The sequence below is a fragment of the Corynebacterium sp. KPL2825 genome (assembly GCF_037908445.1).
Taxonomy (GTDB): domain Bacteria; phylum Actinomycetota; class Actinomycetes; order Mycobacteriales; family Mycobacteriaceae; genus Corynebacterium; species Corynebacterium kefirresidentii.
In genome coordinates, this window is sequence record NZ_JBBMGI010000004.1 from 1 (window position 1) to 56,086 (window position 56,086).

A 56,086-nucleotide genomic window follows, 5' to 3' on the forward strand; every position below is an offset into this window, starting at 1 on the left:
CCTCCCCACCCTCTCACCCCTCGCGACCTGCCGCAGGAAGACACGGCGCCTCCTTCGCCGCCGGCCGCGGAACCTTCGCCGTCAACCGCGGCGCCCGCGCCTGCGCCTAAGCCTGCGCCGGCCCCTCGCCCAGAACCGGGCCTGGCTCCCGCTCCGGCGCCGAGGCCCGCGCCGGCGCCCGCACCGCGACCGGCAGCGCCACGCCCTCCCGCGCGGGATAAGAGCGGACTGCCGAACCTCAACATTCCGCCGCATGAGGTCCGCGGGCGCATCGAGGACGCGGTGCCTGATATGCCGGCAGTGCCCGCCGTGCCTGCGCCCGCCCCACCGCCTGCGCCGCCGCTGCCTCCCGCGCCGCGGATTCCGGGTCTCTAACTCACCGCTTTCAGCCCCACGATGCCGCCGATGATCATGGAGAGGAAAAACACCTTCCACACCGTGGCGACCTCGTGCCCGGCCGCGAAGGAATAGATAACCGCCCCGACGCGCCAACACCCGCCCACACCGCATAGGCCGTGCCTACCGGGATGCTGCGCATCGCCCACGCCAGCCCGCCCATGGAAATCGCGCAGGCCACGAGGAAAACAAGCGAGGGCCACAAACGCGTAAAACCTGCGGATTTATCCAATGCCGCCGCCCACACGGCCTCGAATGCGCCGGAGAAAATCAAGATGAACCACGCCATAACTGCTTCCTGGCCGTCTTGTCGCGTTGCCGGGTACGGCTCCCCCGTCCGGGGCTCGCGCAAGACGCGGCGAACCTGCACCCAATGATGGCACACTGGGAAACCATGAGGATTGCATTTCTTGGAACTGGCCGCATGGGAACCGAACTAGCCCGCCGCCTGCTCAATGAGCAAGACGGCATCGAATTGACCGTCTGGAACCGCACCGCCGAGCGTGCCCAGCCGCTGGTGGAGGAAGGCGCCGAGCTTGCCGCCTCGCCCACCGAGGCCCTAGTGAACGCCGAGGTCATCATCACCTCGCTCTTCGGGCCTGACGATGTCCGCGAGGTCGTCGTCGAGCCGCAGCTCATCCCCGCCGGCGTGACCTGGATCGATACCACCACCGTCTCGCCCAACGATGCCCGCGAATTCGCCGCCGCCGTGGAAACCTACGTCCACGCCCCGGTCGTCGGCACGCTCGGCCCGGCCCGCGAGGGCAAGCTCGGCGTCTATGTGGGCACGCCTGACGACGCCCGCCGCGAACAAGCCATGTCCCTCGCCGAGTCCTGGGCGGGAGAAGACAAGCTCATCGGGGTGGAGGCGGCGGCCACGGCGGCCATCGGAAAGCTGCTGGCGAACCTCGCGCTCGCCGTCACCGCCGAGGGCCTGCTCGAAGCCCTGCAACTCGGCGAGTCCGAGGGCTTGGACTCCGAGGTGGTGCTGCAGATGCTCGACATCACCGGCTTGTCTTTCATCGCGAATATGAAAGCTCCGTTTATCACCGGCGAGCGCAATACCGACCCGGGCGATTTCACCGTCGACGCCCTGGCTAAGGACGCGAAGCTCATGGAGATGACCTCCACCAAGCCGCTGCCCGCCCTGACTGCCGCCATCGGCCGCTTCGAGGAAATGCAGGCGATGGGCCACGGCAATCAGGACTTCTCCTCCATCTTCGTCTTCCGCAATAAGGGCTAGTTATCCACAGGCCCGCAGCGAGTGCGGGCCGAAATTCGCCCTTCCGGCCCTAGTTATCCACAGATTCGCGCGCTCGCCCTCGCACGGATTGCGCGCGGTGGCTTAGGCTGCGGGGCATGACAGCTCTTCAGACCTATCTCGCGGCCTTGGCGCCCGGCATCGATATCGTTGCCGGGTGCGCTGGCATGTCTGAAGACCAGCTGTGCGCCGCCGGCGCGCCCAATAAAACGGCCCGCACCTTGCTCACGCTTGCCGACGCCCTCTTTGCCCCCACCTCCTTTACCCGCCTCCAACGCCAGGCGGTTAACGCCGCGCGCGACCGCGCCCACCCACTGCCCACGCTGGAGGTAATCGAGCGCTACGCTTCCCGCGCCAAGACCAAGCGCGATGCCTGGCGCCTGCGCGTGGAGTTGTGTCGCACCGCCGCCGATACCGATGAAATGGAAAAGCTAGCGCGTAAAAAGCTGCGCGAACTCAATCCCCCGACCCCGCCACGCCCCGGCGTGCGCATCCGCCGTCGCAAGGACGCGCCGTGGACCCTCGCTATTACCGGGCCTTCCTCGCTCATCGCGGACTTGGAATCCAGCCTGGACGAGGACGCGCCTCTCGATTCCGTTGCGGAGCTCTTCTCCCCTTCCGGCGCCGCCCCAGCCACCCGTCCAACCATTACGACGAATGCAATTATCACGCTCGACGAACTCGACCGCATCATCGATGGCGACGGCGAGGAAATCACCATCCAGCTCACCAACGGTGCCCGCCTCACCGGCGCGGAACTTGTCTCGCGCACGCTGGCAGAGCGCGGGCTTATCACCCTCGTCCATCCCTACGAAGGTGCGGTCAACCTCTACCGGACGGAACGCATGGCCAGCGAAAAGCAGCGGCTCATGGCTGCCGCCGAAAACCCTGTGTGCCCGTGGCCCGCGTGCAACTACCCGGCGGATAAATGCCAGGTGCATCACCTGCAAGCGTGGCGACACGGCGGCGAGACCAACATGTCAAACCTCGCCACCTGCTGCCCGTACCACAATGGTGCCAATGACGATGACCCGAATGCCCCGCCTGTCCGCGGGCGACTCGTTCGCCGCCGAGGTCGCGTGGTATGGCAACCGCCATGGGCCGATACCGCCGCATCGCCGTCCAGCCCGAACGAGCCAGTGCAACCGACCCCGCCGGATCCACCGCACTAGCACTCATGCCGCTAGGCAGCAGGATGCCCTGCTGCCACTTTGGCATGCCCGCACCACGCCACAGCGTATGACCCGGAATGCACGAATCGTGCGGCACCGCTAGCCGACGATGCGCGCGGCGGCGGCGCGGGCATCCGCAATGACGTTGGGCACTCCAACGCCGCCGGCCCAGGCGCCGGTGACATCGACTCCCGGCGTCGCCGCGAGGGTACCGCGTGCGCCGGCCACAGTTTCGAGGTGCCCGGCGTCGTAGCGCGGCAGGCCGCCGAACCAACGCTGGGTGAAGATCTCCGCGACACCCGCGGCGCGGCCGTCGAAGCCGGTGAGTCGCTGGAGGTCATCGAGGGCATAGTCGACAAGGTCGTCTTCTTCGGCGCGGACGATGGCGTCGTCGCCAAAGCGGCCGAAGGAGGCACGTACGAGGGCACCGCCACGCTCAGCCAAGTGCGGCCACTTGCGGGAGGAAAGTGTAAAGGCCTTGGCGTGCACATCGTCTTGGTCGGTGGCCACGAGAATGCCGGAATTCTGCGGCAAAGCGTTTCCCGAAGGGTCTGTATCGGACTCGAATTTCAACCCCACGACGGCCGACGCTGCCAACTTCACTCCCTTCAGCCGTCCCGCCGCTTGCGGGGCGACCTTGCTAAGAAGGCGCGCCGCGGTCGGAGCCGGGGTAGCTACCAGCACGCGATCAAACGGCGCCGCATCGGCCGGTGCTCCGGCCAGGCGGAATTGCTCGCCCTCGCGAGTGATGCCGGAGATAAAAGTATCGAGGTAGATCTTGGCGCGGGATTGCTCGGCCAGTGCCTCATAAAGCTGCGCGTAGCCGCCGCGAAAAGTCTGGAAGACGGGGCCGCCGCTGCGGGGCGCGGCCGCGCGGGCCTCCTCCAGCGTGCGGACCGCGGCCGAGAGAGTCACTGGGCCGCGCTCGGACAGCGCGTCGAGGGTCTCCGCCAGCGCCGGGATGGTCGCGCGCAAACCCAGATCATCGGCCGAACAGGAGTACACGCCGCCGAGGAGGGCGGAGATAACGTGGTCGACGAGGTCGTCGCCAAACTGCTGGCGCACCAGCTTGCCTGCGGAAACGTCGCTGCCCGCCGTCCACTCGAAGGGCTCCTCATTGTCGATGCGGCGCGCGGTCTCGGCCGAGACCAAATGCGCGACCGGCTCCGAGTGCGAAGGAATGCCCATCATTCCGCCGCGCGGCAACGGCTTGAGCTCGCCGGAGTACACCAGCGAGTGCAGACCGGAGGGCTCGACCAAGCTATCGCCGAGACCGAGGGATTCGATAAATTCCACGGCATCGCGCCGGCGGGCGAGGAAGGCCTCGGCGCCCATGTCGGTCGGGCCGTCGTTAAACGGCACAGAGTACAGCTTGCCACCGATCCGGCCGGCGGCCTCGAAAACCTCGACGTCGTGGTCGCGCAGCTCGTAAGCGGCCGTCAAGCCCGCCAGGCCGGCACCGATAATCGCAATACGCATTTAGCCCTCCTCGTGGATGATGGAAACGGCGCGGGTGATTGCTTCCGCGTCAGTAGTTGGCAGGACCCCGTGGCCGAGGTTCCAGATGTGGCCGTCAATATCGCCGCGCTCGCGCGCCCGATCGACCTCGCCGCGGATGGTGCGTACGGCCTGGCGCACGGCGTCGTCGCCGGCAAAAAGCATGGCCGGGTCAAGGTTGCCCTGCAGCACGCGGGCGCTCACGCGCTCGGCCGCGGCATCCATGGGCACGCGATAGTCGACGCCCATGACCTCCGACCCCGCCTCCGACATTGCTGGCAAGAGCTCGCCGGTGCCGACGCCGAAGTGGATGCGCGGAATATCTACGCCGGCCAGGATTTCTCGCGAATACGGCAAAACGAATTCGCGGTAGTCGCGCTCGTTGAGGTAGCCCGCCCAGGAATCGAAAAGCTGCATGGCGTCGATGCCGGCGTCGACCTGCACCTGCAGGAAGCGGGTGATGGTAGGCACCAGGCGGCGCATGAGCAGATGCCAGGTCTCCGGCTCGGCGTGCATGAGGGCCTTGGTGCGCTCGTGGTTCTTAGACGGCCCGCCCTCAATGAGGTAGCTAGCCAGCGTGAACGGCGCACCAACGAAGCCGATAAGCGCTTGGGTTTCGGTGAGCTCGGTCAGGATGCGGGCGATGCCTTCGGTGACCTCGGGGACATCGGCCTCTAGCAGCGGCAGCTTGCCGACGTCCTCCCTACTCCGCACCGCCTGCTCCATCACCGGCCCGCGACCCGGCACGATGTCGACCTTGACGCCGGCGGCTTTGAGCGGGACGACGATATCGGAAAATAAAATGGCAGCATCAACGTCATGGCGGCGCACCGGCTGCAGGGTAATTTCTGCTAGCAGTTCTGGCATGAAGCAGGAATCGAGCATGCTAATCCCCTCGCGGGCGGCGCGGTATTCCGGCAGCGAACGGCCAGCCTGGCGCATGAACCAGACTGGGGGTCGGGAGGGGGTGCGGCCGAGGGCGGCGTCGATAAGCGGGGCACGATTAAGTCGAGACATGCCCCAATTATGAATCAAAAGTTGGAGTGGGGGCTAATTAGCCACGCAAGCTGCGGTCCTTAATAAAGCGGTTGGACTGCGGCTGGAAAAGCAGCGCGAGGGCGATGATCAAGGAAATGGGGATAATCAGCAGGCTAAGCCCGCCAATGCCAAGCGCCAGGGCGGCGATATTATTAAAGAGCGCGATGGCGATGACAATGGTGATGATGCGGCGCGCCCACTTGGACCCGCTGGCCAGCTGCGCGGCAAAGAGCGCCAGCACGACGGCGCCGACGGTATTGGTCACCGCAACAAATAGGCGATTTGAATGGAGATACTCCGCGACCTGCGGGTTCTGGGGCTCTACCTGCGGCCCGCCCGAGCCGAAGATGCCCACCAGGCCGCTGACCAGCATGAGCACGGCGCTGACGACGAGCACCCAATAGGCCCAGCGCAGCGGCCGCGGCCAGGCGTCGAGGTTCTGGCTGGCGGAGGTATTTCTGGCCGCGCGGTTATAGTCCCGGGGTCCGGGCCGCTCGGTATTGCTCATCGCTTGTCCTCCCGGTCAGTGCGCTTGCTACGCTGGTCATCCTTGGCACGCTTGCGTTCTTGCTCGGCGCGCTTCTTCTCGCGCTGCGCTTGTTCGAGTTCCTTTTCCAGCTCGCGCATCTGCTCGAGCTCGCCGGTGTAATCCAAGGTATCGACCCGCACGGAGAAAATCAGGCCGAGCACCGCCGCGACGCCGACCAGGATCTGCACCATGCCATCGGCAGCAAAGAGCCAATCGGGCACATCAGCGCCGGCCGGGGTAACCATGAAGGTCAGCAGGATGCGGAAGCCAAAATACAGCGAGAAAGCGAACCACACGCGCCGCGAGGTACCGGCCCGCTTGCCGCGACGCGCCAAGGACCGCAGCAGGAAGGCCAGCAGCACGATAATCGCCAAGGAAATGGCTGCCGAAAGGGCGACGGAGGCGTAGGCGGCGGTGCGGAGGAAGGCGTCGGAAAGCTGGGCTTCATCGACGCCGGCCGGTGCGGACTTGGCCATCTCCTTGGCCTGCGACATGAGTACGTCGTGGTTGAGCAGCGTCAGCACCACGTTGAGCACCTGGTGCACGGCCTCGCCGCACAGCGCGCCCATCCACAGCCACAGCATGTACGCCACGGATTCCGGGCGTTGCGTGCGCGGCGAGCGCGGAGCAGGGGCGGACGACGGGGGCGTAACAGTCACAGGGATCCTTTACTTGAGCAGGCGGGCGGCTTCGGTAGCGAAGTAGGTGAGAATCTGGTCGGCACCGGCGCGCTTGAACGCGGTCAGGGACTCGAGCATGATGGCCTCGCCGTCAATCCACCCATTGGCGGCCGCGGCCTTGACCATCGCGTACTCGCCGGAGACCTGGTAGACCGCAACCGGCACGGGAGAAGTCTCCGCCACGGCCGAAAGCACATCCAAGTAAGGCAGGCCGGGCTTGACCATGACGAAGTCCGCGCCTTCTTCGATGTCGAGCTCGACCTCGAGCAGGGATTCGCGGAAATTGCGCGGATCCTGCTGGTAGGTGCGGCGGTCGCCCTCGAGGGAGGAACCGACGGCGTCGCGGAACGGTCCGAAGAAGGCGGAGGCGTACTTGGCGGAATAGGCCATGATGGCCACATCCTCGTGGCCGGCCTCGTCGAGGTCGGCGCGGATGGCGGCCACCTGGCCGTCCATCATGCCGGACGGGGAGACGATGTGGGCGCCGGCGCGGGCCTGGGAGCGGGCCATGTCTTGGTAGAGCTTGACGGATTCGTCGTTAAGCACGCGGCCCTTGTCATCCAGCACGCCGCAGTGGCCGTGGGAGGTGAATTCGTCGAGGCAGGTATCGGCCATCACGATGAGGTCATCGCCGAATTCCTCGCGCAGGCAGGAAATGCCGCGGTTCAAAATGCCCTGCGGGTCCCACGCGACGGAGCCGGTATCATCCTTGTCTTCCTCGAGCGGAACGCCGAAAAGATCGACGCAGGTCACGCCGGCTTCTAGCGCCTCTTCGGTCGCGCGGCGCAGGGAATCAAAAGTGTGCTGGTAAACGCCCGGCATGGAGGGAATCTCGCGCGGGGCGTCGAGACCGTCCACGATGAACATGGGCAAAATCAGGTCCGAGGGGCGGACCTGGGTTTCGGCCACAAGGTTGCGCATCGCGGGGGTGGTGCGCAGGCGGCGTGGGCGGCGGGCTGGGAAGGTGCTCATTGGGTACTCCTTAGAGCGAGACTAAAACTTATGCCTTGTCGACCTTAGTAGCCTTCTTGCGCGAGCGGCGCTTCTTCCTCGGCGCGGGAAGGTTTCCGGCGGCGCGGAGGGCGGCGACGTGGTCTGCGAGGGCGTCGACAAGCGCGGGTACGTCCGCGACCTCGGGCACGACATCGACGCGCAGGCCCATCTCTTCCGCGGCCGCTCTTGCCGACGGCCCGATACACGCAATGATCGTCCGCTGGTGCGGTTTGCCCGCAATGCCCACCAGGTTGCGCACGGTGGACCCAGAGGTGAAGGCGACCGCGTCGAAGCCGCCGGTCTTGATCATGTCGCGGATCTCGGCCGAAGGCGGGGCGGCGCGGACGGTGCGGTAGGCCACGACGTCATCGACTTCCCAGTCGAGGGCCTTGAGCCCATCCACGAGGGTATCGGCCGCGATATCGGCGCGCGGGAGCAGGACGCGGCCGACGGCGTCGATATCTTCCACGAAGTTGGGGAAGACATCGAGCAAGCCCTCGGCGTTCTGCTTTTTCTTGTGCGGTAAAAGCTCCGGGACCATGCCCTTGGCGCGGATGGCGGCCGCCGTCTTGGTGCCCACGGCCGCGAGGTGGACGCCGGCGAAATCACGGGCGTCGAGGCCGAGCTGGGCGATCTTATCCCACACCGCGCTCACGGCGTTGACGGAGGTAAAGACGATCCACTTATAGCGACCCTCAACGATTCCCTTAATGGCGCGGTCCATCTGTGCCGGATTGCGCGGCGGCTCGATGGAGATGGTGGGCACGTTTTGGGGAATGGCTCCGTAGCCGGCCAGGCGCGCGGACATCGGGCCAGCCTGTTCCTTAGTGCGCGGCACGAGCACGCGCCAGCCGTAGAGGGGACGGTTTTCCCACCAGGAGTATTTGGTGCGGTCGTCGATGCTGCGGCCGAGGGTGACCACGAGCGGGCCGACAAGGTCAGCGTCGAGCTTGCCCATGGTGCCCAGAGTGGTCTCGTAGGTGCGCTGCAGGCGGGTGGTGCCGTGCACGGTGACAAAAGCCTCGGTCTCGGCCGGCATGCCGCGTTGTTGTAGCTCTTCGGAGATGACCGGCAGGTCCTCCTTCGTGGCCTGCAGAACGATGGGCTGCGTGGCGTTGGCCAATGCGTCCCAATCGGCACCGTTGGTGACATCGGCCTCGGTATAAGTCGAGCCGAGTGCAATGCCAGCAAAGGACGGCACGGTCGACGGCAGGGACATGCCCGGCACGACCTGGAATTCCAGGCCTGCGGAGGCCACGGCATTGATTTCGGCCTTGATGGACTCGCGGTGCAGCGGGTTGCCGGTCACTAGGCGGATGACATCTTCGCCGTCGGCCTCAACCAAGCACTCACGCAGCTGGCCGACGATATCCTCTCCCGGTTCATACAACACCGCGGCCGTTGGCGGCGCGGGGCGGGGCGGCTTGCGGCGCGCGCCCTTAGCCTTGGCATCGGCGCACATTTGGGCGTATTCGGCCTCGGCGGCATCGAGAAGCTCTTGCGGTACGGGCAGGGCGGCTGCGACGGCATCGCGCACCCCCTGCATGACCTCTGGATCGGTCACGGCGATGGCACTATTTGCCAGAACCTCGCGGGCGCGGACGGTCAGCAGGTCGGGATTACCTGGACCAGCGCCCACAAAGACGATCTTGCCCAATTGGGTGTCTGGCGCGGCATTGCTCATAAAGTTCTTTTCTAAATTCGGGCGCGCGGCACCGCGCACGGACATGATCGCATGCGGTGTGGTTCCCCGCGCCGGCGGTGGGTGACACGGTCATAACGGCCAAAATCCCAGGCCTTAAGTCCTGGGATGCCCTTAAAGGGGGCCGGATCATTGCGGGACAATGATTTGTGGTATCTACACCTTAAATTATTAGCGCCTAAAGGCGAAATTACTTGCCCAGCAGCTCGGCCGCACCACCGGCGAAAAGCTCGTCCGAAACGCGCGCGCCGAGCTCGGCGGCTTCGGCCGCAGGCCCAGAGGCGGTGGCAGTAAGCTGACGCGAACCATCGAGCGCAAAGACGCCACCGCGCACGGTGAGCTGGTCGCCGTCCCAGCGCGAGGTGGCAGCCACCGGCGCGGTACAGCCGGCCTCAAGGCGGGCCAGCACGGCGCGCTCACCGGCCGCGGCGGCCGAGGCGCGGTCATCGACGATGGCATCGAGGGCCGCGGCAGCCTCGGTTCCGGCCACAGCCTCGATGGCGAGGGCGCCCTGGGCCGGCGCCGGCATGAAGACGGAGGGCTCGAAGATTTCGGTGGCGCGGTCCGCGTAGCCGCCGCGCAGCAGGCCGGCATAGGCCAGCAAGACGGCGTCGAGCTCGCCGTCGGTGACCTTGGACATGCGGGTATCGATATTGCCGCGCAGCGGGCGAATCTCCAGGTCGGGGCGGATGGCGGCCAGCTGGGAGATGCGGCGCGGGGCGGAGGTACCCACGCGCGCGCCCTGCGGCAGCTGCGCCAGGCTCAGGCCATCGCGGGCGACGAGCGCCTCGCGGGAATCCTGGCGCTGCGGCACCACGAGGCGGAAGCGATCATCGGGCGCGGTGGGCAGGTCCTTAAAAGAGTGGACGGCGATATCGCACTCGCCGGCATAGAGGGCCTCGCGCAGCGCTTGGGTAAATACGCCGACGCCGATACGCTCGACCGGTGCCATATTGACGTCGCCGGCGGTGGTGACGATGTGGAGCTGGGAGTCAAAGCCGGCGTCGATAAGCCAATCGCGGACGTGGCCCGCCTGGGTGGTGGCAAGCTTGGAGCCGCGGGTACCAATCTGAAACATTTAGGCCTCCTTAGTCATGGTGGGCAATTCATTAACGGCCACGGACACTCCGGAGCCTTCCAGTTGCAGGCCAAAAAGTTCCTGCAGGGCATTCTCGCTGCTGACACTGCTTTCCGACGCCGCCAGTTTCTTCGCCCGCACCGTTGGTTCATGCAGCAGCTTATCGGCCACGCGCTTGAGGGCGCGCTGGACGTCCTCAAGTTGCTTGCCCGAGATTTCGGGGTGCTTATGTTGCAGGCGTGCGGCCTCGCATTCCACGAGGTCGGCCGCGCGGCGGTGCAGGGCGCTCACGGCCGGGACGACATCGCGTACGCGCTGCGCAGAGGTATAGGCTGCCAGCTCTTCGTCGACGATGCGCCGGGCCTGCGCGTGCGGGCTAGTGCCGGCCGCGACGTCGGTATCGGCGGCCGAGAGCGACTTGCTCAGGCGCTCGATATTGACCAGATCCACGCCCTCGGCCGCAGCGGCGGCATCGTCGATATCGCGCGGCAGGGAGAGATCGATGAGCATGAGCTCGCGGCCGGCGGGAATGTCGGTGGCCTCGATGGTGAAATTATCGGCGCCGGTGGCGGAGATGGCCAGGTCGACGTCGGAAAGCGCGGCGGCACGTTGGGAAAAGTCCACGACGCGGGCGGCAACGCCCGCCTCCTCGGCGTGGCTGGCCAGGCGCTCGGCGCGCTCACGAGTGCGGTTGGCCAGCACCAGCTCCTTGACCCCCAGCCGGCCGGCGTGGGTGGCGGCGAGCGATGCCATAGCGCCCGCGCCGAGGACCAACGCGGTCTTGCCGGCCAAGTCCTCAGCGTCTAGGCGCTGCAGGGCTTGGTCGAAGGCGAAGGACACCATGGAGGAGCCTGCCTCATCGATGTCGGTCTCGGAGTGCACGCGCTTGCCCGCCCGTAGTGCCGACTGCGCCAGCGCGTGGATGCGCGGTCCGGCCGTGCCCTGTTCGGAGGCGGCCTGGTAGGCGCTGCGCACCTGGCCGATGATCTGCTGCTCTCCTACCACCATGGAATCCAGCCCAGAGGTCACCGACATCAGGTGCTCGGCCGCGGCGTCGGCATAGCGCACGTAGAGGTAGCTGCGCAGCTCCTCCTCGCTCACGCCCGATACTTGGGTGATCACGCGCACGACTTCCTGCACGCCGGCGTGGAAGGAGTTGGTGACGGTGTAGATCTCCATGCGGTTGCAGGTGGAGATGATCATCGCCTCTGAAAGTGAGTCGGCCGCCACCAGTTTCCCGCAGGCGGAATCCTGGACCGCACTATCCATGCTCAGCTTCTCCAGCAGCGCCACTGGCGCCGACTGGTGGGACATGCCCACGACGAGCACGCTCATGCACAACACTCCTCAACCATTTGATTGATTTTAATCCTCCAAAAGAATACCCGCCGGTGGCATGGATCCCGAATTATCTGCTTAGTTCGGCCGCGAGCTCGGCGTTGTCTACTTCCCAGCAGGCGAACTCTTCGCCGTCGATGACCACGACGGGTACGCGATCACCGAACTCCATGGCCAGCTCCGCATCCTCATCCACGTTACGCACGGCAAGCTCCGCACCTGCCTGCGTGACAACGGGGGTAATCTGCTCCCTCACGCGCGCACAAGAACCGCAGGTGGTGCGCACCATGAGCTCGACGAGATACTGAGACATATTCTCCTCACAGGGACGGCGGCGGTCGAAACCATTACTATGGACACGTTAGTCCACCCCGCGTTTGCGAAAGCTGTTTGTCTGACTCGTGTCCGCTACCACTCCCCCAGGGTTCCCCGAAACTCCCCGCGAATTCTTGGCCAACTGGACCGCCTCGCGCGGCAATCTGCGTAATTTTTTAGAAAACCAGGCGCTCGCCCCGCTGGACGAGGAATCCCAGCGCACCGCCGGCGAAGCCGCGGCCGCGGCGGCATTGGAAGAATTCGGGCTGGATCTAGAGGATTTTGCCTCCGGTGTGGATTCGGTAACCGGCTCTTATGACGCGGCGGGCGCGCAGCGTATTACCGCCCAGGACCCAGACGTACCGGTAGATGTGGGCGCGGCGGCGTTTTTCGACGTCGACAATACCCTCATCCAAGGCTCCTCCCTCGTGGAATTCGCCTTCGGGTTGGCCCGCAAGCGCTACTTCCGACTATCGGAAATCGTGCCGATTGCATGGAAACAGCTTAAGTTCCGCGTTTCCGGCAGCGAAAATGCCAGGGACGTCGCCGCCGGCCGTGCGCAGGCGCTGGAGTTTGTCAAAGGCCGCAGCGTCGACGAGCTGGTCGAGCTATGTGAGGAGATCGTGGACGCCTCGCTCGCACGCCGCGCGTACCCCGGCACCACCCAATTAGCAGAAATGCACTTAGCCGCCGGCCAGCAGGTGTGGTTGGTCACGGCCACCCCGGTGCAGCTAGCGCAGGTGCTCGCGCGGCGATTCGGGTTTACGGGAGCGCTCGGCACCGTCGCGGAGGTCAAGGATGGCAAGTTCACCGGCCGGCTGGTCGGCGATATCCTGCACGGCCCCGGCAAAAAGCACGCCGTAGCCGCGCTCGCGACCATCGAGGGCTTGGACCTTTCGCGCTGCACCGCGTATTCGGATTCCGCCAACGACGTGCCCATGCTGTCCATGGTCGGTACCGCCGTGGCCATTAACCCAGACCGTAAGCTGCGCACCATCGCCAGCGAGCACGGCTGGCTGGTGCGCGACTATCGATCCGTGCGTCGCGCTATCCGCACCTATGGCCTGCCGGCCCTGGCCACCGCTGCCTTTTCCTATGGCGGCTGGCGCTACTACCGGCGGTAGCGAGGGCGGTAGCGGGCGCTGGGGGGACATCGGCAAGCATGCAAAAACCCTCCGCACAATGGCGGAGGGCCAGAAGCGGGCTGGGTTTACTTGCCCAGCTTACGGCGCTGCACGCGGGTGCGGCGCAGCATCTTGCGGTGCTTCTTCTTGGACATGCGCTTGCGGCGCTTCTTAATGACGGAACCCATAGAGTCCTCACTTTCAAATAGTACGTACTGTCAAACTTGTCAGCGCTAAAACGGCGAAGGTGCACTCTTGCCGCCGTGGCCACACGGACCGCGGGCCACATCAGCGAGCCGACACGAATGCACACCATCTTACCCAGCCCCCAGCCCGTGACCAAAAAGGGCCCAGGAGAAAGAACAGCGCCCACCACCGCTGACCACGATGGCCAGCAGAGGTGGGCGCTGTCTAGTGCGGCGCGAGCCTAGGCTCCGTAGACGGATGCCTCCAAGTACTCGTTGACGGCGGACTCGTGGACGCGGAAAGAGCGTCCAACGCGAACAGCCGGCATTTCGCCTGCGTGAACCAAACGGTAGACGGTCATCTTGGAGACGCGCATAATCTCGGCGACCTCCGCGATCGTCAGAAAGGTTCCCTTATCTTCATTTGCCATATATATCTAACCCTTCAGCTCGGTGCGCGCTGTAGGCTTCCCCTCCCACAGGACTTCACGCACGTGCTTGTCCTAGCCTATCGTGAAACATGTGACTAATGCGACCCAAGTGCCAAATTTCTTCACAGCATTCATTAGGGTTTACCCCGAAAGCGCTGCTTAACACCCGCCCCAACGCTCCCGGGCGGGTACACCCCCACCACGGGAAGGTCGCGCACGGAAGCTTTAGCCAAGCTCCTTAGCCTTGTCGGAGCAGGCCTCTGCCGCGCGGTAGAACGCTCCGCGCAGGCCGGACTCCTCCAGCTCGCGAACAGCGGCCGCGGTGGTGCCGCCCGGCGAGGTCACTCCGGCACGCAGCTGGGTGGCCGAGCGGCGAGAGCTGGCCAACATCTCGCCGGAGCCGGCTGCGGCCTGGGCGGCAAGCTTCTCGGCGACGTCGCGGGGAAGCCCGAGCTGCACGCCGGCATCGACAAGCGCTTCTGCCACGAGGAAGAAATAGGCCGGCGAGGAGCCTGCCAGCGCGGTGGCGGCGTCGATATTCTTCTCTGGGATAACCGCAACCTCGCCAACGGCTTCGAGCAGCTCGCGCACGCCGTCCATCTGGGCATCGCTCACATGCTCGCCGGCCGCGCAGGTGCACATGCCGCGGCGCACCAACATGGGGGTATTGGGCATAACGCGCACCACCGGCACGCCTTCGCCCGCCGCATCCTGCAGCTGCTCTAGGGTCAGGCCCGCGGCCATGGACACGACCACGGCATTCTTGGCCGGCTCAAGGCCTTCGAGCAGGTCCAGGATGGCGTAGGGCTTCACACACGCGAAGATATAGTCCGCGCCGTCTACCGCCGCTGCATTATCGCTGGTGGTATTCACGCCATAGGTCTGTTCGAGTTCTTGGCTGCGCGATTCGGTGCGATTGGTAACCGTGATATCCGAGCCCGCAAAGCCCGAAGCTACGAGTCCCGAGGTCAAAGCCTCACCGATTTGTCCGCCGCCTAAAATTGCAATCTTTGTCATAGTCTCCACCATGCCAAAAATGTGGAACCCCGGCTACCACGTGGGGTAACCGGGGCATCGACAAGCGCGGGGTTAAAGCATAACCAATAGCAGCGGGCCGAAGGTGAGGACGAGACCGGTAAAGCCGGCCAGGAACATGGAGAAACCATCGCGTGCGGTGCGCAGCGCGTGGGTCACACCGACCATAATCGCGGTGACGCACAGCGCTAGGACGGCCACGACCAGGCGTGGGAAGTTATCCCACAGAATCTCAAAGCCCTTGAAGATGACAATCGCCAGCAGGATGCCCGCGACAATCATCAGCAGGATGGATACCGGGTTGAGCTTCTCGTGCTCTTCTTCCACCCAATCCTCGTTGTCCTCGACCTTGGGTAGGTTGCCGGTTTCCTCTGCGCTCTTGGCGACGCCCGCCTTCTTCGACGCCGGCACCGCCGCCGCGGCCGCTCCAGCACCTGCCGCTCCAGCGCCCGCTGCCGCAGCTCCCGCTCCGGCTACCTTCGCGCGCTTGTCATCCTTAGGCTTTTCAGCGCGGGCCTTTTCTGCGGCTGGCTTCTTTGCCGCTGGCGTGTCCGCAGCAGGCTTTGCAGCAGCAGGTTTAGCCTCGCCCGCCTTATCCACCCGCTGGATTACCGCGGTGTCATCGGCTGAAGGCTGGTTCTTCTTCGCCGCGTCCTGAGCCGCGCCGGTGGCAGCAGGCTTTTGTGCGGCCGGAGCAGCGGCAGCCGGAGTAGCGGACGAAGCAGCTGCGGTCTTTGTGGTGGGCCTTGCGGCAGGCTTGGTAGTCTGCGCCGCCTTAGCTGCGGGCTGTGCCGCGCGCTTTGCCGCCGGCTTTGCGGCTGGGTCCGCGGCGGGCTTCTTCGTGGAATCGGCACCGGCCTTCCCGGCAACCGCCTTCTCGGCACCGGCCTGTTCGGCTGACTTGGGGGAACGGATGACGGGGGCGTCTTCGTCGATAGAGACGGAGGTGTGCTTGGCCTCGGCAGGAGAAGCCTTGACCTTTTTGAGGTTGCCGGTCAGCTCGGCAACGGAAATGCCGCCTTCATCCAGGCTGCGGCGGTGGCGACGAGAACGGTTGTCTTTCTTGCTTTCCTTCTCGCCGCGGGCTTTGTTATTGCGAGCCAGCAGCTCCGCCACGGTCAACTTATTCTGGTCAGCCATGATCTCTTCCTATTCCAATCCCTTGTCGGTCCGGCGCAAAATGACGCCCTCACGCAGCGCCCATGGGCAGATTTCCAGCTTCTCGATTTCCAAGGCTCGCATGGATGCCTCGGCCACCAGAGCGCCGGCAACGATTTGGTGCGATCGGTTAGAACTTACACCTTCTAGGTCCGCTCTGTCTGCCGCAGTCATGCGGGAGATGAAGGAAATCAACTGACGCAGACCCGGTGCAGTCAGCGTGCGCTTGACGTATGGGCCGGCAGACGAGGGCGCAGAACCGGTAAGTCGTGCAAGCGTACGGAAGGTTTTAGAGGTGCCCACGGCGAGGCCGGCGGGACCCATCGCCTTCATCTGTGCGGCAACGTCCTCAAGCTCCGCATCAATAAAATCGCGCAGCGCACTTACCTTCTTCTTCTCTGGTGGGTCGGTATCGAACCAATTATGGGTCAACCGGCCGGCACCTAGGTCGAGGGAGAAAGCAAGGTCGGGGTGCTCATCAGTACCGGTGGAAAGCTCCAGCGAGCCGCCGCCGATATCCAGGTTGGTGATACGGCCAGCGGACCAGCCATACCAGCGACGCGCGGAGAGGAAGGTCAGCTGGGCTTCTTCCACGCCGGAGAGGATTTGCAGGCGCACGCCAGTATGCTTTTCCACCTCATCGAGCACTTCCTCAGAATTGGGCGCGGAGCGCACCGCCGAGGTAGCAAAGGCAATGAATTCAGCGCAGCCAAGTTTTTCGCCCAGCTCGCTAGCTTCAGCTACGGCACTGACCAGCTTCTTTACACCCTTTTCATGGATGTTTCCCTTCTTGTCCAGCTGTTCTACCAGCCGGAGCGGGGTCTTCCAATCACTCATCGGAGTCGGCCGTCCGCCCGTCGCGGCATCGACCGCAACAAGGTGGACAGTATTGCTTCCGACGTCTAATACACCTAATCGCACACTAATAGCGTAGTAGGTCTACCGTGGTTAGGTGTGAATCGCCCAAAATCTGACACGGTATATCTAGGTTTTCCCGCGAGCTCGCCCGCGGCGGCGTCGATAAGAGCAGGCCGCGAAGAGGCCCCCGATTTCCCGCGGGAGTGGTTTGAATTTACCAACCCGAACGACCCGCACCACGTCTTTTCCATCGACCTGACATGGGTGGAATCGCACTACAGCTGCCAGTTTGGTACTTCGGCATGCCGGGGCATCGACAAGCGCCAGCCCGAAGTGGGCTGCTGCGTGCATGGCGCTTATATGGCTGATGAGGAAGACCGCGACCAGCTTTATGACGCCGTCGCGCGCATGCCCGCCGAATATTGGCAGCTGCGCCCAGCGGGGGTAGATGAATTCCTCGCGCAAGACGATACGGATGAATTAGAGCCGTGGCTGGAATGGGACGAGCTCGACGGCGAGGACGGGGAACCGGAGCCGGCCCTTAAGACGCCGATTGTGGATGGCGCGTGCATTTTTGCCAACCGCACCGGTTGGGCAACGGGCACGGGCTGCGCGCTGCACCAGTGGGCGGTGGATGCTGGCGAAGAGCTCACAGTGGTCAAGCCGGAGGTGTGCTGGCAGCTACCGCTGCGCCGGTACGAGGATTATGAAGAACGCCCGGATGGGCAGGAGATTTTACGCACCCAGATAGGCGAGTATGACCGTCGCGGCTGGGGCAATGGCGGCGAAGATTTTGATTGGTATTGCTCAGCCGATTCCGCCTGTCACGCCAACCCGCTGCCGATGTGGCAGTCGCACGAGGACGAGCTGGTAGCACTAATGGGCCGCGAGTCTTATGAAATTTTGGCCACGCACTGCAAGGCCCGAGCGGCGGCGGCCGAACACGGCGTCCAGCTCACGCAGCACCCGGCCAGTGTGAAGGCCGGGAGCCTGCAGGCGGAAAGCCCGCAGGCGGAAGATTAGAGCTCGAATTTATAGCCCAGACCGCGCACCGTGACCAAGTGCTTCGGGCGGGAGGGCTGTTCCTCAATCTTGGAGCGGAGGCGCTTGACGTGGACGTCGAGCGTCTTGGTATCGCCGACATAATCAGCGCCCCAAATGCGGTCAATGAGCTGACCGCGGGTGAGCACGCGGCCGGCGTTGCGCAATAGGTACTCCAAGAGGTCGAATTCCTTGAGAGGCATGGATACCGGCTCATCGGCAACGGTAACGGTGTGGCGCTCCACGTCCATCTTGACGCGGCCGCCTTCGAGGATCTGCTCGGCAACCTCTTCCTCGGCCTCGGCCTCGGCACCGGCTCCAGAATCATGGCCGCGACGCAGTACCGCACGGATGCGGGCGATAAGCTCGCGGGAAGAATAAGGCTTGGTGACGTAGTCATCGGCGCCCAGCTCGAGGCCGACGACCTTATCAATCTCGGAGTCGCGCGCGGTGACCATGATGACGGGCACGGACGAAGTAGTGCGCAGCTGTTTGCATACCTCGGTGCCGGACATGCCGGGCAGCATGAGGTCCAAAAGGACGATATCGATGTCGTTTGCGGCAAACTTTTCCAGCGCGGTAGGGCCATCATGCGCGATGATGGGTTCAAAACCTTCCTTGCGGAGGAGGAATGCCAGCGGATCTGCCAGCGACTCTTCATCTTCAACGATGAGGATGGTGGTCATTGTGCTTTATCCTTTCGACGTGCTGCAACGCGTGCCACTGCACGCGGGAGCCCAGGCGCCGCCGCGTCGACGGCATCCCTTTTCTCATTATCCTTCATGCCAGCTTCCTGCGCTGGCTTTTCTTCCCTGTAGATGGGCAATTCAATGGTGAATGTAGAACCCGTACCCGGCCGGGACCATAGTTTGATATTGCCACCATGGTTGGCCACCACGTGTTTAACAATTGCTAATCCTAGGCCAGTGCCTCCGGTCTGCCGCGACCGGGCTTGGTCTACACGGAAGAAGCGTTCAAAAACACGTTTCTGGTCATCCGGTGCGATGCCAATGCCACGGTCCGTGACGCGGATGAGTACGACCCCACCATCCACCACCTTTTGGGAGACAGACACCGGCATTTTCTCCGGCGAGTAGTTAATCGCATTGGAGACCAGGTTGGATAGTGCTGTTACCAGCAGGGATCGATCGCCTTTAACCTGCACGCCGACAGAGGCGCCGCGGTTGAGCTCGATGGAACGGGCCTCGGCAGCAAGGTGGTTGCGCGAGAGGGCTTCATCGATGAGATCATCTACGGCCAGCGGTTCCATCTCCGGCAGGGCCTCGGCGCCCTGCAGCTTGGACAGGGAGATAAGTTCGCTGACCATATCGGCCATGCGGTTGGCTTCCTTATAGACCTTATTGCCAAAGTACTCCACGGTCTCTTGGTCACCGGGATCTTGTAGCAGGGCCTCTGCCAGCAAGGCAATGCCGCCGACGGGTGTCTTGAGCTCGTGGGAGACGTTCGCCACGAAGTCACGGCGGGCGGACTCCATGCGGACATTTTCGCTTTCATCGGTGCCGTAGACGATGACAAAGCGGCCGTCATTAAGAGTCAGTGGCTTAATCACCGCCCTGACCTGCGTGACGCGGTGTCCCGTGCGCCGCTTGGGAATAGCTATGTCAACGGTGCGGGTCTCCTTGTCTTCGAAGACCTCCTGCGCGGTCTCCCATACCTCTGGGTTAACGGCGCGGTCATGCACCAAGGACATCTCATGCGCGGCCGGATTAGACATGACGATTTCCTGGCTGCGGTCCAGCACCGTCAGCGCCGTCGGCGAGCCTTGCACGGCCAAGTGCAGCACCTGGCTAACCGTCGTAACCTGATTGGCCCCGACATCGGTAGCCTGGCGGTAGCGCGCAATGCGCCCGCGCGCCCAGGACATCGCCGGCAGCGCCAACCCGCAGGCCACCACGCCGGCGGCAAAGGAAAGAATCAATTCCACGTGTCTAGCCTATCCATCACAAAGTCCCCAGGGAATACTCCCCGGGGACTTTAGCGCAGTTACTTACTTACCGCCCTGCGCAGCAACGGCGGCGGCACCGGCAGCAGCAGCTTCCGGATCCAGGTAGGTACCGCCTGGGTTTGCTACCGAGCCGTCCTCGGTAATCTCATAAACCAGCGGGATGCCGGTGGGGATATTCAATCCGGCAATATCATCATCAGAAATATTGTCCAGGTGCTTGACCAGTGCGCGCAGGGAGTTACCGTGAGCGGCGATGAGCACGGTCTCGCCCTTCTTTGCGCGCGGGAGGATTTCCTCTTCAAAGTACGGCACAAAGCGGGCGACAACATCCTTGAGGCACTCGGTCTGCGGGACCTTATCTAGGTCTGCGTAGCGCGGGTCATTGGCCTGCGAGTATTCGGAGTCATCGGCCAGCTCTGGCGGGCGCGTGTCATAGGAGCGGCGCCATGCCATGAACTTTTCCTCGCCGTACTCTTCCTTGGTCTCAGCCTTATTCAGGCCTTGCAGGGCGCCGTAGTGGCGCTCGTTGAGACGCCAATCGCGCACTACTGGGATCCAGTGACGATCGGCGGCATTGAGCGCGATATTTGCGGTGCGGATAGCGCGGCGCAGAAGAGAAGTATAAAGGACGTCCGGCAGAATGCCTTCCTGCGCGAGCAGCTCGCCGCCGCGCTTGGCTTCCGCCTCACCCTTTTCGGTCAGGTCTACATCGACCCAGCCAGTGAACTGGTTGGACTCATTCCACTTGGATTGGCCATGGCGAAGGAGAATTAGCTTTCCGTTAGTCATGTTTCCAGCATGCCACGAAATGGCTCCCAGCGTAGGAGGTTTAGTCTCCACTTGCCCGCCGTTGATGGCAGTCTGGAACCTCGATATGGCTGGCCTCGTCATAGATTTCTGCGAGCGCTGCGGCGGAGCTGGCCCAGCTAAAACGCGCGGCGTGGGCGACGGCGGCTTCGCCCATGGCGATGCGCATGGGGTCGTCGTCAAGCAGGCGGGCCAAGGCATCAGCCCAATCCTCCGGATCGTGCGAGTGCACCAGCAGGCCAGTTTCCCCGTCAGCCACGGCAATGGGTAGCCCGCCGACGGCGGCAGCAACCACCGACGTGCCAGAGGCTTGGGCCTCCAGAGACACTAGGCCGAAGGACTCGTTATAGCTGGGCACCGCCACAATATCAGCCGCGCGGTAGACCCCCACCAGTTCCTCCGGCGGGCGGGCACCCAAAAAGCGCACCCGCTTATCGACGCCCAACTCACGCGCCAACTCCCTATATGCCTCCGGCGCTGTATTGGCCCCCGACGGGCCACCGCAGATAACCACCCGCAGGTTGCGGGCCGGCTCGCGGCGGAAGAGCTCGGCCGTGGCGCGGATGAGTACCTCCGGGCCTTTGAATTTTTGTAAGCGGCCGACAAAGGCCACCACCTTGGTGTGCAGCGGAATGCCCAACTCGCGGCGGGAGCGCTCGGTATTGCGGTCCGTGCCAGGGGTAAAAAGCTCTACGTCGGCGCCGGGCGAGACCACGCGAATATTGGCTCTCTCGGCATCATAATGTTCGGCCAAGTCGCGGGCTTCTTGCTCGGTATTGACCACCAGCAAGTCCGCGTTATCCACCAATTGCTGTTCGCAGATGCGGCGGGCTTCGGACTCCAAGGTGTCATCCGCCGTCCGCGAGGCGTTTTTCACCGCGGCCAAGGTATGCGCTGTGTGAATAAGCGGGATACCCCAGAGATCCCGCAACAGCCAGCCCACCTGGCCAGAAAGCCAGTAGTGGGAGTGAATAAGGTCATATTTTTTACCCTGCCATTTGGCAAATTGCACCATGCCGCCGGCGAAAGCGGCCAGCTGGGTAGGGAGATCCTCTTTATCTAGCCCCTCGTACGGGCCCGCGACGATATTGATAACGCGCAGGCTAGGCTCCACCGCAATGATTTCGCCTTGGCTGGGCCGGGTGGCGCGGGTATAGACGTCTACCTCGATTCCCCGGCGGGCCAATTGGCGGGCAATATTGAGGACGTAGACGTTCATTCCACCCGCATCCCCTGAGCCAGGCTGCTCGATAGGGGATGTATGCATAGAAATCATGGCGATGCGCATGGCGCTCCATTCTAGCGGCGCTATACTGGCCCCTGCCAGAAACCTACGCTACCGAAAGGTCACGTTTTGTCCGCATATGAAACAAAGGCTTGGCTCCAGTATTACCCGGAATGGACACCGCATACGCTGGACTACGGCGATACCACGCTGCTGGATATTTATGACAACAACCTAAAAATCAACGCGGATCGGCCGGCTACCTATTTCTTTGGCCGTACGCAGTCCTATGCTGAGCTAGACCGCCAGGTTCGCGCAGCGGCCGCGGGCCTGAAGGCCTTCGGCGTGCGGCCAGGTGACCGCGTAGCGATCGTCGCGCCCAACTCGCCGCAGTACATCGCGGCGTTTTATGCCATTCTGAAGCTCGGTGCGCAGGTGGTACTGCATAACCCGCTCTACACCGCCCACGAGCTGGAAGGACTCTTCCAAGATCACGGCGCGCGCATCGCCATCGCTTGGGACAAGGCCGCGCCCACGCTGGAGAAGCTGCGGGCAACCACCAATCTGGAAACGGTCGTGTCCATCAACATGATCAACGCCATGCCCACCCTGCAGCGCGCCGCTTTGCGCCTGCCTATTCCGCCGCTCAAGTCCAAGCGCGAGCAGCTATCTTCCCCGGCGCCAAATACCGTGCCGTGGGAAACTTTGGTGGGCAACGCAATCGGTGGCGACGGCAGCGATATCACCACGCCGGAAGACGTGGACAAGGACACCATCGCGCTCATCATGTATACCTCTGGTACCACCGGCGCCCCGAAGGGCGCCATGCTCTCGCACGGGAACCTGTTTTCCAACCTCCTGCAGGGCAAGGCGTGGGTGCCGGGCTTGGGCGATAAGCCCGAGCGCATGCTCGCCGCCCTCCCCTTCTTCCATGCTTATGGCCTGACCATGAACGTGACCCTGGCGCAGTTTATCGGCGGCGAGCTGGTTATCCTGCCTAAGCCAGATATGTCGCTCATTATGCAGCTGATGAAAAAGCACACCCCGACCTGGGTGCCGGGTGTGCCGACGCTCTACGAGCGAATCGTCAAAGCCGCCGACGAGCAGCAGATTCCTATCAAGGGCGTGCGCGCAGCCTTCTCCGGGGCTTCTACCTTGCCTTCGGACACGGTCAAGAAGTGGGAGAACTATACCGGTGGCCTCTTGGTGGAAGGCTATGGCCTGACCGAATGCTCGCCCATCATCGTGGGCAACCCTATGAGCACCGACCGCCGCCCCGGCTACGTGGGCATCCCCTTCCCGGATACCGAGGTGCGCATCGCCAACCCAGATAACCTCGATGAAACCCAGCCCGATGGCACCGAAGGCGAAGTTTTGGCGCGTGGGCCACAGATTTTCAAGGGGTACCTCAATAACGAGGAGGCCACCGAGGCCGCATTCCACGGCGAGTGGTTCCGCACCGGTGACATGGGCGTTATGGAAGAAGATGGCTTCATCCGCCTGGTTAGCCGCATCAAGGAGATCATCATCACCGGCGGCTTCAACGTATATCCGGGCGAGGTGGAAGAAATCTTGCGCGAGCACCCGAGCATTGATGACGTCGCCGTGGTAGGCCGGCCACGCGAAGATGGCTCCGAGGACGTCGTCGCCTGCCTCGACTTGGCCGATGGCACCGCTCTCGACCCGGAGGGACTCAAGGAATACTGCCGCGAACGCCTTACCCGCTACAAGGTCCCGCGCACCTTCTACCACTTTGAAGAGCTGGCTAAGGATCAGATGGGCAAGATCCGCCGCCGCGAGGTCCAGGCAGACCTTATCCGCCGCCTCGAGGCCGAAAAGGACTAGCGTGTTCCGCCTCATCGATAGCCCCCTCGGACCCCTGCGCCTGCAGGCGAGCCCGCGGGGGCTTTCCCGTGTGGAATTCACCGCAACCGGCGCCCTGCCGGAAGCGGTGGGCAGTGCGGATGAAAGGGACGTCGAAAAGCACAGCACAGACGTGCTCGATGCGGCGCAGGCGCAGCTTGCGGAGTACTTCGCTGGCCGGCGCCGCGCCTTCGAGTTGCCTTTGGACCCGCCCACCACAACCGAATTTCGCGCGGCCGTACACGCGCAGTTGACGGAGATTGGTTATGGGGAAACGGTCACGTATCGCGACGTCGCCAAGATGCTCGGCCGGCCCGGCGCGACGCGGGCCGTGGGCAGCGCGTGCGGCGCCAATCCCCTGCTTATTGTGCGGCCGTGCCACCGGGTGCTGCGTAGCGATGGCGGGCTGGGCGGATACGCGGGCGGGCTAGCTGCCAAACGATTTTTGCTGACGCTGGAAGAAATCTAGAAGGATTCTTTCGGTTTGGGATAAACTATCCCCTCAGAAATAGTTTTTGTAGCCAAACGAAAGGTTTTCGCGTGTCCACTTCCCCCTCCCAAGCCTGGCTCCAGCACTACAGCGACTGGACCCCACACACGCTGGACTACGGCGATAAGACCATCGTCGACTACTACCGCAATAACCTGCGGGTCAACGCCAATAAATCCGCCACCTATTTCTTCGGGCGCACGCAAACCTACGCAGAGCTCGATAGCCAGGTGCGCGCCGCCGCGGCCGGTCTCAAGGCCTTTGGCATTCGCCCGGGCGATAAGGTAGCCATCGTCCTTCCCAACTGCCCCCAGCACATCGCCGCCTTTTATGCGGTCCAACTACTCGACGCCACCGTGGTCGAGCACAACCCGCTTTATACCGCCCCGGAGTTTGAGGGGCTGCTCAAGGACCATGGCGCGCGCGTGGCTATTGCCTGGGATAAGACCGCCTCCACGCTGGAAAAACTGCGCTCGACTACCCCGCTGGAGACCATCATCTCCGTCAATATGGTAGATGCCATGCCTCCGCTCAAGCGCCTCGCGCTGCGCCTGCCCATCCCACCGCTGGCTGCCAAACGAGAGCAGCTGACCACCCCTGCCCCCAATACCGTGGAATGGTCCACGCTCATCGGCGCGGCCATCGGCGGCGACGGCACGGACCTCGATTTCTCCGAGATCTCCCCGGACGATATCGCGCTCATCCTCTACACCTCTGGTACCACCGGCAAGCCCAAGGGCGCACTATTATCCCATGGCAACCTCATCGCCAATGCCATCCAAGGCAAAGCCTGGGTACCGCAGATGGGCAAGCAGCAAGAGCGCTTCCTCGCAGCGCTGCCCATCTTCCACGCCTATGGCATGACCACGCTGTGCATTTTCAGTATCTACCTGGGCGCCGAGCTCATCCTGCTTCCCTCGCCGCAGATGCCGCTCATCCTGGACATCCTAAAGAAGCGCACTCCCACCTGGCTGCCCGGCGTGCCCACGCTCTACCAGAAGATCATGGACGCGGCCGAAGAAAAAGACGTTGACTTAAGCGGAATTCGCAACGCCTTTTCCGGCGCGGCCACGCTGCCTGTAGAGATTGTGGAGCGCTGGGAAACCATGACCGGTGGACGGCTCGTGGAGGGCTTTGGCATGACGGAAACCTCCCCGGTCCTCACCGCCAACCCCATGAATGGCAAGCACCGCCCCGGCTATGTGGGCGTGCCCTTCCCAGATACGGAGGTGCGCATCGCCAACCCCGATAACTTGGATGAAACCCAACCCGATGGCCAGCCGGGCGAGATGCTCGCGCGCGGTCCGCAAATTTTCCAGGGCTATTTTGGCAATGCCGACGCCACCGAAAAGACTTTCCACAATGGCTGGTTCCGCACCGGCGATATGGCACTGATGGAACCGGATGGCTATATCAAGCTGGTCAGCCGCATCAAAGAAATCATTATCACCGGCGGCTTCAACGTGTATCCCGCCGAAGTGGAAGAGGCCATCGCGCAGCACCCCGATGTGGTGGACGTCGCCGCCGTGGGTCGCCCCCGCCAGGATGGCTCCGAGGACGTCGTCGGTTGCGTCACCCTGCGCGATGGTGCCGTGCTCGATCCCGAGGGATTGAAGGAATTCTGCCGCGAGCGCCTTACCCGCTACAAGGTCCCGCGCACGTTCTATCACTTTGAGGATTTGGCGCGCGACCATCTAGGCAAGATTCGCCGCCACCAGGTGCGTAAGGACCTGCTCGAGCTGTTGGAGGCAAAGGCCTAAACTTATCGGCTATGGCAGAAATTCACTATGGCGCTACCTTGACGGATTTCCTCACGGCGGCCGTCGCACAGTTTCCACAGCGCCCGGCCACCTACTTCGCCGGCCACACGCTAACCTATAGCGAGCTCGATGCCCAGGTGGCGGCCGCGGCCGGCGCCTTGCGCGAGATGGGCGTGCGCCCCGGCGACCGGGTGGCGCTCCTGCTCCCTAATTGCCCGCAACACGTGGTGGCATTCTTCGCCATCCTGCGCCTGGGCGCGGTGGTGGTGGAGCATAACCCGCGCTATACCGCGCACGAGCTCACCCCGCTGCTCGCCCATCATGGCGCCCACGTGGCCATTGCCTGGGAGGACATTGCCCCCACCGTATCCGCGCAGGTGGAGACCACTATCTCCGTCTCTCTCACTGAGCCGCTTCCCCTTTCCGGTACCCCGGTGGAGCCGTACCCAGCCACGCTTGCCGACGCCGCCCTTATCCTCTACACCTCCGGCACCACTGCCCGCCCCAAGGGCGTGGTCTTAACCCATGGCAACCTCGCTGCCAACTGCCTGCAGCTAGAAACCCAGGCCCCGCTGCGCCCCGGCCATGAGCGCTTCTTGGCCGCTTTGCCCATGTTCCATTCCTATGGCCTGACGATGAGCGTGCTGCTCGCGGTGCGCTGCGCGGCCGAGATTATCCTGCTTGCCGCCCCACACACCGACGCAGTGACGGAAGCGCTTGCCACCCGCCGCCCCACCTGGATGCCGGGCGTGCCGACCATCTACGAACGCGCCATGAACTACGCTGCCACTGCCGCTGATTCCGAGTCTCCCTCGGATCTCGGCGGGGTGCGCTATTCCATCTCGGGCGCGGCCTCGTTGCCTTCGCGCATCATCGACCCCTGGGAGGCACGCACCGGTGGCATGTTGGTGGAAGGTTATGGGCTGACGGAAACCTCTCCCGTGCTGACCATCAATCCCCTTGATGACACCCGGCGCGCCGGCACCATCGGCCTGCCGCTGCCGGATACGCAGCTGCGCATCGGCGATCCTGCCGATCTCAGCCGCACCCAACCGGATGGCGTGGCCGGCGAGATCCTCGCCCGCGGCCCGCAGGTTTTTGGCGGCTACCTTGCCGACGCCCCCGCTACCTCAGCCGCCTTCCATGAAGGTTGGTTCCGCACAGGAGACATGGGCGTGCGCGAACCCGATGGCCATATCCGGTTGGTGGGCCGCATTAAAGAAATCATCATTACCGGCGGATTCAATGTTTATCCCGGCGAGGTTGAGGAGGCCTTAACCTCCCACCCCGATATCGCCCAAGCCGCCGTCGTAGGCACTCCCCGCTCCGATGGTTCTGAGGACGTCGCTGCCTGCGTGGTCCTAGCCCCCGGCGCCCGGGTCGACGAAGCTGCCTTGCGCGAGCACTGCCGCGGGCTGCTGGCGCGCTATAAGGTGCCGCAAAGATTCTTTGCCATGGATAAGCTCGCCGAAGATCAGCTAGGTAAGCTGCGCCGCCGCGATGTCCAGCGCGATCTCCTCGCCCGCCTTCACCGCGACTAGTCTGCGTCGTTTTCTGCTTTGCACACCGCTTGTTTGTAGATGCGCTCGGACCGCTCTTCTAGGTCAAGTTGGGCGCGGGCTTGGGATTTGGCGGCGGCATCGGAACGCGGCGGAGCCTGAATATGCCGCGCGGCGTGCAGACCCAGTTGCAGCTCTTTGGCTCGCAATACCTCCGCATCGATTTTGATGCCCAAAATGAGCATCGTATTAGATAACCATACGGCCATGAATACGGCCATGATGAGGCTGAAGGCGCCGTAGACGCTGGCCCCAGCAAAGCGCTGGGTATACAGCGCAAAGGCTCCCCACACCACGACATTGGTGCTAAGCACCACCACGGAACCGAGAGTTATCCAGCGGAAGCGCGCTGGCCGCACATTCGGGGAAAAGTGGTACAGGATGGCAATCAACGTCAGCACGACCACCACGGTGAGCGGGAAGCGCAGCCAATTCCACACCGGCATAAAGATGCCGCCCAAAAAGTCCGCGGTGCCTTGCATCTCTAGCTTGCCGGCTAACGGTTCGACCACACCGCTGACAATGGTATCGCGCAGCAGGTTAGCAAAAAGCACGATCACCGCGCCGATGACCAGGACGATAGTAAGCCCCCACATGAGTGCCCAGGTGCGGATTATTCCGCGGCCCTCTACCCGCCCGTAAACGGTATTGGCGGTGCGCGAGAAGGCACGCACATAGGCCGAGGCGGCAAAAAGAGAAACCAGCACGGATACCACCAGCGCGAAGGTGCCTTGGGCTGTGGAGCCAATGATGGAGCCCACGAGGTGCTCGGCCTGCTCCGTCATCGAACTCGGCACGTAATCCGCAATGAACTGCGAGGTTAATTCATGTACCTCGGCGCGCCGAGAGGAAAAGATGAGCGTGGCTATCGAATAGGCCGCGAGCACCGTAGGAGCAAAGGCCATGAGCGTGAAATACGTCATCGTGGCGGCGCGATCCATCAAGGCATCGTGGAAGAAGTCCGCCCACACGCGGCGGAGCACCAGCCCCCAGCTTTCCTTGCGCAAGCGGTTACCGCGGGCCAGCGGGTCCACATTTTCGGTGTGGCCTTCGATCTTGACCACGGTGGGCGCGGTACTCGGCACGATTTTATCCGCGCCCTCATAGACGGATTCTCTTACCGGAGTGGCTGAAGCGCTCGGCCGTGCAGTGGCGGACGGGTCGCCAGCAGACAGATCGTCGGCCGCCATGTTCGCGGCGCCAGGAACCTCGGCGGAATCGTCCAGTGTGCTCATATTATCCCAGCGTATGCGGTAAAGAATCTATTTCAGGAAGTGACACTCAGCTGTGATTACACTGGAGAAGCATGACTGAACAGAATGATAAGAAGCTCAACGTAAAGTCCTTCGAACTCGACCACCGCCTCGTCAGCGCGCCGTATATTCGCGTGGCCGACCGCACGGACTTGGGTGGCGGCGTCGAAATCATTAAGTACGACTTGCGCTTCTGCCAGCCTAATCAGGATCACCTTGATACCAAGGCGCTGCATTCGGTGGAGCACATGATGGCCAACTTCATGCGCAATTACACCGATAAGCTCATCGGTTTTGCCCCAATGGGCTGCCGTACCGGCTTCTACGCCATCACTAATGGCATGGAACAAGACGAGCTGCTGCGCGCGGTAGAAGGCGCGCTCAACGATATTCTTAACGCCACCGAGGTACCCGCAGCCAACGAAGAGCAGTGCGGCTGGGGTGCGCACCACAGCCTGGAGGGTGCGCAGGAGGCGGCCCGCGCTTTCCTAGGTGCTAAGGATGAGTGGCTTCAGGTCATGGCGGCCTAATCCAGAAACCTTCGCGGGCGCGACAAACGCGACAGTCGCCACGCCCGCAAAGCGGCCACGATAGACCCGAAAACCGTGTGGTTTAGGGCGCTATCGTGGCTGCTTTATAGGTTTTAGGCCCCAGTGTGCAGGGGCAACCCCACGCTACTCGTCGAGGGCGAGGCCAATCCAGACGGGTTCGGGCACGAGCTCCACGCCGAAAGCATCGCGGACGCCATCGCGGATGGTGCGGGCAAGGTCCACGATATCGGCAGCCGTAGCCTCGCCGCGGTTGGTAAGCGCCAGCGTGTGCTTTGTCGAAAGCGTAGCCCAGCCAGAGCCTGGGTAGCCCTTGGCAAACCCGGCGCGATCAATGAGCCAGGCCGCGGAAAGCTTTTCCCGGTCGGCCTCGGAGGAGGGGTGGCGGGGCATGGAGTCCGCGGTGGCGTCGCCAAGCGAGGCACGAACCTTGGCCTGCACGGCGTCGGCAAGAGCGGAGTCCACCACCGGGTTGGTAAAGAAAGAGCCGGCGGACCAGGTGTCATGATCGGAAGGGTCGAGCACCATGCCCTTGCCGCGGCGCAGTTTTAAGACCTCCTCGCGGACCTCGGCCACGGGGCGGCGCTCGCCGGGGTTCTGAGTAAGTTGGCCAAAGCGCAACGGGCGGGATAAGCCATCGTTGTTGAGCTGGAGTTCTACCTCGAGCACGACGGCGCGGCCGGTGAATTTCAAGTTGGAATAGCGATACGCCAGCTCCAGATCGGAGGCGGGGACCCACTCATTGGTATCGGTGCGGCGATTATAGAGGCGCACGCGGGTAAGTACCTCGGAGATTTCCGCGCCATAAGCACCCACGTTTTGCACCGGAACCGCGCCCACCGTGCCGGGGATGCCGGACAGGCACTCGATGCCACCCAGGCCAAGCTGAACGGAGCGGGCCACCACGTCATCCCAGTTGGCGCCCGCCTGCGCGCGCACCAGACCGGATTCGGTGTCCATGGACACCTCAGCAAAGTCGAGGATGACGGCGACGACGTCCACGGAGCCATCGGCCACCAAGAGGTTGGAGCCGCCGCCGACGACTATGAACTTCACCGCAGCGCGATCCAGGGCGCGGACAACGGACACGGCGGCATCCGGCTGCGAGCAGCGCAGTGCGGCCTGCGGTTTTCCACCCACACGCAGCGTAGTCAGATCCGCGAAGGTGGTGGTGGAGTCCAGTTCCACGCCGTCGATCGCTGTGAGCTGTTGCGTCAAAGATTTATCAAGCACGCCTACCAAGGTAGTCTGTTAAGCATGTCAACCCGTAGTGAAAACACCGTAACCATCAATCAGCCCATCGAAAAGGTGCACAAGGCGCTGCTCACCAAGGAATACTGGGAGTACATCGTGGCCAACCTCTCCCCTGAGGCGGGTCAGGTGCATGACTTCAGCGATAACGTTGCCACCCTTTTCGAGGTTCTGCCGACCACCCTGCTGCCAGAGGCAGTGCGCGCCATGGTCTCCCAGGACCTCAAGGTCAAGCGCGTGGTCACCGTAGGCGAGCTCAACGGTGAAGCCGCTGACGTTAACTACACCGCAGATGTCAAGGGCACCCCGGTGGACTTCAAGGGCGATATCTCCCTGGCTGGCGAGGGCGAGATGACCAAGCTGTCCTACGTCAACGAGGTTTCCGTCAATATCCCGATGATGGGCGCCGCCATCGAGCCGAAGGTGGGCGAATCCCTGGCTGAGCTCTTCGATAACGAAGGCAAGCTCACCGAGCAGTGGATCTCTGAGAACGCCTAAGTTCTACAGCACCGAAATCTATGGCCGACCACGCACATAATCTGCGCGCTAGCGCAGCTGCGGGTCGGCCTTTTGGCGTTATTACCCGCGGCACCACCAATCACAATCGCCTGCGCCGCTGCGATAGATGGATGCTCGCGCACCCGGAGATTTCCACGCTGCTGCGGCACGTGGAAAAGCCGCTCGCGCTCGACGTAGGCTACGGGGCCTCGCACGCCACCACCGTGGAATGGGCAGGGTGGCTGCGCCGGGCGAATCCGCAGGTAGACGTCCGCGGGCTCGAAATCCACCCGGACCGGGTCCTGCCACCGCGCGACGGCGTGCGCTTCGAGCTTGGCGGCTTTGAACTGGCCGGCTACCGGCCACAGCTGGTGCGCGCATTCAATGTGCTACGCCAATACGACGTGGACCAGGTCCAGGAGGCCTGGCAGACGGTGTGTTCTCGGCTTGCCCCCGGTGGCTTCTTTGTGGAAGGCACCTGCGATGAGCTGGGCCGGCGCGCGGCCTGGTTGCTGCTGGATGCCCACGGCCCACGGACTCTCACCCTGGCGTGGGACCCGTTCGATGTGGCGCGGCCCTCAGACATCGCCGAGCGCCTGCCCAAAATCCTCATTCACCGCAACGTTCCCGGCGAGCCCATCCACGAGCTGCTTAAGGCCGCCGACGAGGCCTGGGACCACGCGGCGGGGTGGGCGCCCTACGGCCCGCGCGTGCGTTGGCGCATGGCACGAGCCGCGCTTGCCGACGCCCCCTTTACTATCCACCCCATCCGCCGGCGCCTGCGCGATAATGTGCTGACCGTGGACTGGGAGTCCGTCGCGCCACGGGACTAACCGCGCCGCGCGGTGATGACAGCTGGGGCAGCTGTGAAGTGCCTAGCAATGTGCCCGAGAACTCCCGCAAACTTTGCCCCGCGCCGTCTCATGCGCCACACTGGTACGCATGGCTTCGAAGAAATCGGCAGGTTCACTCGCCTGGAAAATCATCATTGGCATCCTCGTAGCACTACTCGTGCTCATCCTCTTGGCCGAATTCGGCCTGCGCTGGTTCATTGGTCACCAGATGACCTCGCAATTTAACCAGGCTGCCGAAGAAGAAGGTATCCAGGTCAAAGAAGATCCCTCCGTCAGCTTTGGCGGCAGCCCGCTGCTCGTAGGGCTATTTAAGGGCTCCATTTCCCAAATGGATATGACCACGCCGTCCACCCTGCAAATCGATGGCACTGATATCAAGGGCCAACCTGCCTCCGAGATCCACGTAGAAGATATGAGCACCGACCAAGAGAATCCGGTGGCCGGCAAGCTGCGCGCTTCCACCACCGTGCCGGATGACTACCTGCTGGCTTCCTTCCAGAAAGGCATTTCCGAGCAGGCCGGCAGCGAGAAGGTGGGCAATATGGTGGTCACGGAGATTAACGCCAATGAGCAAGACCACGTGCTGGACGTGAAGTTTGCCGGCGGCCTTGCCAACCTCTCGCTGGAGCCCACCGCCCACGATGGAAAGCTCGATATCCGCGCCACCGAGGCCTCCATCTTTGGCCTCGAGCTGCCGGATCAGGCCACCGAAGCCATCTCCTCCGCCCTGCAAAATGGAATGTCGGACCAGTTCGTGGGTTCTGACATGAACGTCGATTCCGTAGAGGTGCTCGATGGCGAGCTCAAGCTCACCATCACCGGCACCGATGTTCCGATGAAGGACGTGGATAAGTTCGCCGGCGGCGGTGACTCCGCGGGCCAGGGCGGCGCCACGGGCAATGGCGCGCCGCAGCAGGACGCGCAGGAGAAAGCCGCCTAAACCGCGGGAGCGGGAAACTCGAGGACCGGAAGTGTGGCAGCGGCCAACTCCGGTCCTTTTTCCTTGCCTTCTTCACCGGCACCGGTGTCCGCGCAATCCGCGGCCCCGCGGCTGCGCACAATGAGGCGCTGGTAGCCGGCTTGATGGGCGGCTTTAAGGGTGGCGTCGGCAAGCGGGGCGTCCGGCACGATGAGGCCCAAGCGGGCCGGATCCGAGCAGGCCTCGCGGATGGCAATGAGCTCGGAGAGCACGGCATTGGCATCCGTTAAGGTCTCATCGAAGCTGACCCATACCTCGCTGGCGCCCGATTGGATGGCCAGGCGCGCCTCGGAGGCCTTGATAAGAGTGTGGTGGCGGCCGGTGGGATACCCCGCGACAGAAATAATATCGGCCGCACCTGCGCCTGCGGCAAGGGAAACATGGTGCGGGGAGACAAGGACGGTGTTATCGACGGCGCGCTCCTTGACCGTCGCGGCCGGGGCGTCAAGCAAATTAAGCATTAGTAGCTGTAGTCGCCGTTGATAATGGCCTTGAGCTGCGGGCGCACATCAAACCAGTACACGCCGGTAATGACCGCGCCGATCCAAGACAGGAAAGGCATGCCGGTGGCCATCGCTACCGCCGAGCCCGCCAGCAGGCCTACCCATACCCACTTACCTTGTCGGTCGCCGGCTCGGAAGGCATCCTCGCGGGTGGTGGCAGCGAGGACCGCGCCGATGATGGCGGTCAGGGCGAGGACCTGGAAGAGGTAGCTGTCTAGATGCAAGGCAAGATCATAAAGAAAATACATGTAGTTTAATTCTGTGGATCGTCAGTCTCGATTACTTCACCATCGATAATATTATCGCCCTGCGAAGGAGCCGAATCCTGGCCAGGGCGCGCCGCATTCTTCTTTTCCGCGCGGCGGGCCTGGGCGGAATTATAGGCGTCCATGACGCCCTCGCGGGTCTCGTTATAGACGGTGGAGAACTTGCCCTTAGCGGCGTCGAAAGCAGCGGACTCACGGGTGCCATCGGCGGCCTTCTTCACAGTGGCACCGAGCTCCTTCGCGGTGGCAGTGGCCTTATCCACCAAGCCCTCCTTGCCGGAGGCGCCATAGGGGCTTTTGGCCTCGGCGCCATGAGCGTGCTGGGCGCGCTCCTCCTGCAGGCGACCGCCGAAGTCCTTGGCTACGTCAAAGGCAGCGCTGCCAGCATCCTTCAGGGAATCAAAAATCTTCTTATTATCGTTCATTGTTCATTACTCCTTTTTTCTAAGCGCCAAAGATAAGGTGATTGACCGCGAATATCACCAATCCTGCCAGGGAACCGACGACGGTGCCGTTCAAACGAATAAATTGCAGGTCCTTGCCCACCATGAGCTCGATATTTTGGGAGGCTTCCTCCGCATCCCAGCGCTTGATGGTCTCGGGGATAATCGCAATGATTTCCGGGGCAAATTTCTCCACCGCGTAGCGCGCGGCTTTGTCTACGAGCGCATTTGCCTGGGCTAAAAATTCGGAGTCCTCGAGTAGGCGGTGCGCCAGCTCCTTGACCTTGGCCGTAATCTTTTGGCGCAGGAAAGACTCCGAGTCATTGAGCTGGTCAATGAGCGTGGTGGAGACCGTGCGCCACATGGCCGCGGGTGCCTGCTGCGCTTGCTCAGAGGCGAGCATCTCTTGCTTGATGCCCTCGATGCGCCCGCGCATGTCCTCATCCCACTGCAGATCGGAGGCCAGCTTGGACAAGTTGCGGCGAATGGCTAGGCGGGCCTCGTGGTTGCCGTTGCGGCGGACCTCATCGGCGAATTCTACGAGCTCGGTATAGACCTTCTCCCCCACCATCTCGCGGGCAAAGCGCGGCGCCCAGCCGGGCATGCGCTCATCGATGGCGGTGACCACGGTGGACTCCATGCTGAGAATCTTGCCGTGTGCCCAGTCGATGAGGTCATCCTCCAAGGGGCGTGCCTTGCCATCTGCAATATAGCCCTCCAACAACCTTCCCAGCGGCGGGCCCCATTCCGGCGCGGCTAGGCGGTCCATGACCTGGGTGCGAATAAACTGCTCCGCCTCTTCCGCATCCAAATCCGACACCACGCTGGCCGCACGCTCACCAATCCAGGCGGAGACCTCCTCCGCCTTGCCGGGCTCGACTCCCTGGCGTGCCAGCCACAATGGCAGCTCCGCCTCGCGCACCTTGGCGCTCAGCGCATCCGCGGTGAGGAAGTTTTCCTCCACGAAGTCACTCAAGGCATCGCCCACGCGGTCCTTATTTTTCGGAATCAGCGCGGTGTGGGGAATGGGCAGTCCCAAGGGTCGGCGAAAGAGCGCGGTCACCGCAAACCAGTCCGCAAGGCCACCCACCATGCCGGCTTCGGCCGCTGCACGCACGTAGCCCACCCACACAGGTGCCCCGCTTTCCGACGCCTGCCACCACGAACATCCCAAAAAGATCACCGCCGCACCAATCAGGAACGACAGCGCAATCGCCTTCCACCGCCGCAAGTCCGCCCGCCGGGCCTCCTGGTTACCAGCCTGCGGCACGGGAGCAGCACCCGACGATGCCAACTCCGGTGCCGACGCCGATGCGGCTGCCGATTCGAGGCCTTCGTCCGCGCGGTGGGTCATGAGTTCTCCTTGGGGTTGTGAAGGTGCTTTCGAGCTTCATTCTCTAACACTAGTGCCAGCAACGAACATGCTCGGTGGCAGTCGTCGTTGCAATGATGTCCTGAATCGCCGGCTGGTCCATCTGACATTGCCACTTGGGTACTGAGAGATCACGCAACCCCCGCCTCCTTGCATGGATTGCATGCTGTGGAGACGGGGGTGACGTCGAGTCAGTACAGAAACTTAGGCATTGCCTGGTACAGCAAGCGCCTTAGTTAGCTCGGCCAGTTTCCTTGCGGTACTTGCGGTAGTAGCGGCGGCCATAGTGGACGGTGCTGAAGGCGGCGATAGCCACAACGGCTAGAGCGATGATGCCGATGATGGTGGTCAGGGTGTAGTCACCCTCGCCGGCGGTGCCCAGCGGGGTATCCCACACGCCGAGGCCCCAGATGAGGATTCCGGCAGCCGGGAGGCAAGACAGGATCAGACCCATGCCCACCCAGGTGGAGGTGCGAATGAGGGAAGAATGAGGAGCACCGAAGGAAACTGGGTCGTAGCCTTCAATGTAGGTGTCCTGAATCTTTCCGGAGAACTCCGGGTAAGTCTCGCTGGTGTAGTCAGCGACTGCGTGGGTGTTATCGCTCATGGCGGAGTCTTTCTGTCTTTCTCTCGTTCCTTGTATTCCTACGGAATAACCTTAGCTTAGTCGTCCTTGCCACGGAAAGCAGCACGTGCACGTTCGCGGGTAACCGCGGATACTGCGGTCAGGGGAACGCCGGCCGGGCAAACATCAGCGCACTCACCGTAGAGGGAGCAGTGGCCGAAGTTGGCTTCCAGGTCATCGACCATGTTGCGGGCACGGCGGCCACGCTCTTCCTTACCCAGCGGCATGAGGGACAGGTGCACCAGCTTCGCACCGGTAAACAGGTGTGCAGCACCATTCGGGCAAGCAGCAACGCAGGCGCCGCAGCCGATGCAGGCAGCGTGGTCCAGCGAGTACTCGGAAGTCTCATGGTTGACGTGCAGGGTATCCGCATCCGGAGCGGTACCAGCATCCATGGAAACGTAGCCGCCCTGCTCCATCACGTGATCCAGTGCCGCACGGTCGACGATCATGTCCTTGATAACCGGGTAGGCAGCGGAACGGAATGGCTCCAGCTTGATGGTCTGTCCTTCGGTGAAGTTGAACAGGCGCTGCTGGCAGGCCGGGGTGTTCTGTCCAGGGCCGTGTGGACGGCCGTTGACGGTCAGACCACAGGTACCACAAATGCCCTCACGGCAGTCAGAGGCGAAGGCGAAGGGCTCCTCGCCGCGCTCAATGTAGCCCTCGTTGACGTGGTCCAGCAGCTCCAGGATAGACATCTGCTCAGAGGCATCGTCCACCTGGACGGTCTCGAAGTGGCCTTCTTGGGTCGGTCCGGCTTGACGCCAGATCTCAAGTGTCAGTTTCATTACTTGTAGTTCCTTGTCATCAGCGGGATCGAATCAAAGTACAGCGGCTCGGCGTGGCGGATGAACTCGTTCTTATTAGCGCCCGGCTCCCAGGCGGATACGAAGCACCAGTTCTCGTCGTCGCGTTCTGCCTCGCCGTCCTCGGTGAGGTGGTCCTCGCGGAAGTGAGCGCCACAGGACTCGTCGCGGTCCAGGGCGTCAACACACATGAGCTCGCCCAGGTCCAGGTAGTCGGCAACGCGCAGGCCGTATTCCAGCACCTGGTTCATGTCGTTGGCCTCGCCCGGGATGCGGACATTAGCCCAGAAGTCCTCGCGCAGCTCACGGATCTTGGTGATGGCTTCCTTGAGGTCTTCCACGTTACGGGACACACCGCAGCCGTGGTACAGGATGTCGCCTAGCTGGCGGTGGTAGTAGGAAGGACCGTGCGGGTTCTCGCCGCGCACGCCCATGAGGCGGTCGATGCGCTCTTGGGACTGGGCCAGGGTTGCCTGTGCCTCTGGGGAATCCTCAGCCAGCTTCTCCTCATTGAGGTGGTCAGCCAGGTAGTTCGGGATGGTAAACGGCAAGGTGAACCAGCCGTCAACGGAAGCCGAAAGCAGGGAGTTAGCTCCCAGTCGGTTAGCACCGTGGTAGGTCCAGGAGCACTCACCGGCAGCAAAGAGGCCGTCGATGGAGGTCATCTCGTTGAAGTCGGTCCACAGGCCACCCATGGTGAAGTGGCAAGTCGGAGCGATACGCATCGGAGTTTCGTAAGCGGACTCGCCAATGGCCTCTTCGTACATCTCGATGAGGTTGGAGTAGCGCTCGCGGATCTTGTCCTTACCCAGGCGTTCGATGGCGTCGCGGAAGTCCAGGTACACCGAGTTGTGCAGCGGGCCAACACCCAGACCAGCGTTAATCTGCTGGGAGATAGCACGGGAAGCAACGTCACGCGGAACCAGGTTGCCGAATGCCGGGTAGCGGCGCTCCAGGAAGTAGTCGCGCTCTTCTTCCGGAATGGTATTCGGGTCGCGGTCGTCACCCTCCTTCTTCGGGGACCAAATGCGGCCGTCGTTACGCAGGGACTCCGACATCAGGATGGTCTTGGACTGCCAATCGGAGTTGACCGGTAGGCCCGTCGGGTGGAACTGCACGAAGGCTGGGGAAGCCAGGTAAGCACCGCTGTCGTACGCACGCATCATGGCGCTGGCATTTGAGTTCTTAGCCAGGGTGGACATGTGGTAGACGTTGCCGTAGCCGCCGGTACCCAGCACGACAGCGTGGCCGGTGAAGGCCTTGAGCTCACCGGTGATCAGGTTGCGGGTAACGATGCCGCCAGCGCGCTTCTTGCCATTGTCGTTGTAAACGATGATGTCCTGCAGATCATTGTGGGCAAAGAGCTCCACGTTGCCCAGACCAATCTGGCGGTAGAGCGCAGAGGTGGTGGACAGCTGCAGCTGCTGACCTGTTTGGCCACGGGTGTAGTAGGTACGGGAGACCTGCACACCACCGAAGGAACGGGTAGCCAGGGTGCCGCCGTACTCGCGAGCGAATGGTGCACCGATGGCATTCATGTGGTCAATAACGCGAACGGATTCGTTGGCCAAGCGCCAGCAGTCGGACTCGCGGCAGCGGTAGTCGCCACCCTTGACGGTGTCCTTGGTGTGGCGGTAGGCGGAGTCATTGTCCACCTTCTTGGCACGGGAGGCGTTGACGCCACCCTGCGCGGCGATGGAGTGCGCGCGGCGCGGGGAGTCGTGGTAGGTAAATACCTTTACCTTGTAGCCCAGCTCGCCCAGTGCGGCCGCAGCGGCGCCGGCGGATAGGCCGGTACCAACCACGAGGACCTCAAACTTGCGGCGGTTCAGCGGGGAAACCAGCTGCATGTGGTCCTTTTGGTGGGACCACATATCCTTCATTGGCACGCCGTGCGGCTCATTGGATTCCAGAATGTTGCCGGCAGATACGCCCGGAACGATGGACTGCGGATGCGAGAACTTGGGGTGCTCGCGCTTGAGTTCAGTATTAGTCATGGGTTTCTAACTCCTTTAGCTGACCAAGCCCAGGGCAACGGACAAAGGCATAACGATGTTGCCGATGCAGACAACGGCCGGGATGACGTACGCCAGGATCAGGAAGGTCTGACGCCACTTCGCACCGGTAATACCCAGGTCAGAAGCAGCGAGGCGAATGCCGTGGGTGAGGTGCAGGAACAGGAAGCACATGGCGATCACATACACGATGGTGACCGGCCAGCGGCTAAAGGTTGCGATCATATTGGCCTTCACCGCACCCTCCACAAAGTCACCTGGGGCGATGGGCTGTACGCCCAAGGTCAGGTCTAGCAAGTGGAAGATGATGAACAGCAGCAAGACGATGCCGGTAACCAGCATGGACTTGGTAGCGAAGGAATCAAGGCCGCCCATCAGGTTGCTACGGCGGAACTTGCCGCGGGACGCCTTGGAACGTGCGGTGAGAGCAAACGCACCATAGATGTGGGCGATGATGGCAACCAGCAGGACTGCGCGGATGATCCACAACGCACCCTCATGCGGGAACAGTGGCTCGCCCATGGAGCGCAGGAATGCACCATATTCATCAAGAGCCTCGTCGCCGCCCTCAGCCGGCAAGTACAGCTTCAGGTTGCCGGCCATGTGGCCGACGACGAAAAGTGCAAATAGCAGGCCGGTGACGGCCATGATGAGCTTCAGAACCCAAGAGGGCACTCCCGGCTTCTGACGGATTGGTTCGTTAGTAATGTGACCGTGAGCTACTGCCTCACGGTCGGGATTTCTTAAAGTCATGACACCTCCATTGTCGTCCTCACCTTAACTGGGCTTAACCGCTGGTTACCAGTCAATTCCGGCGGCGTTTCATCTAACGGTACGGCGGTACGGTTAAACTCAGAATTCTTTTAGGTAAGGGTTGCCTTAGATGGCCGGATTCAAAACGCCACTACCTTGGCTGCTCGCAATTTCGCAATATTGACGTTGCGTAAATCTTCCTCCAGTTGTGAACTTGGTCACCAAGTGTTACGGGAGTGATCCCCTTACCCCTTTATGTGTCAAACTTTCGCATGAAACCCACATATTCCCCACAGGAGGGTGAATATTCTTCACAAGATCTTTGCGATTAAGGTGCACACGCGCAGGCCACCCAGTAACCTTTCCGGCATGAGTAAGACGTATGTGGGATCCCGCCTTCGCCAACTTCGCCGTGAGCGCGATCTCAGCCAGGCTTCCTTAGCCGCCACGCTGGGCCTTTCGGCCAGCTACGTCAACCAGATCGAGCACGACGTTCGGCCACTTACCGTTCCGGTCCTCCTTCGCATCACCGAGGTCTTCGGAGTTGACGCCACCTTCTTCTCCCGCGACGATGACTCGCGCCTCCTCGCGGAGATCCAGGACGTCATCCAGGACAAGGAGCTGTGCCCCTCCCCCGTCGAGCTGCAGGAGCTCTCCGAGCTGGTCTATAACCACCCCACCGTCGCCCGCACGCTGGTGGATGTCCACCGCCGCTACCGCAATGTGCGCGATAAGCTCTCACTCGCCACCGATACCCGCCGCACCACCGAGGCCACTCAGGCACTGTCCATGCCGCACGATGAGGTGCGCGATTTCTTCTATGCCCGCCAGAACTACTTGGACGGCCTGGACCACCATGCGGAGCAGCTTGCCGACGCCCTCTCGGTCACCCAATTCGGCATCCGCGACACCGAACATGCCCTAGCCCAGCGCCTGCGCGATCTCCACAACGTAGACATTCACATCACCTCACAGATGGATGGCACGCTGCACAGCTTCGACCGCGAGACCGGCGAATTTCGGCTCGCCTCGCGCTTAAGCGAAGGGCAACGCGCCTTCCGCATGGCCGCGGAGCTGAGCTTCCTCGAGGCTGGCGAGGAGATCGCATCTTTGGTAAAAAATGAGCCGTTTACCTCGGATGCCTCGCGTAACCTAGCACAACGCGGATTGGCCAGCTACTTCGCCGCCGCCACCGTGATGCCCTATACCCTGCTACATTCTGAGGCTGAACGCTCCGGCTACGACGTGGAATACCTCTGCCAGGTCTTCGGAGTGGGCTATGAATCCGTCGCCTCTCGGCTGTCCACCCTGCAGCGCGATAACCTGCGCGGCATTCCTTTTACCTTCGTCCGCGTCGACCGCGCCGGAAACATGTCCAAGCGACAATCCGCCACCGGCGTGCACTTTTCCAATAATGGCGGCACCTGCCCGCTGTGGAATGTCTACGAGACCTTCACCCAGCCGGGCATTATTTCCCGTCAGTTGGCCCAGATGCCCGATGGCCGCAATTACCTGTGGATCTCCCGCGCGGTACAGCACCATCAAGGCCGCTTTGGCGATACCAATAAGCTTTTCGCCATTGGCCTGGGCTGCGAGGCTCGCCACGCCGACCGCACCGTCTACGCAGAAGGTCTCGACCTCAAAGATCTCTCTTCTGCTACCCCTATCGGCTCCGGTTGCCGCACCTGCCCGCGCGAGAATTGTGCGCAGCGCGCCTTCCCACCCATTAACGAGGTCATCAGCATCGATGCCCACCGCTCAGCGGTGGCACCGTACTAGTTACACATCACCACGACGAGCCTTTTCGGGGGCGTAGACATACAAAACGGCACCGCGGTCCCTTTGCCCGGTGGGCGGGGGACGGCGCGGTGCCGTGGGTGTTGCGCTCAAGGCGACGTCGCCAAGCGCCCCTGCTTAGAGGTTAATCATGTGGCCGCCGATGCCCTCGGCAGCTTCCTTCATGGCCTCAGAGAGGGTCGGGTGGGTGTGAACGTTGCGGCCGATTTCCTCAGCGGTGAGGTCGAAGCGCTGCGCCAAGGTCAGCTCCGGCAGCAGCTCGGAGACATTGGAGCCGACCATGTGGCCGCCGATGAGCTCGCCATACTCGCCATCCGCAATGAGCTTGACAAAGCCCGCGGTCTCGTTGAGACCGGCAGCCTTGCCGTTGGCGGAGAACGGGAAGGTAGCGACCTTGATATCGCGGTCCGCGAACTTCTCCTTTGCGGCCTCTTCGGTGTAGCCGAAGGAAGCGACCTGCGGGTTGCAGAAGGTAGCGCGCGGCATGTTCATGTAGTCACCCAGAAGCTGGGTCTCCACGCCGGCGATGGTCTCTGCGGCGACAACGCCCTGTGCCTCAGCAACGTGTGCGAGCTGCAGCTTCGCGGTGACGTCACCGATGGCGTAGATGTGGTCCACGTTGGTGCGCATGGTGTCATCGATGGCGATGGCGCCGCGCTCGGTGAGCTCAACGCCGGTGTTCTCCAGGCCGAAGCCCTCGGTACGTGGGGCGAAGCCGATGGAAATCATGGCGCGGTCCACGGTGAGGGTGTCCTGCTTGGAGCCATCCTTGGACTCGACCTCAACGGTGACATTATCGCCGTTGTCCTTCACGGAGGTGGTCTTGTAGCCGGTCAGCAGCTTGACGCCGAGCTTCTTGTACTCCTTGGCAATGGCCTTGGAGACGTCCTTGTCCTCGTTCGGCAGGACGCGGTCCATGAACTCCACGATGGTGACGTCCACGCCGTAGTTGGACAGAACATAAGCAAATTCCATGCCGATGGCGCCAGCGCCGACGATAACCATGGACTTCGGGGCCTCATCGTTGAGGATCTGCTCCTCGTAGGACACGATGTTGCCGCCGAGCTCTACGCCCGGCAGGGACTTGACCACGGAGCCGGTAGCGATGATGCAGTCATCGAAGGTGACGGTCTTGCCCTTGTCATCGCCGTCAGTGATTTCAATAGTCTTCTCATCTTTGAAGGAGCCAAGGCCGTTGATCTCGGTGATCTTGTTCTTCTTCATCAGGTAATGAACGCCCTTGACGATGCCCGCGGAAACCTTGCGGGAACGCTTGTGGGCTACACCGAAGTCGAAGGAAACATCGCCGGAGATGCCGAAGTCCTTTGCTTCATGGTTGAAGGTGTGGGCAACCTCAGCGTTCTTCAGCAGTGCCTTGGAAGGGATGCAGCCTACGTTGAGGCAGACACCACCCCAGTACTGCTTCTCGATTACGGCAACTTTCTTACCAAGCTGAGCTGCACGGATGGCGGCCACGTAGCCGCCAGGGCCCGCGCCGAGTACTACTACGTCATAATGTTCATTAGTCACGCCCTACAGGATACGTAACTTTCCCCTCCATGTCGCGCATTGGGTCACACTCTTTTGCCCGTGTACCCCACGCTTCGGGGGTAAAACGCACAAAGGCCCTGCACGGTGACGTCGGCAAGCGCGCGACGTCGTGCAGGGCTATGGGCTCGGTATTTTAGAACAGGCCGAGAGCCAGGGCAGCGTTGGAGGACATGGAGGAACCCATATGCAGGAACTGGCCCAGAACTTCGTTGATGGATACGAGGATGGAATCGAAAACGTTCATTTTTCTTCTTTCTGTTTTTGCCTAGAGCGAGGGATGGGCCCGCGGATGGGACCGCACTATTCACACGTTTAGAACTAACGGGAATTGTAGCGCCGCCGTTACATGAGCGCTGGGTTAGCGCTGCGTTCAGAATTATGACACACAAACCACATGCGTCACAGGTTTTGCTACATTAAAAGGGCTATTAAGGCATAGAGTCTTGCTAACACTCCCGCTATGCGGAACGATACCTACTGAGAAGATTCTCTTAACTCGAGGAAGCTAAAAATATGCATACTTTGCGCTCTATCGGCTCCAGCGTCGCAGGCATCGCCATCGCGGCAGGAGTCCTCTCCGCCCCTATCGCCTCCGCCGTCGAGCCGGCCAAGATTCAGGGGGACGCCACCCCATCCACCATCCGCGAGGTAAACCTCACTGACTCGGCAGATCCGGAAAATATCAACTACGCCATCACCACCGAGGGCGAAAACCGCGTGGTAGATATTGCCGGACTAAAGGACAAGGACAAGTGGAAGGGTTATGCCTTCGGCCACAAGAGCGCCCAGGGCAACCACTACGGCAACCACGTCAAGGTCATGACGGCTACCTCCGCCGCCATGGGTGGCCGCGAGGTCCCGCTTGCGGTCATCTCCCCAGACGGCAACTTTGAAAAGAAGCGCCCCACCCTGTACCTACTCAACGGCGCGGGCGGCGCTGAGCAGGGCATGGACTGGATCACCGCCACCGCGAAGCGCGACGTCAACCCAGAGCAAGAGGGCGTGCAGGACATGGTGGATTTCTACACGTCCAAGGACGTCAATGTGGTCATCCCACAGGCCGGTGCCTTCTCCTACTACACTGACTGGGTTTCTACGCCGGATGCCGGCTACCTCAAGGGCCCACAGAAGTGGGAGACCTTCCTGACCAAGGAGCTGCCAGGCGCTCTAGAGGATCATATCGGAGGCAATGGCAAGCGCGGCATCGCTGGCATGTCCATGGCCGCTACCTCCTCCCTGCTGCTGGCGGAGCACAACCCGGGCTTCTACAACGCGGTGGGCTCCTTCTCCGGCTGCGCGGCTACCTCTCGCCCGCTGCCGCGCCTGTACACCCAGCTGACTGTCAACCGCGGCGGCGGCTCGGCCGATCAGATGTGGGGCGCTATGGGCAGTGAGTACAACGTGTACAACGACGCATTGGTCAATGCCACCCCGAAGAATTTGGGCCCATCCGAGACCTACGTCTCCGTGAATAGCGGTTTGGGCGGTGCCAATGACTGGGGCGCTAAGGGATCGTCCACCCTCATCGTGGAGGGCGGCGTCATCGAGGCTGCTATGAGCTCCTGCACCCACGATCTCAAGGCCAAGATGGATTCCCAGGGCATGAAGGCGGATTGGAACTTCCGCAATACCGGCACCCACTCCTGGCCGGGCTGGCGCGATGACATCTTCTCCTCGTGGAAGACCTTCGAGCGTGGCTTTAACAAGGACGCCGCAGAAGCTCCGGCCGAGCCGGAAGTAAAGCCCAACGAGCTTTCCATCGATGCGCCGCAGGCTCAGGAAAATGCGCAGATCAAGGACGCCCCGAGCGCCGCTGACCAGTCCCCTGATAAGGACTTCGTCGAGGGCAAGGAAGCCGAAGCTCCAGAGGCTGCCGGCGCTGCGGAATAAGTAGCGCAGAAGTATAATCAACGAGTTCATTAACTACAGGAAAGAAGCACAATGAAGCGTCTTAGCTCCATCCTGGCCGCCACCGCAGTGTGCGCAGGCTTGGCTAGCGCCCCGATGGCGGGCGCCGCACAGCTCACCCCGCAGCAGGTAGCAGGCAACGCCGCCCAGTCCACCCTGGCCCCACTAGAGGTCACCCCGGAGTTGGAGCAGCAGACCTGGTACCAGAAGTACAAGGACGATCCGCGCGTCGATAAGCTGCAGGCCACCTCCCCGGCTATGAACGGCCGCAAGATTCCGCTGGCTGTCATTCGCGCGACGGATGAGAACCGCCCGACCATCTACCTGCTTAATGGCGCAGGCGGCGCGGAGCAGGACATGGACTGGCTGAAGCTTTCCGATGCCGTGGATTTTTACCACTCCAAGAACGTCAACGTGGTCATCCCGCAGGCTGGTGCCTTCTCCTACTACACCGACTGGGTATCCGAGCCGAACTCCCAGTATCTTAAGGGCCCGCAGAAGTGGGAAACCTTCCTCACCAAGGAACTGCCGGGCGCTATCGAGGGACACATCAAGGCCGATAACCACCGCGCCATCGCGGGTATGTCCATGTCCGCTACCTCCTCCCTGCTACTGGCGGAGCATAACCAAGGCTTCTATGACGCCGTTGGTTCCTACGCCGGCTGTGCGGCTACCGCCTATCCGGTAGAGCACAAGGCCGTTGAGCTCACCGTTAACCGCGGTGGCGCTTCCGCAGAGCAGATGTGGGGCCCCTTCGGTTCCCCCACCAACCGCTATAACGATGCGATGATGAACCACGAGAAGCTGCACGGCACGGAGCTGTACATCTCCTCCGGTTCCGGTCTGGCCGGCAAGGAGGATACCTTCTCCTATCACGTGGCTCAGGGCACGAACCCTGCGGCGGCCGCGGCAGGCTCCGCTGTCCTGCAGGGTGAGGGCGGTGCCATCGAAGCTGGCGTGAACTACTGCACCCACAACTTCAAGGCCAAGTTGGACCAGGCTGGCATCCCGGCTACCTATAACTTCCGCAATACCGGCACCCACTCCTGGCCGCACTGGATTGCGGACCTCAAGGATTCTTGGCCGGTCTTCGAGCGCGCTTTCAATAAATAAGCTCGTTTCTTTCCGCGGCTAAAAGGGCGGTAGGCTTGCAGCATTATGAAGTTGCTTCCTACCGCCCTTTCGCGTACCCACACTGACCCTTATACCGGCGTGGATTTTAACCTCGGATTTGAGGTGTCCCACTACACGCTGGATCTGACCTACCGCGTGGAGCCCAACTTGCTCCACGGCGAGGCCGTTTTAGCAATCCGAGCGACCGCCGATTTAACGTCTTTGACCTTGGATTTGGGCGGGGCGATGGTGGCCCGTCGCGTGACCGCGAAGGGTGCACCGCGGGTGGCAAAGTTCCGCCAGTCTTCCGGTAAGTTGCGTCTTCGTTTCGCTGCAGAAATCGCCGCCTGTACGGAGTTTGAGCTGGTTATTCGCTATGGCGGTAGCCCTCGCCCCATCCGCACCACCTGGGGCGAGATTGGTTGGGAAGAAACCGAGTCCGGCTCGCTGGTAGCCAGCCAGCCCAATGGCGCGCCGAGCTGGTTCCCCTGCGACGATACACCGTCTGAAAAGGCGCTCTATGACATCATCATTACGGCCGATGATCCCTTTATCGTTGTGTCTAATGGCGACCTCGTCTCCCGCAGGGCGGGCGGCTCCACCACGCGCTGGCATTACCGTACCCGCCAGCCCATGGCCACCTACCTGGCTACGGTGCAGGTAGGTGAGTTTTCCAGCTTTGCCTTGGGCCCTTCCACTCGGGCTTGGGCTCCAGCCACGCTGCGCGAGCGGGTGCTGAATGAATTTGCCCAGCAGCAGGAGATGGTGGACTTCTTTACCTCCATTTATGGCCCCTACCCGTTTGCGGATTACCAGGTGGTCATCACGGAAGATGAGTTGGAGATTCCGCTCGAAGCGCAGGGGCTTTCTATCTTTGGATCCAACCATGTGAAGGGAGACCACGCCTTCGAGCGCCTTATCGCGCATGAGCTTTCCCACCAGTGGTTTGGCAATTCCGTGGGCCTAGGCGAGTGGAAGGATATCTGGCTCAATGAGGGCTTTGCCTGCTACAGCGAGTGGTTATGGGCCGAGCACAAGGGCGAGACCACCGCGCGCGAGGCAGCACGGTCCCACTACAACGTCCTAGGCCGCAAGGCGCAGAACCTCACCGTTTCCGATCCGGGTGCGCGCGATATGTTCGATGACCGCGTGTATAAGCGCGGTGCTTTGACCGTGCACGCCATTCACCGCCTGCTTGGCGACGCCTTCTTTAGCACCCTCCGCAGCTACCTCACCGAGCACCAGCATTCGGTGGTGGAGCCTTCCATGTTGCTAAATTCCTTCCGCGCCGCCGCTCCTGATGCCGCGCTTTTCGACGCCACCGTAGACGCTTGGCTCAACCACACGGCCCTTCCTTCATTCCCGAGTTAGTGGTTTTGGCCCTGCGTTTGTTTGGGGATTGTCTAATCTATTGACCAATCCCTTCTTTCCTGTTGACGGGGTGTTTTATCTAGGTAGAATAGAACATGTAAACGAACAGGAGGGGAGGGATTATGCAGACCACCAAGCACGCGGAGATAGACTCCGCCATCGCCCAAGTTGCCGCCGGGTTAACCCAACTGCGCGCCCTCATGCAGGATCCCTCCGACCTCTCTTTCGAGCTTCTTCACCCTCATTTCGAGCACTTGGAAAGGGCCCTGGGCAACAAGGCCGCTATTGACGCTGCCTTCGCCTTCATCGCGGAGCGCGATGACGCCGGCCGCCGCGTGGGCTCCTCCAAGGCCAAGGACTACCTGACCGCCCGCCTAGGTCTTAGCGAGTCCGAAGCCGCCGCCCGTCTGCGCAATGGGCGCAACCTATTTGCCCCTATCCCCGAACCGGAGCCCACTCCCCCACCTGCTGATCCCGATGCTGATGACGCCACACGCGCACAGGCCGAGGAAGAAGCCCGCCGCCGCGCCGACCGCGAGCGCCGCGAAGAGGAAAAGCGCCGCAAGAAGCTTTTCGAAGAAGAGCCTATCCCTGAGCGCATCCTTAACCTCATCGAGAATGAGCTGCGCAGCCTCAGCAAGTACGCCATCCCCGGCCCAAGCGAGCTGCGCAACCAGGCCCTCGAGCAGGCCAAGCGCCGCTCCTTCGATTCCTTACGCGAGTGGCTGCGTAAGGCAGTTCGCAAGGCGAATAAGCACGCCCTCAATCCTGCCGGCGAGCCCGATCCGCACGCCGCTACCCGCAAGCGGCGCTTTAGCATCTCCCGCCAAGATGCTGACGGCGGTGTGCATATCTCCGGATACCTCGACGCCTCCGCGGCCGCCATCCTTGCCAGTGCCTTTGCTCCCGCCAAAAATAAAGGCAGCGCCGATTTCAGCGCCGAGGATGATACCCGCACTTATGCCCAGCGCATGGCGGACCAATTGACCGCTGCCTTGTCGAGCTACCTTTCTGCCACCCAAAAGGACTCAGCGGGCCTTGGTTCTTTCTTCGTCGCCACCACCTTGGAAGAACTGGAGGCGATGGGCGGCGATACCCGCTTCGCCACCAGCACCGGCATCGAGCTTTCTCCGCTCGATCTCCTCCGCTTGGGTGCCGCGCAGCACGATTTCTTCTGTGCGGTGGATGAGAAGGGCTTTCCCCTCGAACTTGGCCGCACCAAACGCACCGCGTCCCTCTGGCAGAAGCTCGCCCTCGCGGCCTCCGAGCTTGTCTGCACCCACCCCGAGTGCCACCGCCCCTGGCAGGACTGCGATGTCCACCATCTGCAGGCTTGGTCTCACGGTGGCGCCACCGACCTCAAGAACCTCACGCTGCTGTGCCGGCGCCACCACGTAGACAATAACGACTACCGCGATGGCCGCAACGGAATGGGTCACGCCGAGCGAGACCCCGCCACCGGCCGGGTAGGCTACCGGGCCGCGCACGCGAGCGGGCTATCGCCCACAGTAGAGGTCAACGACCACCCCGCCGCGGAACAAGCCCCGGGACGCAGGCTCACGGATCCGCCCTCGCCACCACCGTCTCCCCCGGGCGCGGCCTGACCTCTTGCGCGCGGGCCCGCGGCCTGCCACAGCAGCCCGTCCGACTGCCCTACACTGGATAACCATGCAAACGATGCTCGTCACTGGCGGCGCCGGTTTTATCGGCGCCAATTTCGTGCGCCTCATGCGCCAGGCGCGCCCCGATACCCGCGTTACGGTGCTTGACAAGCTCACTTACGCTGGAAACCGCGCCAACCTCGCCGATCTGGATATTGACTTCGTCGAGGGTGATATCGCCGATTCTGCGACGGTAGAACCGCTCGTCGCTGCCGCCGATGTAGTAGTTCACTTCGCCGCCGAATCCCATAACGACAATTCTTTGCGTGACCCTTCCCGATTCCTCCACACGAATATCGTGGGCACGTTCACGCTGTTGGAGGCGTGCCGGAAGCACGATACCCGCTTCCACCATGTCTCCACCGACGAGGTTTTCGGTGATCTCGAGATTGGGGCAGAAACCAAGTTTGACGAGAACACCGCCTACGCCCCCTCCAGCCCGTACTCCGCCACCAAGGCAGGTTCTGACCACCTCGTGCGCGCATGGGTGCGTTCTTTTGGGCTGCGCGCCACCATCTCGAATTGCTCCAATAATTATGGGCCGTATCAGCACATCGAGAAGTTCATTCCCCGCCAGATCACCAATATTCTCTCCGGCCGCACGCCCAAGCTTTATGGGACGGGCGAGCAGGTCCGCGATTGGATTCATGTCGATGACCACAACGAGGCAGTGCTCGCCATCCTAGAGCGCGGCCGGATTGGAGAGACCTACGCTATCGGCGCGGATCAGCCAGATATCAGCAATAAGCAGGTCATCGAGCTTATCTGCGAGATCATGGGCCACACCCGCGATGGACGCGCGCTCTATGAGCACGTGGCGGACCGCCCCGGCCATGATCAGCGCTATGCCATGGATGCCACCAAGCTTCGCCGCGAGCTGGGCTGGGCCCCGCGGTTTACGGATATCCGCGCCGGCCTCGAAGACACCATCGCGTGGTACCGCGATAACGAAGACTGGTGGAAGCCCGAGAAAGAAGACGTAGAGACCCGCTACAAGCAGCAAGGACAGTAGACATGCACATAACTGAAACCGCCATCGCGGGACTACTCATCATCGACCTCGACGTGCACGGGGACAATCGCGGCTGGTTCAAAGAAAATTGGCAGCGGGAAAAGCTCACCGGTCTCGCGCCCGAACTCGCGAGCTTTCAGCCGGTGCAGAACAATATTTCCTTCAACCACGCCGGCGCTACCCGCGGGCTGCACGCCGAACCTTGGGACAAACTCATCTCGGTGGCGCAGGGCAAGATTTTTGGTGCGTGGTGCGACCTGCGCGAGGGGTCGGAGAGCTTCGGCGAGGTTATTACCCACGAGATTGGGCCGGAGACGGCGGTGTTTGTGCCGCGAGGCGTCGCCAATGGCTTTCAAGCGCTGGAGGATACCTCTTATAGTTACCTGGTCAATGAGCACTGGTCTGCCGAGGCGCGCTATGCCGCGGTGAACCTCGACATCGTGGACTGGCCACTAGAGCCCACCGAGATTTCGGAGAAAGACAAGCAGCACCACAGCCTCGAAGAGGTGAGCCCGATGCCCGCCCGGCGCATCCTCGTCACGGGTGCGAATGGGCAGTTGGGGAGGGCGCTGAAGCGCCTGCTTGGCGACGCCGAATTCTGCTCCCACGCCGACTTCGACATCACCAATCCGCCGGAGCGAAATTGGAAGCAGTACTCGACCATCATTAATTGCGCGGCGTACAACGACGTCAACGGCGCCGAAAACGACCGCGCCGCTGCCTGGGCCGTCAACGCGGAAGGGCCGGCAAAGCTGGCACGCATCGCCGCAGAAAACCAGATCACGCTGGTGCATGTCTCGAGCGACTATATCTTCGATGGGGCGAACGAAGTCCACACCGAGGCGGAGTTGCCGTCGCCGCTCAGTGCGTACGGGGCATCGAAAGCCGCGGGTGATACCGCAGCACAGACCGCGCCGCAGCACTACGTCATTCGCACCTCGTGGGTCTTTGGCGATGGGGAAAATTTCATGTCCACCATGCGCCGGCTGGCTAATAAGGGCGTGGAGCCGAAGGTCATCCATGACCAGCGTGGCCGCCCCACGTTTGCCGAGGACCTAGCCAAGGGCATCGTGCACCTGCTCAAGTCCGACGCGGACTACGGCGTGTATAACCTATCCAATTCGGGCGATACCGTGGGCCGCGATGAGATTGCCATGGCGGTATTCATCGGGCTCGGCCACGATCCGTCCGAGGTCACGCCAGTGACGACCGAGCAGTACCGCGAAATCGCGGGACCGGAGGCGCCGCGGCCCAAGGAATCGACGTTTGCGCTGGATAAAGTCGAGGCCACCGGTTTCAAGCCGCAGAATTGGCGCGCCGCCCTGGCCCTGTACCTAGCGCTCTACCCGGAGGATTAAATGAAGGGCATCATCTTAGCCGGCGGTTCCGGCACGCGGCTCTACCCGATTACCAAGGGCATCTCGAAGCAGCTCATGCCCATCTATGACAAGCCGATGATTTACTATCCGCTGACCACGCTCATCCAGGCGGGGATTCGGGAAATCCTCATCATCACCACCCCGGAGGATGCGGGTGCCTTCCAACGCCTCTTTGGTGACGGCTCCCAGCTCGGACTCATGATCGATTATGCGGTCCAGCCGCGGCCGGAGGGGCTCGCGCAGGCCTTCTTGATTGGCGAGGATTTCATTGGCGATGACAGCGTCGCACTGGTGCTCGGCGATAATATCTTCCACGGCTTCGGCGGCGAGCTCACCCACTGCCAGGATCCGGAGGGTGGCATCATTTTTGCTTACGAGGTCTCGGATCCGCAGCGCTACGGCGTGGTGGAATTCGATGCTGCGGGGCATGCGCTCAGCATCGAAGAGAAGCCGGAGGTCCCGCGCTCAAACCACGCGGTGGTGGGCTTGTATTTCTATGACAACTCCGTCGTGGACATTGCCAAGGGCATCCAGCCCAGCGGCCGCGGCGAGCTGGAAATCACGGCGGTTAACGAGGAATACCTGCGCCGCGGCGAGCTGAATGTCCAGCGCCTGCACCGCGGTAGCGTCTGGCTCGATACCGGCACGGTGGACTCCATGAGCGAGGCTTCTGCCTATGTTGAGGTGATGCAAAAGCGCACCGGGATCGTTATCGGATCGCCCGAGGTTGCTGCCTATGAGGCGGGCTTTATCGACCGCGCCCAGCTAGAAGCACTCGCCGAGCCGCTGCTTAAGTCCGGCTACGGCGAGTACCTGCGGGCGTACTAACGGCTAGTAACCGCGCTCGATGTATTCGTCGAGGCGTGCGGCTTCGGCACCCACCGTGGTGGCGTCGCCATGCCCCGGCAGGACCTTGGTGTCCTCCGGCAGGGTGAAGACCACGTTCTTCAGCGACTCGATGATCACATCGAAGTCGGAGTACTTGCGGCCAGTGGCACCAGGGCCGCCATTGAAGAGCGTATCGCCCGACAGCAGCGTCTCGCCCACGTGCAGCACCACGCAGCCCGGCGAGTGACCAGGGGTGTGGTAGACCGTGATTTTCTCGCCGCCGATATCGAATTGACCGCGATCCGCCAGCGGCGTATACGGGGCATCGCCATTGGACTCCTGCCACAGCATGTCATCGTCCGGGTGCAGATAAACCTCGGTATCGAAGCGCTTGGCGGCCTCGGGGGCGAGCTCGCAGTGGTCATTGTGCGCGTGGGTGAGCAGGATGCCTTCCACGTGGCGATCGCCTACCAGCTCCGCTACGGCATCGAGATCGTGAGAGGGATCCACCACATAAACATTGGAGTCATCGCCCACGACGTAGACGTTATTATCCACGTCCCACTCGCCGCCGTCGAGGCGGAACTTGCCAGAAGTAACCGTGCTATCGATGCGCATTAGAACTCCACCACCGAACGCAGGACCTTGCCGGACTTCATGGTGGCGAAGGCCTGCTCGACGTCGTCAAGCGCAATGCGCTCGGAAACGAACTTTTCTAGCGGGAAATTGCCGGCCTTGGATAGCGCTACATAAGCGGGGAAATCGCGCTCCGGGAGGCAATCGCCGTACCACGCTGGCTTGATGGAACCGCCGCGGCCGTAGAGGTCGATGGCGGGAATGTCCACGTGGTCGGTGAGGTTTGGCACGCCCACCATGACCATGCGGCCGGCGTGGTCGCGGGAGTAGAAGGCCTGGCGCCAGGTGGGCTGGATACCCACGGCGTCGATGGAAACATCGGTACCGAAGCCGCCGGTGAGCTCGCGGACGGCGTCGATGACTTCCTGTTCCGACAGGTCCTTGGAGCAGATAGTATCGGTCGCGCCGAATTCGCGGGCGGTTTCCAGCTTGGATTCGTCAATGTCCACGGCGATGATCTTTGCCGCGGCCGCCAGCTTGGCGCCTGCAATGGCGGCCATGCCCACGCCGCCGCAGCCGAAGACGGCAACGGACTCGCCGAGCTGGATGTCACCGGTATTCACGGCTGCGCCGAGGCCCGCCATGATGCCGCAGCCCAACAAGCCTGCAGCGGCTGGGTCAGTGTCTTCCACCTTGGTGCACTGGCCCTCGTGGACCAGGGTCTTTTCCGCGAAGGAACCGATGCCCAGCGCAGGAGTGAGCTCGGTGCCGTCCTCGAGGGTCATCTTCTTCGAGGCGTTGTGGGTATTGAAGCAGTACTTTGGCTCGCCCTTCTTGCAAGCGCGGCACTCGCCGCATACGGCGCGCCAATTCAAAATGACGAAGTCGCCCTCCTCCACGTGGGTGACCGCAGAACCTACGGTCTCCACCACGCCTGCGGCCTCGTGGCCGAGCAGGAACGGGAAGGCGTCTTCAATATCGCCATCGCGGTAAGCAAGGTCGGTGTGGCATACGCCGCAGGCCTGCACGCGCACGATGACGTCATTAGGGCCGGGGTCGGGGACAACAATATTGACGGTTTCGACTTCCGCGCCCTTGGAACGGGCAATAACAGCTTTTACAGTCATGCGCCCGAGCATACCGATATTTTCAAAATCGGCACATTAATGAAAATATTTTTTAAGAGCGAGCGATGACGTTGGCCGTATGCTCGTGGCCGCGCTGGTTCATGTGGATGGGCAGGTTGCCGTCGCCTGCGCTAAAGTCCACTAGACCAGCCCACATGCGCTGGTTTGCATCGGCGCACATGCCGTTATTGCGGGTGGAAGGTTTCATATCCAAGAACTGCACGCCGGTGCGTGCCGCCAGGTCCACCTGCATCCACTGTGCCTTATTCTCAAAGTCCTGGATTGGCGGCAGGAAGGTGGAATCGGCCGGGCGCGGGCCGAAGTGGAAGAGGCAGTAGTACGGGCCAGAACCGATAGTGGGGTAGCCAACGATCTGCACGCGCGCATTCGGAGCCGCACGCTTAATGCGCTCAATCTGCGGTGCGGTATGGTCCGCGAACTGCTTGCGAATCTGCGACAGGTTGAGCTCGCGGTGGTTATAGGTGTCATTGAAACCGGTAGTGATTACCACACGGTTGGTAGCCGGAGTCAGCGCGCCGGTACGGATGGCCGCATCCACCTGCTGGAAAATCTGCGGGCCGCGGGACATGGACACGGCGCCGGAGCAGGAGAAGTCCCGCACCGGAAGGCGCAGCTTGGCACCGGCACGCTTGGCGTAGTTATTGGAGGTCGGGCAATCCACGCCCACACCCTTAGAGGGATCGTAACGGTGGGCGAAGTAGGAGCCGGCATCTGGATCCGCGAGGACGGAATCGCCGAAGGCTACTAGGTTGCGCTCCGCGGCGGTGGCCTGCGGCGCGACTGCCACGCCTACGACGGCCAGCGCGGACGCCACCACGGAGAGGACTTTGAGCTGCAGAGATTTCATGAGATCCTTTTCTAGAAACACCAGTAACTTCAGGTAACTGTAGTCACTTCTGTAATTTCGAGTTGGCGGCTACACCGCGCGCCTCTCTCACGAGATCGTCCATGGTTACCTTTTTGTTATCTTCGCTTTTTGGAGCTACCCCAACCGTGAATTTTTCTGATTTCACATTCCACGCTGCAGCCCTCGGCCGGTTCGTGCCGGCGCTTCTTAACGCCGGACTCATCAGCCACCAAGGCGGCGCGAAGGCCCAGCTCAACCTGCTGCCGAACCTGGCCCGCTACCGCTTTACCACCGCACGCGAGATCGAGCAGGGCTACCTTGCCTGTCCGGAGCGCTTGGCGCTTATCGACGACGACGGCACCCTCACCTACCGCCAGCTGCGCACCCACACGCAGGGCTTCGCCCGCTACCTCCGCTCGCTGGACCTGCCCGAGATTCGCCTCGGCGTCATGGCGCGCAACGGCCGCGGCATCATCATTCCGCTCGGCGCCAAGGGCTATGTGGGCGCTTCTATTTACCTGCTCAACGTAGGCTCCTCCCCGGAGCAGCTGGCCGGCTGCATTGAGGAAAACGGCATCAATGTGCTCGTCGTGGATGATGAATTCATCGACCGCGTGGACACCGATATCCCCGTAATCATCGCGCACGATACCGGGGCTAGCGAGCTGCCGAAGTTAGACAAGATTGTGAAGAATCCACCGGCCGTGGAGCTGCCGCGCTTCCCCAAGCACGGCCCGATCGTGCTCATGTCCTCCGGCACCACCGGCATTCCGAAGGGCATTGTGCGGCCGGAACCGACCCTGCCGGTAGTGCTGGCCTCCATCGTGGATACCATTCCATGGCGCGCCGACCAGCGCCTGCAGATCACCGCCTCCATCTTCCACACCTGGGGATGGGCCTGCATCAATATCGCACTCGGACTGCGCAATACCATCGTCACCCGCCGCGTATTCGACGCGGAGCAGGTGCTTGACGATGTCCAGCGCTACCGCCTCGATGGCATGATTTCCTCCCCCATCTTCTTTAAGCGCCTAGTGGAGCGGGACCCAGCCGGTGAGTTCGATACCTCGAGCCTGAAATTCATCGCCTCGGCCGGCAATGCGCTGACTCCGGAGGTGGTCAAGGAGACCAATGAGCGCTTCGGCGCCATCCTATGCAACGTATACGGATCCACTGAGCTCGCGCTCGCGACGACCGCCACCATGGATCAGGTGGCCGCCAACCCCAC

53 protein-coding genes, 1 pseudogene and 1 riboswitch (1 of these 55 cut by a window edge) are annotated in these 56,086 nt (G+C 62.3%); of the genes and pseudogenes, 21 read left to right on the forward strand and 33 right to left on the reverse strand.

Going from position 1 to position 56,086, the window contains the following annotated elements; genetic code table 11:
- Positions 1 to 371: 371 nt before the first annotated feature.
- Positions 372 to 685 (reverse strand): annotated as a pseudogene (locus WMQ00_RS03980) (DMT family transporter).
- Positions 686 to 693: 8 nt separating this feature from the next.
- Positions 694 to 759: riboswitch (guanidine-III (ykkC-III) riboswitch) on the reverse strand.
- Positions 760 to 790: 31 nt separating this feature from the next.
- Between WMQ00_RS03980 and WMQ00_RS03985 the strand changes: the two are divergent.
- Positions 791 to 1,639 carry an NAD(P)-dependent oxidoreductase gene (locus WMQ00_RS03985; RefSeq protein ID WP_034655712.1) on the forward strand — a complete coding sequence of 283 codons (849 nt, stop codon included), beginning with the start codon at positions 791 to 793 and terminating at the stop codon, positions 1,637 to 1,639.
- A 116-nt stretch (positions 1,640 to 1,755) separates the two neighbouring features.
- Positions 1,756 to 2,829, forward strand: coding sequence for an HNH endonuclease signature motif containing protein (locus WMQ00_RS03990; protein WP_340440684.1), 1,074 nt, complete (start codon positions 1,756 to 1,758; stop codon positions 2,827 to 2,829).
- Between the two features lie 99 nt (positions 2,830 to 2,928).
- Here the strand turns inward: WMQ00_RS03990 and WMQ00_RS03995 are convergent, their stop codons facing one another.
- The 9 genes from WMQ00_RS03995 to WMQ00_RS04035 all read right to left on the reverse strand — a co-directional run bounded on the left by WMQ00_RS03995 (position 2,929) and on the right by WMQ00_RS04035 (position 11,997).
- Positions 2,929 to 4,308, reverse strand: a complete 1,380-nt coding sequence (locus WMQ00_RS03995; RefSeq protein ID WP_200288313.1) for a protoporphyrinogen oxidase — start codon at positions 4,306 to 4,308, stop codon at positions 2,929 to 2,931.
- Positions 4,309 to 5,343: a uroporphyrinogen decarboxylase gene (gene hemE / locus WMQ00_RS04000; protein ID WP_239208697.1), complete on the reverse strand. Its 1,035-nt coding sequence runs from the start codon at positions 5,341 to 5,343 to the stop codon at positions 4,309 to 4,311.
- 37 nt (positions 5,344 to 5,380) lie between these two features.
- Positions 5,381 to 5,872 carry a tellurium resistance protein TerC gene (locus tag WMQ00_RS04005; protein WP_239208699.1) on the reverse strand — a complete coding sequence of 164 codons (492 nt, stop codon included), beginning with the start codon at positions 5,870 to 5,872 and terminating at the stop codon, positions 5,381 to 5,383.
- Entirely contained in the window at positions 5,869 to 6,552 is a 684-nt protein-coding gene (locus WMQ00_RS04010) for a hypothetical protein (protein WP_239208701.1), read from the reverse strand. The genes WMQ00_RS04005 and WMQ00_RS04010 overlap by 4 nt, the downstream gene beginning before the upstream one ends.
- 9 nt (positions 6,553 to 6,561) lie before the next feature.
- Complete coding sequence (gene hemB, locus WMQ00_RS04015; protein WP_200288314.1) at positions 6,562 to 7,545, reverse strand: porphobilinogen synthase; 984 nt, start codon at positions 7,543 to 7,545, stop codon at positions 6,562 to 6,564.
- A 28-nt stretch (positions 7,546 to 7,573) separates the two neighbouring features.
- Positions 7,574 to 9,250, reverse strand: a complete 1,677-nt coding sequence (locus WMQ00_RS04020) for a bifunctional uroporphyrinogen-III C-methyltransferase/uroporphyrinogen-III synthase (protein WP_232212573.1) — start codon at positions 9,248 to 9,250, stop codon at positions 7,574 to 7,576.
- Positions 9,251 to 9,458: 208 nt separating this feature from the next.
- A complete protein-coding gene (gene hemC, locus WMQ00_RS04025; RefSeq protein ID WP_023020479.1) occupies positions 9,459 to 10,346 on the reverse strand; it encodes a hydroxymethylbilane synthase in 888 nt (295 codons plus the stop codon).
- Positions 10,347 to 11,681 (reverse strand): glutamyl-tRNA reductase, encoded by a 1,335-nt coding sequence (locus WMQ00_RS04030; protein WP_239204747.1) that lies wholly within the window; start codon positions 11,679 to 11,681, stop codon positions 10,347 to 10,349.
- A gap of 73 nt (positions 11,682 to 11,754) precedes the next feature.
- The gene (locus WMQ00_RS04035) at positions 11,755 to 11,997 is read right to left on the reverse strand and encodes a glutaredoxin family protein (RefSeq protein ID WP_023020477.1); all 243 of its coding nucleotides are present in this window, start codon (positions 11,995 to 11,997) and stop codon (positions 11,755 to 11,757) included.
- Between the two features lie 88 nt (positions 11,998 to 12,085).
- Here WMQ00_RS04035 and WMQ00_RS04040 point away from each other — a divergent pair, with 88 nt between their 5' ends.
- Positions 12,086 to 13,123: an HAD family hydrolase gene (locus tag WMQ00_RS04040; RefSeq protein WP_340440685.1), complete on the forward strand. Its 1,038-nt coding sequence runs from the start codon at positions 12,086 to 12,088 to the stop codon at positions 13,121 to 13,123.
- Between the two features lie 86 nt (positions 13,124 to 13,209).
- On the opposite strand, the gene WMQ00_RS04045 is transcribed toward WMQ00_RS04040, so the two are convergent.
- The 5 genes from WMQ00_RS04045 to WMQ00_RS04065 form a co-directional block, all read right to left on the reverse strand.
- Positions 13,210 to 13,311, reverse strand: a complete 102-nt coding sequence (locus WMQ00_RS04045; RefSeq protein ID WP_003855542.1) for a 30S ribosomal protein bS22 — start codon at positions 13,309 to 13,311, stop codon at positions 13,210 to 13,212.
- 239 nt (positions 13,312 to 13,550) lie between these two features.
- On the reverse strand, positions 13,551 to 13,739 hold the full coding sequence (locus WMQ00_RS04050) for a helix-turn-helix domain-containing protein (RefSeq protein ID WP_005527601.1): 189 nt from the start codon (positions 13,737 to 13,739) through the stop codon (positions 13,551 to 13,553).
- 225 nt (positions 13,740 to 13,964) lie between these two features.
- Positions 13,965 to 14,756: a pyrroline-5-carboxylate reductase gene (gene proC / locus WMQ00_RS04055; RefSeq protein ID WP_340440686.1), complete on the reverse strand. Its 792-nt coding sequence runs from the start codon at positions 14,754 to 14,756 to the stop codon at positions 13,965 to 13,967.
- A 72-nt stretch (positions 14,757 to 14,828) separates the two neighbouring features.
- Entirely contained in the window at positions 14,829 to 15,914 is a 1,086-nt protein-coding gene (locus WMQ00_RS04060) for a tripartite tricarboxylate transporter TctB family protein (protein WP_340440687.1), read from the reverse strand.
- Between the two features lie 9 nt (positions 15,915 to 15,923).
- Complete coding sequence (locus WMQ00_RS04065; RefSeq protein ID WP_080971159.1) at positions 15,924 to 16,853, reverse strand: Ppx/GppA phosphatase family protein; 930 nt, start codon at positions 16,851 to 16,853, stop codon at positions 15,924 to 15,926.
- Between the two features lie 33 nt (positions 16,854 to 16,886).
- On the opposite strand from WMQ00_RS04065, the gene WMQ00_RS04070 reads away from it, so the two are divergent.
- Positions 16,887 to 17,813, forward strand: a complete 927-nt coding sequence (locus WMQ00_RS04070; RefSeq protein ID WP_284835593.1) for a hypothetical protein — start codon at positions 16,887 to 16,889, stop codon at positions 17,811 to 17,813.
- On the opposite strand, the gene WMQ00_RS04075 is transcribed toward WMQ00_RS04070, so the two are convergent.
- From WMQ00_RS04075 to mshA, 4 genes are all read right to left on the reverse strand, one after another.
- The gene (locus WMQ00_RS04075; RefSeq protein ID WP_049358745.1) at positions 17,810 to 18,517 is read right to left on the reverse strand and encodes a response regulator transcription factor; all 708 of its coding nucleotides are present in this window, start codon (positions 18,515 to 18,517) and stop codon (positions 17,810 to 17,812) included. The two genes, WMQ00_RS04070 and WMQ00_RS04075, sit on opposite strands and share 4 nt — an antisense overlap.
- Positions 18,514 to 19,776 carry a sensor histidine kinase gene (locus tag WMQ00_RS04080; protein WP_200288320.1) on the reverse strand — a complete coding sequence of 421 codons (1,263 nt, stop codon included), beginning with the start codon at positions 19,774 to 19,776 and terminating at the stop codon, positions 18,514 to 18,516. The genes WMQ00_RS04075 and WMQ00_RS04080 overlap by 4 nt, the downstream gene beginning before the upstream one ends.
- A 63-nt stretch (positions 19,777 to 19,839) precedes the next feature.
- The gene (locus WMQ00_RS04085; protein ID WP_023020469.1) at positions 19,840 to 20,586 is read right to left on the reverse strand and encodes a phosphoglyceromutase; all 747 of its coding nucleotides are present in this window, start codon (positions 20,584 to 20,586) and stop codon (positions 19,840 to 19,842) included.
- Positions 20,587 to 20,626: 40 nt separating this feature from the next.
- Positions 20,627 to 21,892: a D-inositol-3-phosphate glycosyltransferase gene (gene mshA, locus WMQ00_RS04090; RefSeq protein ID WP_023020468.1), complete on the reverse strand. Its 1,266-nt coding sequence runs from the start codon at positions 21,890 to 21,892 to the stop codon at positions 20,627 to 20,629.
- A 66-nt stretch (positions 21,893 to 21,958) separates the two neighbouring features.
- On the opposite strand from mshA, the gene WMQ00_RS04095 reads away from it, so the two are divergent.
- The 4 genes from WMQ00_RS04095 (at position 21,959) to WMQ00_RS04110 (ending at position 27,483) form a co-directional block, all read left to right on the forward strand.
- Positions 21,959 to 23,674 (forward strand): long-chain-fatty-acid--CoA ligase, encoded by a 1,716-nt coding sequence (locus WMQ00_RS04095; RefSeq protein ID WP_200288322.1) that lies wholly within the window; start codon positions 21,959 to 21,961, stop codon positions 23,672 to 23,674.
- A gap of 1 nt (position 23,675) precedes the next feature.
- Positions 23,676 to 24,161, forward strand: a complete 486-nt coding sequence (locus tag WMQ00_RS04100) for a methylated-DNA--[protein]-cysteine S-methyltransferase (RefSeq protein WP_200288323.1) — start codon at positions 23,676 to 23,678, stop codon at positions 24,159 to 24,161.
- Between the two features lie 71 nt (positions 24,162 to 24,232).
- Complete coding sequence (locus tag WMQ00_RS04105) at positions 24,233 to 25,942, forward strand: long-chain-fatty-acid--CoA ligase (RefSeq protein WP_340440689.1); 1,710 nt, start codon at positions 24,233 to 24,235, stop codon at positions 25,940 to 25,942.
- Between the two features lie 11 nt (positions 25,943 to 25,953).
- Positions 25,954 to 27,483 (forward strand): AMP-binding protein, encoded by a 1,530-nt coding sequence (locus WMQ00_RS04110; RefSeq protein ID WP_340440690.1) that lies wholly within the window; start codon positions 25,954 to 25,956, stop codon positions 27,481 to 27,483.
- On the opposite strand, the gene WMQ00_RS04115 is transcribed toward WMQ00_RS04110, so the two are convergent.
- A complete protein-coding gene (locus WMQ00_RS04115; RefSeq protein WP_340440691.1) occupies positions 27,480 to 28,736 on the reverse strand; it encodes a YihY/virulence factor BrkB family protein in 1,257 nt (418 codons plus the stop codon). The two genes, WMQ00_RS04110 and WMQ00_RS04115, sit on opposite strands and share 4 nt — an antisense overlap.
- A 71-nt stretch (positions 28,737 to 28,807) precedes the next feature.
- On the opposite strand from WMQ00_RS04115, the gene WMQ00_RS04120 reads away from it, so the two are divergent.
- Positions 28,808 to 29,284 carry an S-ribosylhomocysteine lyase gene (locus WMQ00_RS04120; RefSeq protein ID WP_023020462.1) on the forward strand — a complete coding sequence of 159 codons (477 nt, stop codon included), beginning with the start codon at positions 28,808 to 28,810 and terminating at the stop codon, positions 29,282 to 29,284.
- Between the two features lie 144 nt (positions 29,285 to 29,428).
- Here the strand turns inward: WMQ00_RS04120 and WMQ00_RS04125 are convergent, their stop codons facing one another.
- The gene (locus tag WMQ00_RS04125; RefSeq protein WP_023020461.1) at positions 29,429 to 30,535 is read right to left on the reverse strand and encodes a UDP-N-acetylmuramate dehydrogenase; all 1,107 of its coding nucleotides are present in this window, start codon (positions 30,533 to 30,535) and stop codon (positions 29,429 to 29,431) included.
- 24 nt (positions 30,536 to 30,559) lie between these two features.
- Between WMQ00_RS04125 and WMQ00_RS04130 the strand changes: the two genes are divergently transcribed.
- The 3 genes from WMQ00_RS04130 to WMQ00_RS04140 all read left to right on the forward strand — a co-directional run bounded on the left by WMQ00_RS04130 (position 30,560) and on the right by WMQ00_RS04140 (position 32,845).
- Entirely contained in the window at positions 30,560 to 31,051 is a 492-nt protein-coding gene (locus WMQ00_RS04130) for a DUF2505 domain-containing protein (protein WP_023020460.1), read from the forward strand.
- Positions 31,052 to 31,071: 20 nt separating this feature from the next.
- Positions 31,072 to 31,884, forward strand: coding sequence for a class I SAM-dependent methyltransferase (locus tag WMQ00_RS04135; protein ID WP_308767053.1), 813 nt, complete (start codon positions 31,072 to 31,074; stop codon positions 31,882 to 31,884).
- A 109-nt stretch (positions 31,885 to 31,993) separates the two neighbouring features.
- Positions 31,994 to 32,845: an LmeA family phospholipid-binding protein gene (locus WMQ00_RS04140; protein ID WP_340440692.1), complete on the forward strand. Its 852-nt coding sequence runs from the start codon at positions 31,994 to 31,996 to the stop codon at positions 32,843 to 32,845.
- Here WMQ00_RS04140 and WMQ00_RS04145 read toward each other — a convergent pair.
- The 8 genes from WMQ00_RS04145 to WMQ00_RS04180 all read right to left on the reverse strand — a co-directional run bounded on the left by WMQ00_RS04145 (position 32,842) and on the right by WMQ00_RS04180 (position 39,667).
- Positions 32,842 to 33,345 carry a deoxyribose-phosphate aldolase gene (locus WMQ00_RS04145; RefSeq protein WP_340440693.1) on the reverse strand — a complete coding sequence of 168 codons (504 nt, stop codon included), beginning with the start codon at positions 33,343 to 33,345 and terminating at the stop codon, positions 32,842 to 32,844. The two genes, WMQ00_RS04140 and WMQ00_RS04145, sit on opposite strands and share 4 nt — an antisense overlap.
- Positions 33,345 to 33,635: a DUF2516 family protein gene (locus WMQ00_RS04150; protein WP_023020456.1), complete on the reverse strand. Its 291-nt coding sequence runs from the start codon at positions 33,633 to 33,635 to the stop codon at positions 33,345 to 33,347. The genes WMQ00_RS04145 and WMQ00_RS04150 overlap by 1 nt, the downstream gene beginning before the upstream one ends.
- 5 nt (positions 33,636 to 33,640) lie before the next feature.
- Complete coding sequence (locus WMQ00_RS04155; RefSeq protein WP_023020455.1) at positions 33,641 to 34,078, reverse strand: CGLAU_01105 family protein; 438 nt, start codon at positions 34,076 to 34,078, stop codon at positions 33,641 to 33,643.
- A 19-nt stretch (positions 34,079 to 34,097) separates the two neighbouring features.
- Positions 34,098 to 35,450 (reverse strand): DUF445 domain-containing protein, encoded by a 1,353-nt coding sequence (locus WMQ00_RS04160; protein WP_023020454.1) that lies wholly within the window; start codon positions 35,448 to 35,450, stop codon positions 34,098 to 34,100.
- Between the two features lie 250 nt (positions 35,451 to 35,700).
- Positions 35,701 to 36,075, reverse strand: coding sequence for a hypothetical protein (locus WMQ00_RS04165; protein ID WP_023020453.1), 375 nt, complete (start codon positions 36,073 to 36,075; stop codon positions 35,701 to 35,703).
- Positions 36,076 to 36,131: 56 nt separating this feature from the next.
- The gene (locus WMQ00_RS04170; RefSeq protein WP_023020452.1) at positions 36,132 to 36,881 is read right to left on the reverse strand and encodes a succinate dehydrogenase/fumarate reductase iron-sulfur subunit; all 750 of its coding nucleotides are present in this window, start codon (positions 36,879 to 36,881) and stop codon (positions 36,132 to 36,134) included.
- A complete protein-coding gene (locus WMQ00_RS04175; protein WP_200288333.1) occupies positions 36,881 to 38,896 on the reverse strand; it encodes a fumarate reductase/succinate dehydrogenase flavoprotein subunit in 2,016 nt (671 codons plus the stop codon). Before WMQ00_RS04175 ends, WMQ00_RS04170 begins: the two co-directional genes overlap by 1 nt.
- A 15-nt stretch (positions 38,897 to 38,911) precedes the next feature.
- Positions 38,912 to 39,667: a succinate dehydrogenase cytochrome b subunit gene (locus WMQ00_RS04180; RefSeq protein WP_023020450.1), complete on the reverse strand. Its 756-nt coding sequence runs from the start codon at positions 39,665 to 39,667 to the stop codon at positions 38,912 to 38,914.
- Between the two features lie 369 nt (positions 39,668 to 40,036).
- Here WMQ00_RS04180 and ramB point away from each other — a divergent pair, with 369 nt between their 5' ends.
- On the forward strand, positions 40,037 to 41,446 hold the full coding sequence (gene ramB / locus WMQ00_RS04185; RefSeq protein ID WP_200288334.1) for an acetate metabolism transcriptional regulator RamB: 1,410 nt from the start codon (positions 40,037 to 40,039) through the stop codon (positions 41,444 to 41,446).
- A 135-nt stretch (positions 41,447 to 41,581) separates the two neighbouring features.
- Here ramB and lpdA read toward each other — a convergent pair whose 3' ends face one another.
- Complete coding sequence (gene lpdA, locus WMQ00_RS04190; RefSeq protein WP_023027802.1) at positions 41,582 to 42,994, reverse strand: dihydrolipoyl dehydrogenase; 1,413 nt, start codon at positions 42,992 to 42,994, stop codon at positions 41,582 to 41,584.
- Positions 42,995 to 43,528: 534 nt separating this feature from the next.
- On the opposite strand from lpdA, the gene WMQ00_RS04195 reads away from it, so the two are divergent.
- The 7 genes from WMQ00_RS04195 to rfbA all read left to right on the forward strand — a co-directional run bounded on the left by WMQ00_RS04195 (position 43,529) and on the right by rfbA (position 52,287).
- Positions 43,529 to 44,905 (forward strand): alpha/beta hydrolase, encoded by a 1,377-nt coding sequence (locus tag WMQ00_RS04195; protein WP_023020446.1) that lies wholly within the window; start codon positions 43,529 to 43,531, stop codon positions 44,903 to 44,905.
- Between the two features lie 51 nt (positions 44,906 to 44,956).
- Positions 44,957 to 46,036: an alpha/beta hydrolase gene (locus WMQ00_RS04200; protein ID WP_340440694.1), complete on the forward strand. Its 1,080-nt coding sequence runs from the start codon at positions 44,957 to 44,959 to the stop codon at positions 46,034 to 46,036.
- A gap of 45 nt (positions 46,037 to 46,081) precedes the next feature.
- The gene (locus WMQ00_RS04205) at positions 46,082 to 47,407 is read left to right on the forward strand and encodes a M1 family metallopeptidase (protein WP_200288337.1); all 1,326 of its coding nucleotides are present in this window, start codon (positions 46,082 to 46,084) and stop codon (positions 47,405 to 47,407) included.
- A gap of 122 nt (positions 47,408 to 47,529) precedes the next feature.
- Entirely contained in the window at positions 47,530 to 49,011 is a 1,482-nt protein-coding gene (locus WMQ00_RS04210; RefSeq protein ID WP_239207859.1) for an HNH endonuclease signature motif containing protein, read from the forward strand.
- Positions 49,012 to 49,084: 73 nt separating this feature from the next.
- The gene (gene rfbB, locus WMQ00_RS04215) at positions 49,085 to 50,080 is read left to right on the forward strand and encodes a dTDP-glucose 4,6-dehydratase (RefSeq protein WP_200289071.1); all 996 of its coding nucleotides are present in this window, start codon (positions 49,085 to 49,087) and stop codon (positions 50,078 to 50,080) included.
- Positions 50,081 to 50,082: 2 nt separating this feature from the next.
- Positions 50,083 to 51,438, forward strand: a complete 1,356-nt coding sequence (locus WMQ00_RS04220) for a sugar nucleotide-binding protein (RefSeq protein WP_239207858.1) — start codon at positions 50,083 to 50,085, stop codon at positions 51,436 to 51,438.
- Complete coding sequence (gene rfbA, locus WMQ00_RS04225) at positions 51,439 to 52,287, forward strand: glucose-1-phosphate thymidylyltransferase RfbA (RefSeq protein WP_023020440.1); 849 nt, start codon at positions 51,439 to 51,441, stop codon at positions 52,285 to 52,287. It begins immediately after the preceding gene.
- 3 nt (positions 52,288 to 52,290) lie between these two features.
- On the opposite strand, the gene WMQ00_RS04230 is transcribed toward rfbA, so the two are convergent.
- The 3 genes from WMQ00_RS04230 to WMQ00_RS04240 are packed head-to-tail and all read right to left on the reverse strand — an operon-like array spanning position 52,291 to position 54,858.
- The gene (locus WMQ00_RS04230; RefSeq protein WP_023020439.1) at positions 52,291 to 52,905 is read right to left on the reverse strand and encodes an MBL fold metallo-hydrolase; all 615 of its coding nucleotides are present in this window, start codon (positions 52,903 to 52,905) and stop codon (positions 52,291 to 52,293) included.
- Positions 52,905 to 53,990 carry an S-(hydroxymethyl)mycothiol dehydrogenase gene (locus tag WMQ00_RS04235; protein ID WP_023020438.1) on the reverse strand — a complete coding sequence of 362 codons (1,086 nt, stop codon included), beginning with the start codon at positions 53,988 to 53,990 and terminating at the stop codon, positions 52,905 to 52,907. The genes WMQ00_RS04230 and WMQ00_RS04235 overlap by 1 nt, the downstream gene beginning before the upstream one ends.
- A gap of 52 nt (positions 53,991 to 54,042) precedes the next feature.
- On the reverse strand, positions 54,043 to 54,858 hold the full coding sequence (locus tag WMQ00_RS04240; protein ID WP_200288340.1) for a GDSL-type esterase/lipase family protein: 816 nt from the start codon (positions 54,856 to 54,858) through the stop codon (positions 54,043 to 54,045).
- 101 nt (positions 54,859 to 54,959) lie between these two features.
- Here WMQ00_RS04240 and WMQ00_RS04245 point away from each other — a divergent pair, with 101 nt between their 5' ends.
- A protein-coding gene (locus WMQ00_RS04245) for an AMP-binding protein (protein ID WP_396130027.1) crosses the window boundary here: on the forward strand, positions 54,960 to 56,086 show its 5' portion. The gene runs 541 nt beyond the window's last position; the window shows 1,127 of its 1,668 coding nt (coding positions 1–1,127); its start codon is at positions 54,960 to 54,962; its stop codon lies off the right edge, out of view.

What these genes read in the sequence shown, in the direction of transcription:
- WMQ00_RS03985 (WP_034655712.1), top strand. Translation starts at nt 791, where the DNA reads ATGAGGATTGCATTTCTTGGAACTGGCCGCATGGGAACCGAACTAGCC.
- WMQ00_RS03990 (WP_340440684.1), top strand. Translation starts at nt 1,756, where the DNA reads ATGACAGCTCTTCAGACCTATCTCGCGGCCTTGGCGCCCGGCATCGAT.
- WMQ00_RS03995 (WP_200288313.1), bottom strand. Translation starts at nt 4,308, where the DNA reads ATGCGTATTGCGATTATCGGTGCCGGCCTGGCGGGCTTGACGGCCGCT.
- hemE (WP_239208697.1), bottom strand. Translation starts at nt 5,343, where the DNA reads ATGTCTCGACTTAATCGTGCCCCGCTTATCGACGCCGCCCTCGGCCGC.
- WMQ00_RS04005 (WP_239208699.1), bottom strand. Translation starts at nt 5,872, where the DNA reads ATGAGCAATACCGAGCGGCCCGGACCCCGGGACTATAACCGCGCGGCC.
- hemB (WP_200288314.1), bottom strand. Translation starts at nt 7,545, where the DNA reads ATGAGCACCTTCCCAGCCCGCCGCCCACGCCGCCTGCGCACCACCCCC.
- WMQ00_RS04020 (WP_232212573.1), bottom strand. Translation starts at nt 9,250, where the DNA reads ATGAGCAATGCCGCGCCAGACACCCAATTGGGCAAGATCGTCTTTGTG.
- hemC (WP_023020479.1), bottom strand. Translation starts at nt 10,346, where the DNA reads ATGTTTCAGATTGGTACCCGCGGCTCCAAGCTTGCCACCACCCAGGCG.
- WMQ00_RS04030 (WP_239204747.1), bottom strand. Translation starts at nt 11,681, where the DNA reads ATGAGCGTGCTCGTCGTGGGCATGTCCCACCAGTCGGCGCCAGTGGCG.
- WMQ00_RS04035 (WP_023020477.1), bottom strand. Translation starts at nt 11,997, where the DNA reads ATGTCTCAGTATCTCGTCGAGCTCATGGTGCGCACCACCTGCGGTTCT.
- WMQ00_RS04045 (WP_003855542.1), bottom strand. Translation starts at nt 13,311, where the DNA reads ATGGGTTCCGTCATTAAGAAGCGCCGCAAGCGCATGTCCAAGAAGAAG.
- WMQ00_RS04050 (WP_005527601.1), bottom strand. Translation starts at nt 13,739, where the DNA reads ATGGCAAATGAAGATAAGGGAACCTTTCTGACGATCGCGGAGGTCGCC.
- proC (WP_340440686.1), bottom strand. Translation starts at nt 14,756, where the DNA reads ATGACAAAGATTGCAATTTTAGGCGGCGGACAAATCGGTGAGGCTTTG.
- WMQ00_RS04060 (WP_340440687.1), bottom strand. Translation starts at nt 15,914, where the DNA reads ATGGCTGACCAGAATAAGTTGACCGTGGCGGAGCTGCTGGCTCGCAAT.
- WMQ00_RS04075 (WP_049358745.1), bottom strand. Translation starts at nt 18,517, where the DNA reads ATGACCACCATCCTCATCGTTGAAGATGAAGAGTCGCTGGCAGATCCG.
- WMQ00_RS04085 (WP_023020469.1), bottom strand. Translation starts at nt 20,586, where the DNA reads ATGACTAACGGAAAGCTAATTCTCCTTCGCCATGGCCAATCCAAGTGG.
- mshA (WP_023020468.1), bottom strand. Translation starts at nt 21,892, where the DNA reads ATGCGCATCGCCATGATTTCTATGCATACATCCCCTATCGAGCAGCCT.
- WMQ00_RS04110 (WP_340440690.1), top strand. Translation starts at nt 25,954, where the DNA reads ATGGCAGAAATTCACTATGGCGCTACCTTGACGGATTTCCTCACGGCG.
- WMQ00_RS04115 (WP_340440691.1), bottom strand. Translation starts at nt 28,736, where the DNA reads ATGAGCACACTGGACGATTCCGCCGAGGTTCCTGGCGCCGCGAACATG.
- WMQ00_RS04120 (WP_023020462.1), top strand. Translation starts at nt 28,808, where the DNA reads ATGACTGAACAGAATGATAAGAAGCTCAACGTAAAGTCCTTCGAACTC.
- WMQ00_RS04130 (WP_023020460.1), top strand. Translation starts at nt 30,560, where the DNA reads ATGTCAACCCGTAGTGAAAACACCGTAACCATCAATCAGCCCATCGAA.
- WMQ00_RS04135 (WP_308767053.1), top strand. Translation starts at nt 31,072, where the DNA reads ATGGCCGACCACGCACATAATCTGCGCGCTAGCGCAGCTGCGGGTCGG.
- WMQ00_RS04140 (WP_340440692.1), top strand. Translation starts at nt 31,994, where the DNA reads ATGGCTTCGAAGAAATCGGCAGGTTCACTCGCCTGGAAAATCATCATT.
- WMQ00_RS04145 (WP_340440693.1), bottom strand. Translation starts at nt 33,345, where the DNA reads ATGCTTAATTTGCTTGACGCCCCGGCCGCGACGGTCAAGGAGCGCGCC.
- WMQ00_RS04150 (WP_023020456.1), bottom strand. Translation starts at nt 33,635, where the DNA reads ATGTATTTTCTTTATGATCTTGCCTTGCATCTAGACAGCTACCTCTTC.
- WMQ00_RS04155 (WP_023020455.1), bottom strand. Translation starts at nt 34,078, where the DNA reads ATGAACGATAATAAGAAGATTTTTGATTCCCTGAAGGATGCTGGCAGC.
- WMQ00_RS04160 (WP_023020454.1), bottom strand. Translation starts at nt 35,450, where the DNA reads ATGACCCACCGCGCGGACGAAGGCCTCGAATCGGCAGCCGCATCGGCG.
- WMQ00_RS04165 (WP_023020453.1), bottom strand. Translation starts at nt 36,075, where the DNA reads ATGAGCGATAACACCCACGCAGTCGCTGACTACACCAGCGAGACTTAC.
- WMQ00_RS04170 (WP_023020452.1), bottom strand. Translation starts at nt 36,881, where the DNA reads ATGAAACTGACACTTGAGATCTGGCGTCAAGCCGGACCGACCCAAGAA.
- WMQ00_RS04175 (WP_200288333.1), bottom strand. Translation starts at nt 38,896, where the DNA reads ATGACTAATACTGAACTCAAGCGCGAGCACCCCAAGTTCTCGCATCCG.
- WMQ00_RS04180 (WP_023020450.1), bottom strand. Translation starts at nt 39,667, where the DNA reads ATGACTTTAAGAAATCCCGACCGTGAGGCAGTAGCTCACGGTCACATT.
- ramB (WP_200288334.1), top strand. Translation starts at nt 40,037, where the DNA reads ATGAGTAAGACGTATGTGGGATCCCGCCTTCGCCAACTTCGCCGTGAG.
- WMQ00_RS04195 (WP_023020446.1), top strand. Translation starts at nt 43,529, where the DNA reads ATGCATACTTTGCGCTCTATCGGCTCCAGCGTCGCAGGCATCGCCATC.
- WMQ00_RS04200 (WP_340440694.1), top strand. Translation starts at nt 44,957, where the DNA reads ATGAAGCGTCTTAGCTCCATCCTGGCCGCCACCGCAGTGTGCGCAGGC.
- WMQ00_RS04205 (WP_200288337.1), top strand. Translation starts at nt 46,082, where the DNA reads ATGAAGTTGCTTCCTACCGCCCTTTCGCGTACCCACACTGACCCTTAT.
- WMQ00_RS04210 (WP_239207859.1), top strand. Translation starts at nt 47,530, where the DNA reads ATGCAGACCACCAAGCACGCGGAGATAGACTCCGCCATCGCCCAAGTT.
- rfbB (WP_200289071.1), top strand. Translation starts at nt 49,085, where the DNA reads ATGCTCGTCACTGGCGGCGCCGGTTTTATCGGCGCCAATTTCGTGCGC.
- WMQ00_RS04220 (WP_239207858.1), top strand. Translation starts at nt 50,083, where the DNA reads ATGCACATAACTGAAACCGCCATCGCGGGACTACTCATCATCGACCTC.
- rfbA (WP_023020440.1), top strand. Translation starts at nt 51,439, where the DNA reads ATGAAGGGCATCATCTTAGCCGGCGGTTCCGGCACGCGGCTCTACCCG.
- WMQ00_RS04230 (WP_023020439.1), bottom strand. Translation starts at nt 52,905, where the DNA reads ATGCGCATCGATAGCACGGTTACTTCTGGCAAGTTCCGCCTCGACGGC.
- WMQ00_RS04235 (WP_023020438.1), bottom strand. Translation starts at nt 53,990, where the DNA reads ATGACTGTAAAAGCTGTTATTGCCCGTTCCAAGGGCGCGGAAGTCGAA.
- WMQ00_RS04240 (WP_200288340.1), bottom strand. Translation starts at nt 54,858, where the DNA reads ATGAAATCTCTGCAGCTCAAAGTCCTCTCCGTGGTGGCGTCCGCGCTG.